This is a genomic window from Phytoactinopolyspora halophila (genome assembly GCF_003287285.1).
Taxonomy (GTDB): Bacteria; Actinomycetota; Actinomycetes; order Jiangellales; family Jiangellaceae; genus Phytoactinopolyspora_A; species Phytoactinopolyspora_A halophila.
The window spans coordinates 1-55,586 of the sequence record NZ_QMIG01000027.1; the positions used below are offsets into that span (position 1 = coordinate 1).

The 55,586-nt window shown below is 66.9% G+C and carries 44 protein-coding genes; 25 read left to right on the plus strand and 19 right to left on the minus strand.

Annotated features, from left to right (window positions below; translation table 11 throughout):
• Positions 1-281 precede the first annotated feature (281 nt).
• The 6 genes from DPM12_RS19015 (at position 282) to DPM12_RS19040 (ending at position 6,441) form a co-directional block, all read left to right on the plus strand.
• Positions 282-1,295, plus strand: coding sequence for an aldo/keto reductase (locus tag DPM12_RS19015; protein ID WP_112259940.1), 1,014 nt, complete (start codon positions 282-284; stop codon positions 1,293-1,295).
• Positions 1,296-1,415: 120 nt separating this feature from the next.
• Positions 1,416-2,249 (plus strand): aldo/keto reductase, encoded by an 834-nt coding sequence (locus tag DPM12_RS19020; protein ID WP_112259941.1) that lies wholly within the window; start codon positions 1,416-1,418, stop codon positions 2,247-2,249.
• Between the two features lie 226 nt (positions 2,250-2,475).
• On the plus strand, positions 2,476-2,679 hold the full coding sequence (locus DPM12_RS19025; RefSeq protein ID WP_170313724.1) for a DUF6290 family protein: 204 nt from the start codon (positions 2,476-2,478) through the stop codon (positions 2,677-2,679).
• Positions 2,676-3,053 (plus strand): type II toxin-antitoxin system death-on-curing family toxin, encoded by a 378-nt coding sequence (locus tag DPM12_RS19030; protein ID WP_112259942.1) that lies wholly within the window; start codon positions 2,676-2,678, stop codon positions 3,051-3,053. Before DPM12_RS19025 ends, DPM12_RS19030 begins: the two co-directional genes overlap by 4 nt.
• Positions 3,054-3,176: 123 nt before the next feature.
• Positions 3,177-4,892, plus strand: a complete 1,716-nt coding sequence (locus tag DPM12_RS19035; RefSeq protein WP_112259943.1) for an alpha/beta hydrolase — start codon at positions 3,177-3,179, stop codon at positions 4,890-4,892.
• A gap of 244 nt (positions 4,893-5,136) precedes the next feature.
• Positions 5,137-6,441: an MFS transporter gene (locus DPM12_RS19040; protein WP_112259944.1), complete on the plus strand. Its 1,305-nt coding sequence runs from the start codon at positions 5,137-5,139 to the stop codon at positions 6,439-6,441.
• Between the two features lie 72 nt (positions 6,442-6,513).
• Here DPM12_RS19040 and DPM12_RS19045 read toward each other — a convergent pair whose 3' ends face one another.
• From DPM12_RS19045 to DPM12_RS23680, 3 genes are all read right to left on the minus strand, one after another.
• The gene (locus DPM12_RS19045; RefSeq protein WP_112259945.1) at positions 6,514-9,888 is read right to left on the minus strand and encodes a pyruvate carboxylase; all 3,375 of its coding nucleotides are present in this window, start codon (positions 9,886-9,888) and stop codon (positions 6,514-6,516) included.
• Positions 9,889-10,118: 230 nt separating this feature from the next.
• A complete protein-coding gene (locus DPM12_RS19050) occupies positions 10,119-11,003 on the minus strand; it encodes an RpnC/YadD family protein (RefSeq protein ID WP_112259946.1) in 885 nt (294 codons plus the stop codon).
• 164 nt (positions 11,004-11,167) lie between these two features.
• On the minus strand, positions 11,168-11,530 hold the full coding sequence (locus DPM12_RS23680) for a KTSC domain-containing protein (RefSeq protein ID WP_211659149.1): 363 nt from the start codon (positions 11,528-11,530) through the stop codon (positions 11,168-11,170).
• Between the two features lie 203 nt (positions 11,531-11,733).
• On the opposite strand from DPM12_RS23680, the gene thiC reads away from it, so the two are divergent.
• On the plus strand, positions 11,734-13,386 hold the full coding sequence (gene thiC, locus DPM12_RS19060) for a phosphomethylpyrimidine synthase ThiC (RefSeq protein ID WP_170313725.1): 1,653 nt from the start codon (positions 11,734-11,736) through the stop codon (positions 13,384-13,386).
• 96 nt (positions 13,387-13,482) lie between these two features.
• Here the strand turns inward: thiC and idi are convergent, their stop codons facing one another.
• Complete coding sequence (gene idi, locus DPM12_RS19065) at positions 13,483-14,082, minus strand: isopentenyl-diphosphate Delta-isomerase (RefSeq protein ID WP_112259947.1); 600 nt, start codon at positions 14,080-14,082, stop codon at positions 13,483-13,485.
• Positions 14,083-14,310: 228 nt separating this feature from the next.
• On the opposite strand from idi, the gene DPM12_RS19070 reads away from it, so the two are divergent.
• Positions 14,311-16,653, plus strand: coding sequence for a HelD family protein (locus DPM12_RS19070; RefSeq protein WP_211659150.1), 2,343 nt, complete (start codon positions 14,311-14,313; stop codon positions 16,651-16,653).
• A 43-nt stretch (positions 16,654-16,696) separates the two neighbouring features.
• On the opposite strand, the gene DPM12_RS19075 is transcribed toward DPM12_RS19070, so the two are convergent.
• Together DPM12_RS19075 and DPM12_RS19080 are read right to left on the minus strand one after the other, a co-directional pair.
• On the minus strand, positions 16,697-17,464 hold the full coding sequence (locus DPM12_RS19075; RefSeq protein ID WP_112259948.1) for an arginase family protein: 768 nt from the start codon (positions 17,462-17,464) through the stop codon (positions 16,697-16,699).
• A 131-nt stretch (positions 17,465-17,595) separates the two neighbouring features.
• Complete coding sequence (locus tag DPM12_RS19080; RefSeq protein ID WP_146751935.1) at positions 17,596-19,503, minus strand: hypothetical protein; 1,908 nt, start codon at positions 19,501-19,503, stop codon at positions 17,596-17,598.
• Positions 19,504-19,666: 163 nt separating this feature from the next.
• Here DPM12_RS19080 and DPM12_RS19085 point away from each other — a divergent pair, with 163 nt between their 5' ends.
• The gene (locus DPM12_RS19085; RefSeq protein ID WP_112259950.1) at positions 19,667-20,089 is read left to right on the plus strand and encodes a MerR family transcriptional regulator; all 423 of its coding nucleotides are present in this window, start codon (positions 19,667-19,669) and stop codon (positions 20,087-20,089) included.
• 101 nt (positions 20,090-20,190) lie between these two features.
• Here the strand turns inward: DPM12_RS19085 and DPM12_RS19090 are convergent, their stop codons facing one another.
• On the minus strand, positions 20,191-21,426 hold the full coding sequence (locus tag DPM12_RS19090; protein WP_112259951.1) for a GNAT family N-acetyltransferase: 1,236 nt from the start codon (positions 21,424-21,426) through the stop codon (positions 20,191-20,193).
• 117 nt (positions 21,427-21,543) lie between these two features.
• Between DPM12_RS19090 and DPM12_RS19095 the strand changes: the two genes are divergently transcribed.
• Positions 21,544-23,034: a glycosyltransferase gene (locus DPM12_RS19095; protein WP_112259952.1), complete on the plus strand. Its 1,491-nt coding sequence runs from the start codon at positions 21,544-21,546 to the stop codon at positions 23,032-23,034.
• A 175-nt stretch (positions 23,035-23,209) separates the two neighbouring features.
• Complete coding sequence (locus tag DPM12_RS19100) at positions 23,210-25,594, plus strand: ATP-binding cassette domain-containing protein (RefSeq protein ID WP_112259953.1); 2,385 nt, start codon at positions 23,210-23,212, stop codon at positions 25,592-25,594.
• Positions 25,595-25,689: 95 nt separating this feature from the next.
• On the opposite strand, the gene DPM12_RS19105 is transcribed toward DPM12_RS19100, so the two are convergent.
• The 4 genes from DPM12_RS19105 to DPM12_RS19120 form a co-directional block, all read right to left on the minus strand.
• Positions 25,690-26,163, minus strand: coding sequence for a hypothetical protein (locus tag DPM12_RS19105; protein WP_123788538.1), 474 nt, complete (start codon positions 26,161-26,163; stop codon positions 25,690-25,692).
• A 26-nt stretch (positions 26,164-26,189) separates the two neighbouring features.
• Positions 26,190-27,257, minus strand: a complete 1,068-nt coding sequence (locus DPM12_RS19110; protein ID WP_245951321.1) for a sigma-70 family RNA polymerase sigma factor — start codon at positions 27,255-27,257, stop codon at positions 26,190-26,192.
• A gap of 107 nt (positions 27,258-27,364) precedes the next feature.
• The gene (locus tag DPM12_RS19115) at positions 27,365-28,054 is read right to left on the minus strand and encodes a nucleoside/nucleotide kinase family protein (protein ID WP_211659151.1); all 690 of its coding nucleotides are present in this window, start codon (positions 28,052-28,054) and stop codon (positions 27,365-27,367) included.
• A gap of 53 nt (positions 28,055-28,107) precedes the next feature.
• Complete coding sequence (locus DPM12_RS19120) at positions 28,108-28,650, minus strand: TetR/AcrR family transcriptional regulator (RefSeq protein WP_112259979.1); 543 nt, start codon at positions 28,648-28,650, stop codon at positions 28,108-28,110.
• Positions 28,651-28,703: 53 nt separating this feature from the next.
• On the opposite strand from DPM12_RS19120, the gene DPM12_RS19125 reads away from it, so the two are divergent.
• The gene (locus DPM12_RS19125) at positions 28,704-29,054 is read left to right on the plus strand and encodes a VOC family protein (protein ID WP_112259955.1); all 351 of its coding nucleotides are present in this window, start codon (positions 28,704-28,706) and stop codon (positions 29,052-29,054) included.
• Between the two features lie 45 nt (positions 29,055-29,099).
• On the opposite strand, the gene DPM12_RS19130 is transcribed toward DPM12_RS19125, so the two are convergent.
• On the minus strand, positions 29,100-30,050 hold the full coding sequence (locus DPM12_RS19130; RefSeq protein ID WP_112259956.1) for a LysR family transcriptional regulator ArgP: 951 nt from the start codon (positions 30,048-30,050) through the stop codon (positions 29,100-29,102).
• Positions 30,051-30,202: 152 nt separating this feature from the next.
• Here DPM12_RS19130 and DPM12_RS19135 point away from each other — a divergent pair, with 152 nt between their 5' ends.
• Both DPM12_RS19135 and dnaG read left to right on the plus strand, forming a co-directional pair.
• The gene (locus DPM12_RS19135; RefSeq protein WP_112259957.1) at positions 30,203-30,829 is read left to right on the plus strand and encodes a LysE/ArgO family amino acid transporter; all 627 of its coding nucleotides are present in this window, start codon (positions 30,203-30,205) and stop codon (positions 30,827-30,829) included.
• A gap of 66 nt (positions 30,830-30,895) precedes the next feature.
• Positions 30,896-32,785 (plus strand): DNA primase, encoded by a 1,890-nt coding sequence (gene dnaG, locus DPM12_RS19140; RefSeq protein WP_112259958.1) that lies wholly within the window; start codon positions 30,896-30,898, stop codon positions 32,783-32,785.
• A gap of 164 nt (positions 32,786-32,949) precedes the next feature.
• Here the strand turns inward: dnaG and DPM12_RS19145 are convergent, their stop codons facing one another.
• Positions 32,950-33,393, minus strand: a complete 444-nt coding sequence (locus DPM12_RS19145; protein ID WP_112259959.1) for a hypothetical protein — start codon at positions 33,391-33,393, stop codon at positions 32,950-32,952.
• 97 nt (positions 33,394-33,490) lie between these two features.
• The gene (locus DPM12_RS19150; RefSeq protein WP_112259960.1) at positions 33,491-33,910 is read right to left on the minus strand and encodes a CBS domain-containing protein; all 420 of its coding nucleotides are present in this window, start codon (positions 33,908-33,910) and stop codon (positions 33,491-33,493) included.
• A gap of 306 nt (positions 33,911-34,216) precedes the next feature.
• Between DPM12_RS19150 and ku the strand changes: the two genes are divergently transcribed.
• Positions 34,217-35,125 (plus strand): non-homologous end joining protein Ku, encoded by a 909-nt coding sequence (gene ku, locus DPM12_RS19155; protein ID WP_158542954.1) that lies wholly within the window; start codon positions 34,217-34,219, stop codon positions 35,123-35,125.
• A 64-nt stretch (positions 35,126-35,189) separates the two neighbouring features.
• Here the strand turns inward: ku and DPM12_RS19160 are convergent, their stop codons facing one another.
• From DPM12_RS19160 to DPM12_RS19175, 4 genes are read right to left on the minus strand one after another with little or no spacing between them, the layout of a single operon-like run.
• Positions 35,190-35,999 carry a cupin domain-containing protein gene (locus DPM12_RS19160; protein WP_211659152.1) on the minus strand — a complete coding sequence of 270 codons (810 nt, stop codon included), beginning with the start codon at positions 35,997-35,999 and terminating at the stop codon, positions 35,190-35,192.
• A 59-nt stretch (positions 36,000-36,058) separates the two neighbouring features.
• Positions 36,059-37,105 carry a DUF6807 domain-containing protein gene (locus DPM12_RS19165; protein WP_112259981.1) on the minus strand — a complete coding sequence of 349 codons (1,047 nt, stop codon included), beginning with the start codon at positions 37,103-37,105 and terminating at the stop codon, positions 36,059-36,061.
• Positions 37,102-38,241: a Gfo/Idh/MocA family protein gene (locus DPM12_RS19170; RefSeq protein WP_112259962.1), complete on the minus strand. Its 1,140-nt coding sequence runs from the start codon at positions 38,239-38,241 to the stop codon at positions 37,102-37,104. Before DPM12_RS19170 ends, DPM12_RS19165 begins: the two co-directional genes overlap by 4 nt.
• Positions 38,238-40,676, minus strand: a complete 2,439-nt coding sequence (locus DPM12_RS19175; protein WP_112259982.1) for a beta-xylosidase/alpha-l-arabinosidase — start codon at positions 40,674-40,676, stop codon at positions 38,238-38,240. The genes DPM12_RS19170 and DPM12_RS19175 overlap by 4 nt, the downstream gene beginning before the upstream one ends.
• 286 nt (positions 40,677-40,962) lie before the next feature.
• Here DPM12_RS19175 and DPM12_RS19180 point away from each other — a divergent pair, with 286 nt between their 5' ends.
• The 6 genes from DPM12_RS19180 to DPM12_RS19205 all read left to right on the plus strand — a co-directional run bounded on the left by DPM12_RS19180 (position 40,963) and on the right by DPM12_RS19205 (position 48,822).
• Positions 40,963-41,982 carry a LacI family DNA-binding transcriptional regulator gene (locus DPM12_RS19180; protein ID WP_112259963.1) on the plus strand — a complete coding sequence of 340 codons (1,020 nt, stop codon included), beginning with the start codon at positions 40,963-40,965 and terminating at the stop codon, positions 41,980-41,982.
• 384 nt (positions 41,983-42,366) lie between these two features.
• Positions 42,367-44,379 (plus strand): ABC transporter substrate-binding protein, encoded by a 2,013-nt coding sequence (locus tag DPM12_RS19185; RefSeq protein WP_112259964.1) that lies wholly within the window; start codon positions 42,367-42,369, stop codon positions 44,377-44,379.
• A gap of 78 nt (positions 44,380-44,457) precedes the next feature.
• A complete protein-coding gene (locus DPM12_RS19190) occupies positions 44,458-45,447 on the plus strand; it encodes an ABC transporter permease (protein WP_112259965.1) in 990 nt (329 codons plus the stop codon).
• A gap of 10 nt (positions 45,448-45,457) precedes the next feature.
• Positions 45,458-46,570 (plus strand): ABC transporter permease, encoded by a 1,113-nt coding sequence (locus DPM12_RS19195; RefSeq protein ID WP_112259966.1) that lies wholly within the window; start codon positions 45,458-45,460, stop codon positions 46,568-46,570.
• A 78-nt stretch (positions 46,571-46,648) separates the two neighbouring features.
• Positions 46,649-47,752: an ABC transporter ATP-binding protein gene (locus DPM12_RS19200; protein ID WP_112259967.1), complete on the plus strand. Its 1,104-nt coding sequence runs from the start codon at positions 46,649-46,651 to the stop codon at positions 47,750-47,752.
• Positions 47,749-48,822 carry an ABC transporter ATP-binding protein gene (locus DPM12_RS19205; RefSeq protein ID WP_112259968.1) on the plus strand — a complete coding sequence of 358 codons (1,074 nt, stop codon included), beginning with the start codon at positions 47,749-47,751 and terminating at the stop codon, positions 48,820-48,822. Before DPM12_RS19200 ends, DPM12_RS19205 begins: the two co-directional genes overlap by 4 nt.
• A 140-nt stretch (positions 48,823-48,962) precedes the next feature.
• Here the strand turns inward: DPM12_RS19205 and DPM12_RS19210 are convergent, their stop codons facing one another.
• Positions 48,963-51,002 (minus strand): glycoside hydrolase, encoded by a 2,040-nt coding sequence (locus DPM12_RS19210; RefSeq protein ID WP_158542955.1) that lies wholly within the window; start codon positions 51,000-51,002, stop codon positions 48,963-48,965.
• A gap of 274 nt (positions 51,003-51,276) precedes the next feature.
• Here DPM12_RS19210 and DPM12_RS19215 point away from each other — a divergent pair, with 274 nt between their 5' ends.
• The 4 genes from DPM12_RS19215 (at position 51,277) to DPM12_RS19230 (ending at position 55,547) form a co-directional block, all read left to right on the plus strand.
• The gene (locus DPM12_RS19215; protein ID WP_112259970.1) at positions 51,277-52,614 is read left to right on the plus strand and encodes an ABC transporter substrate-binding protein; all 1,338 of its coding nucleotides are present in this window, start codon (positions 51,277-51,279) and stop codon (positions 52,612-52,614) included.
• The gene (locus DPM12_RS19220; protein WP_112259971.1) at positions 52,595-53,563 is read left to right on the plus strand and encodes a carbohydrate ABC transporter permease; all 969 of its coding nucleotides are present in this window, start codon (positions 52,595-52,597) and stop codon (positions 53,561-53,563) included. The genes DPM12_RS19215 and DPM12_RS19220 overlap by 20 nt, the downstream gene beginning before the upstream one ends.
• A gap of 3 nt (positions 53,564-53,566) precedes the next feature.
• Positions 53,567-54,397, plus strand: coding sequence for a carbohydrate ABC transporter permease (locus DPM12_RS19225; RefSeq protein ID WP_112259972.1), 831 nt, complete (start codon positions 53,567-53,569; stop codon positions 54,395-54,397).
• 91 nt (positions 54,398-54,488) lie between these two features.
• Entirely contained in the window at positions 54,489-55,547 is a 1,059-nt protein-coding gene (locus tag DPM12_RS19230) for a LacI family DNA-binding transcriptional regulator (protein WP_211659153.1), read from the plus strand.
• The last annotated feature ends 39 nt before the right edge of the window (positions 55,548-55,586 follow it).

Below are 55,586 nucleotides of genomic sequence, written 5' to 3' on the forward strand. Positions count from 1 at the left end.
TGGACGCCGGGGCGGCAACGGCGGCGAGAGATGCGGCCGCGAGCATCGCAGCCGCCACGATACGGAGGAAACGTGTGAGACGCATGACGGCGATCCTCGTGGTCTCGGATGAACACCCGAGTACCACCCGATGAACTCGGCTCGGACGGCATCTGTGCTCCCGGCAGAACCATCGAGGTCCCCGAGCATCCACAACGACGTCCCCGAGCATCCAGCAGGGCCCGGATCTTCCTGTCCGAGCACCTTGACCTGGACTGCACTCCAGATCGCAGCATGCCGACATGACGACAACACAACGCACACTGGGACGCAGCGGAATCGAGGTCAGCGCACTCGGCATGGGTTGCTGGGCGATCGGCGGTCCCTTCTGGGCTGGCACCCAGCCATGTGGATGGGGCGAGGTCGATGACGCCGAGTCGGTGCGCACCATACGCCGCGCTCTCGACCTGGGTGTCACGCTGTTCGACACGGCAGACGTGTACGGAACCGGGCACAGCGAGCACATCCTCGGTCAGGCCCTGGCCGGGCACCGCGACGACGTGGTGATCGCCACCAAGTGGGGAAACACGTTCGACCCGGACACCCGCCAGATCACCGGCACCGACCCGACGCCCGGGTACGTACGCTCCGCCGTCGACGGATCGCTGCGCAGGCTGGGAACGGACTACATCGATCTGTATCAGCTTCACCTCAACGGGCTGCCCCTCGACCAGGCAGAACCGCTGCTGGACACGCTTGAGGAGCTCGTCCAGGAGGGCAAGATCCGCTGGTACGGCTGGAGCACCGACTACGCCGATGGTGCTGCGGCCTGGGCCGATCGCGGAACGCACTGCACCGCGATCCAGCACGCTTTCTCGGTGTTGCAGGATGCGCGCGAGGTCGTGCACGTATGCGAGACCCGTGGGTTGGCCAGCCTCAACCGGAGCCCTCTCGGGATGGGGCTGCTCACCGGAAAGTTCACATCCGATTCCACGCTCGGCCCCGACGATGTGCGGGGGATCGCGCCAGATTGGCTGCCCTACTTCCGCGACGGCAAGCCGGCGCAAGAGTGGCTCGATCGGGTGAGCGCCGTACGCGAGATCCTGACCAGCGGTGACCGCACGCTGGGGCAGGGCGCCCTGGCCTGGATCTGGGCGCGCAGCGACGCCACCATACCCATCCCGGGTTGCCGGACCGTGGAGCAAGTCGAGGAGAACGCCGCGGCCATGGAGCACGGTCCGCTGAGCGCGGACGAGCTGGACGAGGTCGAAAGGCTGCTGGCGGACCTGCGCGCGCAACCAGCAGCCGCGATGTGACAGCCGCGCGTGACAGGCGCCCGTCGAGGGTACGGTTCGCCACGAGAGGATGCGGCATGTGCGATCGTAGTTCTTGCCGACGTGAAAGTAACGACAACCCGTAAAGGACACCTCAACGACATGAGTGCAGTTCCCAACCTCACACTCAACAATGGCGTCCAGATCCCCCAGTTCGGCTTCGGCACGTTCCAGATCGAGCCGGAGAAGACGAAGGAGACGACCCTCAAAGCGATCGAACTGGGCTACCGGCACATCGACACCGCCGAGATGTACCGGAACGAGAAGCAGGTCGGCGAGGCGGTGCGCGCTTCCGGCATCGACCGCAGCGAGTTCTTCGTCACCAGCAAGCTCAACAACGGCGCCCACGCCTACGACGACGCGCTCGCGGCGTTCGACCAGACGATGGCGGACCTCGACATCGAGTACCTCGACCTGTTCCTGGTCCACTGGCCGCTGCCGCAGGTGGGCGACTTCGTCGAGACGTGGCGGGCCATGGAGGAGATCTACCGATCCGGTCGTTGCCGGGCCATCGGCGTGTCGAACTTCCAGCCGCATCACTTGCAGCGGCTGTTCGACGAGACCGAGATCGTTCCGGTGGTCAACCAAATCGAGGTTCACCCGTACCTGACGCAAGACGATGTCCGGGAGTTCGGCACCAAGAACGGCGTCCTCACCGAGTCCTGGGCACCGATCGCCAAGGGCAAGGTCGTCGACGATCCGACGATCACCCGGATCGCCGAGCAGCACGGCAAGACCGCGTCGCAGGTCACGTTGCGCTGGCACATCCAGCGCGGCGACATCGTGTTCCCGAAGTCGGTCAATCCCGATCGGATGCGGGAGAACATCGACATCTTCGACTTCGAGCTCAGCGACGACGAGGTGGCCACGATCAGCCAGCTGAACCGCGACGATCGCATGGGTCCGCACCCCGACGAGTTCAACTGGACGCCCTGAGCCTTTTCAACGAGACACCCTGCCCCGATCAGCACGAGTCCCGGACCTCACGCTGGCCGAGGCGTTCTATCGGCGGATGTACCGGGTGTCGTGCGGCCGAGAACGCGCGACCTCGAAATGGTCGGGCTTCGACACGCACGACACCCGGCCCGCCAGACCCAGGCCGCAGGACAGCCGCTCCAGCTCGCGGTACCTGATTGGTATCAGGATTGATACCATGACGTCTATGGCGATGACGTTGAGGTTGAACGACGAAGACGCGCAGGCACTGCGCCGCCGCGCCGAGCTCGAGGGCCGTTCGATGCAGGATGTCGCCCGGGAGGCCGTGCGGGAGTACGTCGAGAACCACAGCCGAGCCGATCTCCTCGACCGCGTCCTCGACGAAGATCTTCCTCGCTACGCCGAGGCACTCGAACGCCTCGGACAATGATCTACCTGACCCTGTCCGAGCTGCTGCACATTGCAGATCGCGCCCTCGACGGCCAGGTACCCGCCCGCGATCTGGGACTTCTCGAAGCCGCACTGGCCCGGCCACAGGCCAGCTTCTCGGGTCAGGACGCCTACCCTATGCTCGACCAGAAGGCCGCCGCGTTGCTCCACTCCCTCGCCCGGAATCGCGCCCTCGTCGACGGCAACAAACGTCTCGCTCTCGCGGCGCTCATCGCGTTCTACGGTTTGAACGGCCGGCAGCTAACTCTCACCAACGACGACGCATACGAGCTCGTCATGGCCGTCGCCTCCGGAGAACTCGACGACGTTTCCGACATCGCCGGCCAGCTCGCATCCGCGACCAAGCCACGCTGATCTACCGGACGTGGAGTCGTCGTCACGGAGGACCCGGCACATCGTCATCGCGGACGACCACACGAGCGCGGCGTCACCGATAGCGTGACATGGCAATCAACCAGACTGTGATGAGGAGAGTCGATGCCCGCGCGATCGTCCGCCCTGCAATGGATCGCCATCCCTCTGCTCGCCGCCTCGACAGCCGCTGCCACCGCTCTATCGGCCCAGGCCCAACCCGGCGAGCCTCCGCAACCGGCCGAGACAACGGAATCGGACGGTCAGATCGAGGCACCCGTGCCCGAGCTGGACTGGCAATCATGCGGCGAGGGCCTCGAGCATTTCCTGTGCGCCACCGCGGAGGTGCCCACTGACTACGACGATCCGGCTGGTCCCACGACGAGCATCGCGCTGACGAAGCTTCCGGCGACCGAGCCGGACTCCCGCATCGGCACCCTGTTCACCAATCCCGGTGGCCCGGGCGGCTCCGGCGTCGAGTTCGTCCACACGATGGGAACCATGGCGTTCACCGACGACGTCCGGCAACACTTCGACATCCTGGGCTTTGACCCGCGGGGCGTGGCAGGCTCCGACCCCGCCACGTGCTACCGGACTCTCAACGATGAACTGGAAGCCACCGCGTCGCTGCCGGCCTTCCCGGTCACGGACACCGAGGAACGGCGGTACCAGAGCACCAGCATCCGGCTTTCGGTGAACTGCCGGATGACGTCACGCGAGCGGTTCGAGCACGCCTCCACCGCCAACGTCGCCCGCGACATGGATCTCCTCCGCCAGGCCGTCGGCGATGATCAGCTGACCTACATGGGCTACTCCTACGGCACGTTCCTCGGAGCCACCTACGCCAAGCTCTTCCCGGATCAGGTGCGCGCGCTCGCGCTGGACGGCGCCATCGTTCCCGAGGACTACGCGGGCGAGCCGGGTGAGGAGTCGGCAACCGTCGGCGAGCGCTTGAAGCAGGGGCCCGGCGCCAGCGCGACGTTCGCCGAATTCCTCCGCCTGTGCGCGGACGCCGGCCCACAGCGATGCGCGCTCGCCGCACTCGGCGACCCGGAGACCGTAGTGAACGACACCTTCGAGTGGCTCCGCACGGAGCCGGCCGAAATCCAGATGCCTGACGGCAGCACGATCACGGTGACGTACGCGACGGCGGTGACTCTCACGTTCCAGAACCTCTACGAGCCAGCCGGGTGGGCGGCGCACGCGGAACTGCTGGCCCAGCTGGCAACCGAGGACGCCGAGCTGAGCGATGAGGCGGGAGCGCTGGTCGAGCGCTCGCTGCCCGATCCGTCGGATCGCCGGCGGCGCGGGGAGGACTACGACTCGGTCGGTTCGGCCCTGGCGTCCGTCTGCACCGACACCGGCACCACCGGCGATCCATTCAGCTACGCCGAGCGAGCCGACGCTGCCGACGAGAAGGCACCCCACTTCGGCCGGTTCCGGGCGTGGACCGGGCTGAACTGCGAGTACATGCGCATCACCGACGACGACGCCTACACCGGCCCGTGGGAGCAGGACGTGGACAGCCCGGTGCTGGTGATCGGCACTCGGTTCGATCCGGCGACGCCGTACGAGAGCACCCAGCCGTATGCCGATCATTTCCCCGACGCGCACATCCTGACCGTGGACGGCTGGGGGCACACCATTCTGAACAAGAGCAGCTGCGCCGATGAAGCGGTCGGCGCATACCTCGTCGAGCTCGAGACACCGGAAGAGGGCAGTACGTGCCCGCAGGACATCACTCCCTTCGCCGGCGGACCTAGCACGCTCGACGAGCAGGCACCGCAGGTGCCACGCATCCCGCTCCCCCAGCTCACCACCCCAGCCACCACTTCCGAATGATCATGTTTGGTACGTTTCCTCGGGCCGTAACACGGCTGCAGACGTGTTACGGCCCGAGAAAGCCTCATGAGGCATAGCCGATTGACCTGGTAACGGCACCCTCGCTGGGCTGGCCGATCCCGTCCTGTGCCCGGTCGCTGCCAGATCTGTGACGACGACGTATCATGGTGACCAGTTACAGGGCTGACTGACGTGTCTGAGTGGCGGGGAGGCACGTCACCGTGTCGCACCCGAGGAAAGCCCTGTGTCGCCCATCACCTCCTACCGTCGGCTTCTCCGTCTAGCCGGTCCCGCCTACGTCCTCATCGCCTTTCTCGGCCGCCTGCCACTGGCCATGAGCCAGATGGGAACGCTCCTCCTGGTCGCCGACACCAGCGGCAGCTACGCCGCCGGTGGGCTCGCGGCCGGGACCGTCGCCGTCGCCAACGCCGTCGGCGCTCCCGTCGCCGGTGCGATCGCCGACCGGACGGGACAACGGCCCGTCGTCCTGGTGCAGTCACTGGCCGCCTCGGCGGGGCTGACGGCGCTCGTTGCGGCGAGCGCGGCGTCCGCCCCGGTCCCGCTGGTGGTCGTCATCGCCGCGTTGGCCGGAGTGTCGATACCGCAGGTGGGGCCGCTCGCCAGGGTGCGGTGGCGGCCCATCACCGAGCCGGCGGGTGAAGCTCAACCGCGACTCGTCGATGCCGCGTTCTCCTACGAGGGCGCCGCCGACGAGGCGTCGTTCGTCCTCGGACCCGCGCTGGTGGGCGTCCTCGCAGCCAGCGTCAACCCGGGCATAGCACTGATCACGGCAGCCGCGCTGCTCGCGGTGTTCGGCAGCTGGTTCGCCGCTCACCCATCGGCCGAGCTCACCCATACCCGACGCCGCGCCGCGGAGCATCGGCCCAGCCGCCTGATCACACCGGAGCTGGTCGTTCTCGCGACCGCGCAGCTGCTCATCGGCATGATCTTCGGTGCCACGCAGACCGGCACCACCGTGCTGGCCACCGTGGAGGGCAACGCCGGGCACGCGGGCCTGGTGCATTCGTTGCTGGGGGTGGGAAGCGTCATCGCCGGGCTCTCCCTCGCCGCCGTTCCGGCCCGGATTGGCTACGAGCGGCGGATGGTGATCGCGGCTTCCGCCCTGCTCGTCCTGTCCGCGCCGCTGCTGGCGGTCGGCTCGCTCGCCGCGCTCATTCCGGTGATCGTCGCTCTGGGGTTCGCCGTCGCCCCGTACATGATCAGCGTCTTCAGCCTGACCGAACGCGTCGTCGCGCCCAACCGCGTGGCTGCCTCGTTGACCCTGCTCGCCGGTGCCACCGGAATCGGATACGCGCTCGGTGCCGCCATCGCAGGACGTCTCGCTGACGCCGGTGGACATCGCCCGGCATTCGCCGTCACGGTCACCGCTGCCGCGATCGCCCTCACCTTGGCTCTCACCGCACGTCGCCACCTCCGCACGGCCCTGGCACGCAAGCACACGGAGTATGCGGAGTACGCGGAGCACGCACACCGCAGGGCACGCCAGCACCCGGAGCACACCGAGCACGACCACCGCCGTGCACGCTGAATACCCCAGATTCGACCGCAGAGGGCGTTTTCTGGTGTGCGGCCAACGTGCACGGCCGCGTGCCGAGCATGCTCAGCCGAGCTCCACGAGGAGGTCCCCGCCTTCGACCTGTTGTACCGCGGTGATCGCGAGACGGCGTACTGTCCCACCTTTCGGCGCGGTAATCGCCGCCTCCATCTTCATGGCCTCGACCGTCGCTACCGTGTCTCCGGCTGCGACGGTGTCGCCTTCGGCGACCGTCAGCGTGACCACTCCGGAGAACGGCGCGGCGATGTGGTCGGGGTTGGTCTTGTCTGCCTTCTCGACCGCTGGCAGGTCGGACGCCACGGAACGGTCCCGGATCTGCAACGGACGGAGCTGGCCGTTCAGCGTCGCCATCACGGTGCGCATGCCGCGCTCGTCGGCCTCCCCGATCGCCTCAAGCTCGATGAGCAGCCGCACACCCGGCTCGAGGTCGACGGCGTGTTCCTCGCCCGGCCGCAGGCCGTAGAAGAAGTCCTTGCTGGGCAGCACGCTGGTGTCCCCGTAGGCCTCGCGGTGTGCCCGGAAGTCTTTCGTCGGTCCGGGAAACAGCAGGTGATTCAGGGTGGCCCGGCGATCGTTCCGCAGCCCATCGCGATCCTCATCGGAAAGCTCGATCACCCCGCGCGCCTCGGCCCGGCCTTCCAGTGCCTTGGTGCGGAACGGTTCGGGCCAGCCTCCCGGCGGGTCGCCCAGCTCGCCGCGCAGGAAACCGATCACCGAATCGGGAATGTCGTAGCGTCCAGGGTCGGCCTCGAAGTCTTCCGGCTTCACCCCCGCGCCAACCAGGTGCAGCGCGAGATCACCAACCACCTTCGACGACGGCGTGACCTTGACCAGGCGGCCCAACATTCGATCGGCCGCGGCATACATCTCTTCGATCTCTTCGAACTTGTCTCCCAGTCCCAGGGCAACCGCCTGAGTACGCAAGTTGGACAGCTGCCCGCCGGGGATCTCGTGGTGATACACCCGCCCGGTGGGCGAGGCAAGCCCGGCCTCGAACGGGGCGTAGATCTTGCGCACGATCTCCCAGTATGGCTCCAGCTCCCCCACCGCCCGCAGGTCCAGGCCCGTAGGCCGTTCGGAGTGGTCGGTGGCCGCCACGATTGCTGACAGCGGCGGTTGCGACGTCGTGCCCGCCATCGACGCCATCGCACCGTCGACGGCGTCGGCTCCGGCCTGTATCGCCGCGAGGTACGTGGCGAGCTGGCCACCCCCGGTGTCGTGCGTGTGGATGTGCACCGGAAGGTCGAACTCGGAGCGCAGCGCCTTCACCAGGCGGGCGGCCGCCGGTGCACGCAGGAGTCCAGCCATGTCCTTGATCGCCAACACGTGCGCCCCGGCGTCCACGATCTGCTCGGCAAGCCCGAGGTAGTAGTCCAGCGTGTACAGATTCTCGGCGGGATCGGACAGGTCAGCGGTGTAGCACAGTGCCACCTCCGCCACCGCCGTTCCCGTCTCCCGCACGGCTTCGATGGCCGGGCGCATCTGGCCGACGTCGTTGAGCGCATCGAAGATCCGGAAGATGTCGATCCCGGTCGACGCCGCCTCGTCGACGAACGCGCTGGTCACTTCCTCCGGGTAGGGCGTGTATCCGACCGTGTTGCGTCCGCGCAACAGCATCTGCAGGCAGATGTTCGGCACCGCTTCCCGCAACGCCGCGAGCCGCTCCCACGGATCTTCGGCGAGAAAGCGCAGCGCGACGTCGTACGTGGCCCCACCCCAGCACTCCAGCGACAGCATCTGCGGCAGGGTCCGAGCCACGACCGGCGCCACGGCCAGCATGTCCTTGGTGCGTACCCGGGTGGCCAGCAGGGACTGGTGCGCGTCCCGAAACGTCGTGTCGGTGAGTCCCAATGTCGGCGACGAGCGCAGCCACTGCGCGAACCCGTCAGGTCCCAGTTCGGCCAGCTTTTGCCGGGAACCGGAAGGTGCCGGGCCGTCAGGCGTCGGCGGCAGCTTGCTCACCGGGTCGACGACGCGGGGACGTGGCCCGTTCGGCTTGTTGACCGTCGTGTCCACCAGGTACGTCAGCAGCCGCGTGCCCCGGTCCGCCGATTGGCGCGCCGTGAGCAGGTGAGGACGTTCGGCGATGAACGACGTCGTGACCCGCCCGGCCCGGAAGTCGGGATCATCCAGAACGGCTTGCAGGAACGGGATGTTCGTCGCGACACCGCGCAGCCGGAACTCGGTGACCGCACGCCGGGCCCGGCTCACGGCCGTCGCCAGATCCATTCCCCTGCACGTGAGCTTGACCAGCATCGAGTCGAAATAGGCACTGATCTCGGCCCCCGCAAACGCCGTACCACCGTCCAGGCGGATCCCGGAGCCGCCAGGCGAACGATAGGCACTGATCATTCCGGTGTCTGGACGGAAGCCGTTGGCGGGGTCCTCGGTGGTGATCCGGCACTGCAGCGCCGCGCCGCGCACTCTGATCGACTCCTGCGCCAGCCCGAGTTCGCCCAGGCTCTGCCCCGCAGCGATCCGCAGCTGGGACTGCACCAGATCGACGTCGGTGACCTCTTCGGTGACCGTGTGCTCCACCTGGATCCGGGGGTTCATCTCGATGAACACGTGGTTGCCCTGCTCGTCGAGCAGGAATTCCACGGTCCCCGCGTTGACATACCCGATTTGCTCGGCCAGCCGAACCGCGTCAGCGCAGATCCGCTCCCGGATGTCCGGATCGAGATTCGGCGCCGGCGCCAGCTCGATCACCTTCTGATGCCGCCGCTGTACCGAGCAGTCCCGCTCGTAGAGATGCATGACGTTGCCGTGGCCGTCGGCAAGGATCTGCACTTCGATGTGGCGGGGGTTCACCACGGCCTTCTCCAGGAAGACGGTGGGGTCGCCGAACGCGGATTCCGCCTCCCGCGAGGCCGCCTCGATCGCCTCACGCAACTGGGAACGCTCGGTGACCTGGCGCATGCCCCTACCACCGCCACCAGCGACGGCCTTCACGAACACCGGAAACCCGATGTCGTCGGCGGCGTCTACCAACTCGTCGACATCCGTCGAGGGTGGCGAGCAGCCGAGCACGGGAATTCCGGCCTCCATAGCTGCGGCGACGGCACGCGACTTGTTGCCCGTGAGCTCCAGGATCTCCGCGGTAGGGCCGACGAATGTCAGGCCTGCCCGCTCACATGCCCGTGCCAGCTGCGGGTTCTCGGACAGGAACCCGTATCCGGGATACACCGCGTCAGCTCCGGCCCGGACGGCGACATCGACGATCTCCTCCACCGACAGGTATGCCCGGACCGGATGGCCACGCTCACCGATCTCGTACGCTTCGTCGGCCTTGAGCCGGTGCAGCGAATTGCGATCCTCATGCGGGAACACCGCGACGGTGCCCAGTCCCAGCTCGTATCCGGCGCGCAAGGCGCGGATCGCGATCTCACCTCGGTTGGCGACGAGCACCTTGCCAAACATGCGCAGCACCTCCCTGCTCCCGGCAGCGGATCAGCGCCCGAGCGACACCGGACGCGGCGAGGCGATGATAACGGTCCGGCGCCGCCCACACCGGAGACGTCCTCGTCGTGGACACCAGACGGCATTCGACCAGCCGAGCCGAGGTCGGCACGGCCAAGATCGGCACGGCCGAGATCGGAACGATCGAAATCGGCCTCGTCGGGATCGGCGCGGGCGAGAGCTGCCGCTGGTCAGCAGAAGATGTCGTCGATCGAGGTGGCCGTCGCCGCCCGCGAGAGCCACGCCTTCAGCTGGTCCAGATCCGTGCATTCGCTGATCCGCCGCCGGGCATCGTCGGGCACGCCAACACCGCGCGCCGCCAACACCGACAACACCGCGTCCGCCTCGGCCTCAAGCTGGCCCTGTGCCTTTCCCTCGGCACGGCCCTGGTTGACGTAGCGGCGGACAAAATCACTCTGGTATTCGCGAAGCTTGGTCGTCATCAATGCCTCCAGGTAGTGCCGGGCCGCCTCGGGCAAGGCGCCGAACACAACATCAGAATACAGGGCCGCGTGCTCGTCATCGACAATCGTGAAGGCACTCGCCACGGCGTCGAGCACCTTGTCACCGTCCGTTTCGGCACCATGTGCCATCGCCGACATGACCGCCAGCTCAGGGGAGCTTCGGGCCTGCTCGACGTCTGTGACCACCGGCACCCGGTGGGGCCCGAGTACCAAGGGACGAAGGATCCACCCCGGATGGCCGAGATCGATGGGCGCACCACACCAATCGGCCGTCGCCGACTCGACGCAGACCACGAGCAGCGTGACAGCACAGCGGAGTCGAGCACGCAGCGTCGTGAGGTACACGGGCCAGCTCCACCGTTTGCCCCCGTCCCGGCCGAGCTGAACCTCCACGACGATCGCTTGAACTGGCTCGTCGCTGGCCTCACAGAGGACGACGACCGCATCGGCCCGGTACTCCGTGGGTGCGAGGTCGGGCAGGTCACCCGGTTCGAGACGGATCTGCCGATGGATCGGCACGGAAACGCCAAGGGACTCGCGGAGCAGCTCCACAGTGAGCGACGGCCGACTGCGGAACATCTCGATCAGTGCTTCGTGCATGGCGGATGGCATGTGGTGAGAGTACGGCGCGGCACCGACAAAGTTGGATCGAACAAAAGATCGAATAAGAATATGTGAGCAGGAACGATATTTCTATCCCAGACTAGACGCCACGCACCACGGGTCCGGTAGCCGGGTAGCTCATCCCGGCGGCCGGGAAAGCTCGCGCCACGCGCTCAGCCCTGGATCCGCACGTACCCGTACCGGGGCTTGAGCCGCGTGTTCAGGTACGCACCTCGGCTCTCGGCAGCCATGAAGCGCCGATACTCGGACGGGGGCACGCCGATGTACTGGTACACCGCGCCCGAGCGGAACTCGACCTCCAGCGTCCGGCTCGCCGCGTCGTAGCCGACCGAGGCGATCGCCGACGACGAAATCCGCTCCCGCCACACCGTCTCACGCTCCCCTGTGTGTCTGAGCCGGACGCCATGTCCACCATGCTCGCGGACATGTCCAGCATGCTCGCGGATCGGCGGGCGATACCACCGCCGCCGGTCGCGCTTGCCCGCGGGCGCGGTCACGCCCGGACCCACGGGCACACGAGCCACGTTGCGGCGGGCCCCACTTGTGGCCGCGTGGCGGGCATGGCAAGGTGTCAACCACAAAGGTGTCAAACACAAGTGCACACGCGGGAGCTCGCGCCTTGGCGGGCTGAGAGGGCGGCTGACGTCCCAGTGAGGGACACGGCGCCGCCGACCGCACGAACCTGACCGGGTAATGCCGGCGTAGGGAGGGAATCTCCGTGACGACATTGCACGACTCTACCCAGCTCAGCGACGCCACCCCGACCATTACCACCGGGCCGATCACCGGCTCTCGCAAGGTCTACACCACCACCGACGACGGCTTGCAGATACCGGCTCGGCGGATCGAGCTGTCCAACGGCGAGCATTTCGACGTCTACGACACCTCCGGCCCGTACACCGATCCCGACGCCGACATCGACGTGCATCGCGGACTCCGTCCGGCGCGGGGCGAGTGGATCGACGCCCGCAAGCACGACACCCAGCTCGGCTGGGCCAAGAAGGGCGTGATCACCAGGGAGATGGAGTTCGTCGCCGCCCGCGAGCGCATGGACCCCGAGTACGTCCGGTCCGAGGTCGCCCGCGGGCGAGCGGTGATCCCGGCCAACCGCAAGCATCCTGAGTCCGAGCCAATGATCATCGGCAAGAACTTCCTGGTGAAGGTCAACGCCAACATGGGCAACTCGGCCGTGTCGTCCTCAGTGGAAGAAGAGGTCGAGAAGATGGTGTGGGCCACCCGCTGGGGCGCGGACACCATCATGGATCTGTCCACCGGGAAGCGGATCCACGAGACCCGCGAGCAGATCCTGCGCAACTCCCCCGTTCCCGTCGGCACGGTGCCCATTTACCAGGCACTGGAGAAGGTCGGGGGTGACCCGGCGAAGCTCTCGTGGGAGGTGTATCGAGACACCGTCGTCGAGCAGTGCGAGCAGGGCGTCGACTACATGACCGTGCATGCCGGTGTCCTGTTGCGCTACGTGCCGCTGACCGCTCGCCGCGTCACCGGGATCGTCTCCCGGGGTGGTTCGATCATGGCGGCCTGGTGCCTGGCACATCACAAGGAATCGTTCCTGTACACGCACTTCTCCGAGCTGTGCGAGATCCTGCGGGAGTACGACGTCACGTTCTCGCTGGGCGACGGGCTACGTCCGGGCTCGATTGCCGACGCCAACGACGAGGCGCAGTTCGCAGAGCTGCGTACCCTGGGCGAGTTGACCCACATCGCCCGGGACCACGACGTGCAGGTGATGATCGAGGGGCCCGGTCACGTACCCATGCACAAGATCAAGGAGAACGTCGAGCTGGAAGAAGAGCTGTGCGGTGAGGCACCGTTCTACACGCTCGGCCCGCTCGCCACCGACGTCGCGCCCGCCTACGACCACATCACGTCGGCCATCGGAGCAGCGCAGATCGGCTGGTACGGCACGGCCATGCTCTGTTACGTCACCCCGAAGGAACATCTGGGGCTACCCAACCGCGACGACGTCAAGGCGGGCGTGATCGCTTACAAGATCGCCGCGCATGCCGCCGATATCGCCAAGGGCCACCCCTATGCGCAGGAATGGGACGACGAGCTGTCCAAGGCACGGTTCGAGTTCCGCTGGCTCGACCAGTTCAACCTGTCGCTGGACCCGGACACCGCACGGGCATACCACGATGAGACGCTGCCCGCCGAGCCGGCCAAGACCGCTCATTTCTGCTCCATGTGCGGGCCCAAGTTCTGCTCGATGCGGATCACCCAGGACATCCGCGACTACGCCGAGCAGAACGGCCTGTCCACGGTCGAGGCGATCGACGCCGGGCTGGCGGAGAAGGCCGACGAGTTTACCGCGCGGGGAGGTCAGGTCTACCTGCCGGTCGTCGACGGGTGAACTGGCTGCTCAACCACGCCACTTCGATGCCGAGACGTGCGTTTACGGCGGCCTGTCGCGCCATTTCCGCACGTCTGGGCATCGATGTCGCAACGCTCACGCCACAGCGGCCGGCGGCAGCTCCGCATCGTCGGCCACTGGCCATCCGAGTGGATCGTCACCGAGGCGCCACAATGCCATGACCTGCAACGCGCACCAGGGAGAGACCGACGACGGGTCGTCGCCCACCGTTTCACAGAAGTCGAGCCACGGCACCCACGTGTACCGATCTACCTCGTCGGCCGCCGGCACTACCGATGCACCGCCGGACACGACGACCCGCCATACCGGGCACATCTCGTGTTCGACGATCCCCGTCTCGGCCATGACTGCCCGGTACCGGAATCGTGGCAGCAAAAGATGTACCTGAGCACGCTCGACCACGAGTCCCAGCTCGTGCCACATCCGGCGCGCCACTGCGGCACGCATTTCCTCACCGGGCAGCGGGTGCCCGCAGCAGGTGTTGGTCCGTACGCCCGGCCAGGTGAGCTTGCTCTTCGCCCGCCACGTGACCAGAACCCGCCCCTGCTCATCGAAGGCGTAGCAGGAGAAGGCCAGATGGAGCGGCGTGTCCGTGTGGTGCACCGACCTCTTGGACATGGTACCCGCTGCATCACCATCTGGACCACACAGCACGACCCGCTCATCACCTGTCATAATGTCCACTGCTACCCGATGGCGAGAATTCTGGAAAGTCCCCCAGTTACGACACCATTTTTCGGCGTGGTGGTCACGTCATAATGATCTCGTCATAGCCGAAATTGCGCACCGGACGCGACGACTCTTGCGGGTACGATAAAGTAGGAAATCGCGCCGACTGCACGTAGTGAAAGGTAAAACCCGGTGAGTTCTGTCGAATATACCAGTCCTGTGGATTTCATGTCAATGACGAGCACAGATGATGAAATCGCGACAGAACAAGACACCATCACGGCGATCTACAAACGATTCGACGCATTACGCGAGAAAGCCGATCATCGCTTCTCTAGTGCGATTCAGCCGACGCAGGTTTCCACTCCCGGAGGAAAACTCGAGCGTAATATCCGGGCCCAGCATTTCTCCGAACGCGCCGCACAGTTGTCCGCCGCCGAACACGGCTTGGTGATCGGGCGCCTCGACCTCGACCACGATGAACACTTCTACATCGGCCGAACCGGGCTGTACAGCGAAGATTACGATCCCCTCCTGATCGACTGGCGTGCCCCGGCCGCCACCCCCTTCTACCGTGCCACGCCGATGGAACGCCTCGGCGTACGCCGGCGCCGGCACATCCATCTCAAGGGACGCCGTGTTGTCCGGCTGGACGACGACATCCTGGCCATCGACGAGCTCGACGACGACGAGCGGCAGCACCTCACCGGGGAAGCCGCACTGCTGAGTTCGCTGCAGTCCGCCCGTACCGGGCGCATGGCAGACATCGTGGCGACCATCCAGGCCGAGCAGGACCGGATCATTCGCTCGGAGCTCGACGGCATCCTCGTCGTCGAGGGCGGCCCGGGCACCGGCAAGACCGTCGTCGCCCTGCATCGCGCGGCCTACCTGCTGTACACCCACCGCGACCAGCTCGCCAAGAGCGGTGTGCTCGTCGTCGGCCCGAACGCGACCTTCCTGCGCTACATCGACCAGGTGCTGCCCGGGCTCGGTGAGACCGACGTGGTGCTGGCCTCCATGGGTGACCTGTACCCCGGTGTCGAGACCAGCCGCACGGACGCCCCCTTCGCGGCAGCCGTGAAGGGGAGCTTGCGCATGGCCGACGTCCTGGAACAAGCGGTGACGCGTCACGAGCGGATACCGCCGGGCAGCCTGAAGGTCACCACCGATCGCGACACGTACCTGCTCGACGAAGAAACGTGCCAGCGCATCCTCGACGAGACCCGCGAGCGCGCCGAACGCACGCGGCAGCCGCACAACCGGATGCGGCAGTTTGTCGCCAAGAAGGTGCTCAACGAGCTCGTGCGCCAGGAGTACGAACGGCTCGACTCGGTGCTCGACGGGATCGACATCCCGCTCGAAGCCGACGACGAGGAGGATCGCGACCTCGGCGAGCTCATCGACCAGAACGCCCTGTACCGGGAATTTCGCACGTCGCCGTCAGTGCGCGAGGCCCTGGACATCCTGTGGCCCGAGCTCACACCCCAGCGGGTCCTCACCGACCTGTACACGGATCCCGACTTCCGCGCCGCGGTCACGCCCCAGCTCAGCCAGGCCGAGCGCGACGCATTGCACCGTGCCGACGCCACCGCATGGACGATCTCGGACGTGCCGCTCCTGGATGAGCTGGCCACCCTCGTCGGCGAGCTCGACGCGACGATCAACCGGGCGGAACGGCGGCGAAGGCAGGCCGAGGCCGCGCGCTCGCAGCACATCGAGGAGCAGCGCCAGCTGGTGCACGACGCCTACGACGTGGCCATGGACATGGCCATCGACGAAGAGGTCACGATGCCCGTCGACGCGTCCCTCGTGCTGGAGCGCTACCACGACGTCGACGATCGCGGTTTCCTCGCCGAACGTGCCCGTCAGGACCGCGAATGGGAGTACGGTCACGTGATCGTCGACGAAGCGCAAGAGCTGTCTCCCATGGCGTGGCGGCTGCTGGTGCGCCGCTGTCCGAGCCGATCGATGACGGCCGTCGGCGACATCGCGCAGACGGGCGCACCCGACAGTCCCGGATCCTGGTCCGAGGTGCTCGACCCGGTCGCCCCGGGTCAGTGGCGCCGGGGCCAGCTCACCGTCAATTACCGCACCACCGAACAGATCATGAATGTGGCCGCCGACGTCCTCGCCGCCAGCGGCGCCGATGCCGTCGCACCAAGGTCGGTCCGTCCCGACGGCGAGAAGCCGTGGGCCTGGCAGGTGACTGACGACGAGCTGGCGGATGCGCTGCCCGGCCTCGTGCGCGAGGAGCGCGTTCACCTCGAGACGGGAACCATGGCTGTCCTGGCGCCACGGTCGCGCATCGACAGCGTGCTCGCCAGCGTGCGCCACGCCTGTCCCGAGGCGACAACCGGTGACGACGAGAACGTGTTGGACGCGCCGGTCGCCGTCCTGACTCCGGCTCAGGCCAAGGGTCTGGAGTTCGACGGCACGATCGTCGTGGCTCCGGACGAGATCGTGGCCGGTTCGTCGCGCGGCTACTCCGATCTCTACGTCGCGCTGACCCGGCCGACCCGCCGCCTCGGCGTCGTCGCCACCGGCCCCCTGCCCGACGGCCTCGCCCACCTCCGCTGATCATGAACACTAGGCGACCACATAGTCCGCCTAGTGTTCATGATCAGCGGAGGTTGCGGGCGGCGGCGAGCGCGTTCTCCAGATAAGGACGGACGCGCTCCGCCGCCTCCTTGCCCTGATTCACGTTCCACGTGCAGGCCAGACCGACGGCGGCAACCCGGCCCGTCTCGAGCACCCGGTTGATGGCCGCGAACGTCGCGTCGAGCCCTGGACCACCCGCGACCGGGATAGTCTGGCCGGGAAGCTCGCTGGGATCAACGACGTCGAGGTCGACGTGCAGATACAGCGGCCCGTCCGGCAATTCTTGCGCGCTCAGCTCGTACACGCCGGATCGTCCGATGGCCGCCGTGGCCAGGTACTCGACTTCCGGTGGGTCCAGATCACGGGCATCGACCAAGACGGCCCGCTCCTCGGGGACCGCTCGCAGCCCAAGCGGCTCGGCCATCAGCTCGGGCCGGTACCCGACGAGCATCCGCAGCGGCATCCCGCCGAGGTATCCCGACGACGACGTCTCCAGCGTCTGCACATCGCCGTGCGCGTCGAACCAGACGATGCCGGGATCCACTCCCTCACGCTGCAATGCCGCCATGACGCCGAATGACGTGGTGCAATCTCCGGACAGGACTATCGGCGTGCCGCCGTCGCGGGCGTCGGCGGCCACGACGTCGGCGACCCGCCGATACAGGAATGCCATACGCTGCCAGGTGTCGCCCTCGGGCAGATCCACGACGACGGTGGAGTCGATGTCGAGCGGAACGTCCAGACCAGATAGGTACTCGTCGAGATGATACGGGACAAGAATGCGTGCCATGAACTCACGCTAGACCATACTCGCCCGCCTGCGCCTTCTCGCCCGCCCCGCTTTTCCGCTGATCATGAACACTAAGCGACCTATGTAGCCGCTTAGTGTTCATGATCAGCGGAAAAGCGGGGCGGGTGGGTTCACTGGTAGGACACGAACCAGGGCGCCGGGTCGATGTCCATCGTCTCGGCGGGTGTGAACGTCGGCGTGTCCTCGTCGTAGAAGTTCTTCCAGCCCCACCACACATCATCGGGAGCATCGGCGCGCAGGCGATTCCACGTCTCGAACTTCAGGTCCGGCGTGCCGAATCCATCGGCGTGAATCAGCACCGCCAGCTCGTCGTGGCTGGTGTCGACCTCGTCCCGGTTATCGATCATCGACAGTTTGAACTGGTGCAACACCAGAAGCTTCTGCGGCAGCTGATGCTCCGCGGTGAGCTCCGCGAGCCACTCGGCCACCTCGTTGATCTCCTCGGCATCGACCGAGCCGATCTGCTCCAGGTGCCGCTGCCCTTCCCCGATCCGCCACTCCGGATCCAGGGCGAGGCCGACGTGTGGTTCCGCCAGCAGCTCCTCGTACTCTCGGGCCTGCGTCAGGAAGTCGGTGCGGCCAGGCTGCAAGTCCAGCACGACGTAGACACCCGCCTCGGCAGCCGCATCGACCCACGGCCGCACTTCCGACACCGGAGTCGTCAACGAGTAGGCACCTTCAGGGCCCGGCTCCGTGTGCGCGATGGTCGTGATGAGCTCCAACGTGGGAACGACCGGCTCGTCCACAACCGGCTCGTACTCGGCCGCGACCTCCTCGGCACGTTCAAAGGTCTCATCCATGGATTGCTCCCCCAACGCACCCATGGCGGCGGAGCGTGGCGTTCCGTACAGGGCGATGAATCGGCGATGCGGCAGCAGCACCTGACCCCCACCGGGAAGCTCGGCCCCCGTGGCCGCCACATCCAACCGTGCCCGTAGCCGCTCCGCCGATTCGAACTCGCTTCCGATGGCCATGGTCGGGCCGGCCGGGCTTTCGGCCAGCTCGTCGATCAGTTCGCCGTCGGCCCGCGGATCGGATTCCTCGGTGACGAGCACCCGGGCGCCGCTCGCCCGCGCCGTCGCAACCGTGGCGGTGCCTTCAGCCTCGGGAGCAGCAAGAACCGTCAGGTCGTCCAACGGCTCCGGCGGTGTCATCGCCGGTAAGGTAGTGCCGTCACCGCCGCTCGCTGCATCGTCCTCGGATCCTTGCGTGGTAGGCGAACTCTCCGGCGGCTCGGCACCGTCGACAACGAGCCGCTGCACGCCGTCGGCCTCACTAGCAGCCACAGCGGCTACCAGGTCATCCTGCGTCACATCCCGCTCGCCGTGCAGCTGCACACCGCTCACCTCGGCGAGCTCGTCGCGGTCCGATGGAGCTTCCACGACGATGTCCGCCTGCTCCATCTCCTCGGCCCGACGCGTCGCCTCCGCGCCAAACGTCAGGATCGCCTCGGCGTCGAGGCGGCCGATCTCGTTCTCCACCGCGGACGTCTCAACCGCATCGTCGCCCGAGGCCCCAGCGTCGTTACTCGAGGCTCCCGAGGTCCCAGCGTCGTCGCCCGAGGTCCCAGCGTCGTCGCCCGAGGTCCCAGCGTCGTCGGCGGTCTCGCCCCCGTTCGAGGAGTCCGCGTTCTCCTGAGAGGAGCCGGTCCCGTCTCCGGTATCCGGCACCAGCAGGAGCGGCACACCAAGTGCGACGGCCACCGGCGCGGCCGCGGCCTGACTTGCGAGCTCATCCTCCTCGGCCAGCAGCACCACCGGTGCATGATCGTAGATCGCCTCGCTCATGGCGATCGCTTGTTCCGCGCCGTCGTCGGTGGAGAGAACGGTGACGTCGTCTCCACCGGCGGCCGGCATGCTCGTTGCGGATCGGGCAGGCTCCTCGGTTTCCGCGGTTCCCTCCTCACCCGGAGGCGCGCCGTCCGGGGCTTCTTCACCTTCGGGCGAACCGCTACATCCCGCCGCCAGACCCGCCCACACCCAGGCCATGACGACGACGGTACGTGTCCACTGTGTCACCGTCACCAACGTAGCAACAGCAGATCGAATTATCGCCGGTGCGAGCACCACAAATCGTCGACTCTTCCGTTCGGCATGCGCGGGAACATTGCCGTCCCTGGATGGTCCACATACCCGGCGTGAAGCTTGACCTGGAGTACACTCCAGGTGCGATTCTCGGATCGTGACGCAATACTCGCCGGCGCAGGTCGCCGAGAAGACCGGATTCAGCATCGACACGTTGCGCTACTACGAGCGCATCGGCCTCCTGCACCACGTCACTCGCACGACCGGTGGCAGGCGAATCTTCACCGACGACGATCTCGGCTGGCTCGGCCTGGTGCGCTGTCTACGGGACACCGGTATGCCCATCGCGGACATGCTGCGCTTCGCAGAGCTGTGCCGGGCGGGTGACGACACGGTCCCGGCCCGGCTCGAGCTGCTCGAACAACACGACGCGGCGGTGCAGGAGAAGATCGCGCACCTGCGTGCTCAGCAGCGCCGCATTCGCGACAAGATCCAGTGGTATCGAAACACCGAGGGGTGCCAGGTCGACCGCTCGGCACCGGCGGACCGCTCCGATTCCGCGGAGGCTGTGAGCCGCTGACGGGTGTCCGGGGCCGCAGACCGTGAGCCGGGCGGAACGGCTCGAACGGACGATCCCGGCCCCGGCTACGCCTCGTGTCGTGGCTACGCCTGGTGTCGTGATCAGAACGCCTCGTGTGACCAGGGTGCCCGGCGCCAACCGAACGCCGTCGTTGCCGCCGCCAGGCGACCGGGCCGGTGTTCCGTCACGAGTCCTGCCGCTGCCAGCGACTGCAACGACGTGCCCCCGAGGTAGGCGGCACCGAGCCCGCGGACGTCGAGCGAGAGGTCGGGCTCGGCCGTGGTCGCCTCGCAGGTGGCGGAGTCGGCATCACCCCTGAGGTGCCAGCGCCCGGCGTTGTCCGGGAACATCGCGTCGGTGATTTCCAGAACGACGTCTATCGGTGCGGCATACCTCCGCCGGGCCAGCGCCGCGGGGACGTCCACCACGCGCACCCACAACCCGGGGCCCATCGGTGCCGTCAGGGCGTGAACGTTGGTGGCCATGTGCCGCAGCGGTTCGTCGACGGCCCCGAACGGGCACCGGACGGTACGCACGAGGTCGATCGACAGCAGGTAGCGCCACAGCGCCGCGTAAGCCTCGGTGTTCGTCGCCAGCATCTCGGTCACCAGCGCTTCGCCACCGGGACTGTTCATATTCCACTGCAGCTTGGTGCGCAGCAGCGCGTAGCCGTGCGCTCCGTCCTCGTCCTCGTATACGACGGCACGCTCGGCCGACATTCCTCGCCGGCGCGACTCCGGATCGAGTGTACGCATCTCCCACCAGCGACCAGGACGAGCTGACACACCCGGGCGCTCGTGGCGTGCCCGATCGTGGATGTCGGCAAGCGTCTTGCTGATCTCAGCAGGCTGCTCGTGACGCAGCCGGCCAGGCGGCGTGGTTCCTGGCACCTCGGTCTCGAGGACAGGGATCTCGTACTCGACGTTCCACGACGCGACGCCGTAGCCGTAGCGCCCGTAGATGCCGCCCTCGCTGGCCCACAACGCCGCGATCGGCTCGGTGCCGCGCTCGCGGATCGCGTGCAGCTGTTCGTTCATGATCCGCCTGAGCAGCCCGCGACGGCGATGCGTGGTGGCGACGGCGACGGCAGTCACATGAGCGGTGGGCATCGGTCCACCGGGAACGGTCATGTCCCTGGTCAGCACACCAGCACTGCCGACGAGACGGTCCCCGTCAACGGCGACGTGCCGGCGGTCCGGTTCGAACACTTTCGGAAGCGCCTCCAGCAACTCCTCCCGCGGATCGTTGAGGAAGGCGCGGGAGATGAGGGCCACCAGCTCGGGAAGATCGTCGTCAGTACAGGTGCGCACGGTCAGTTCGTCAATGGGGTCAGTCACGCTGCTTGTCTAACCGATTCCAGGTCGGCATGCCACGTGTTTTCCGGGCGCTCCGGTGGAGGCCACCCCCGGGGCCACTGCCGCGTATTCACGCGGAGATCGGGGTATCAAGGACATATGGTCCGCCTGATCGAACCCGAGCACCACCTTTCGCTCGGCGACTACGAAGCGGTTGCTCATCTTGGCGCCGCCGTGAGCGATCTGCGGCACGAGGCCGAATCATTGCGGTCAGCAGTCGGGACACGCCGGGTGTGGATGGTCAACAGCACGCCACGCGGTGGCGGCGTGGCCGAAATGCTTCCACCTCTGATCAACTTGATGTCCGAGCTGGGCGTAGACGCGCGCTGGCTCGTCATGCAAACCGACGAGCCCGACTTCTTCCGGCTCACCAAGCGGGTGCACAACCTCGTGCAGGGCCATGGCGAGCCCGAGATCACCGAGGACGAGCGCGGCCTGTACGAGAAGATCAGCTACGAGACCGCCGAGGCCATCAGCGAGTACCTCGAAGCTGGCGACGTGCTCGTCGTCCATGACCCCCAGCCGCTGGCGGCCGGTGCCCTCATACGCCAGGAGCTGGGGCCGGACGGGCTCGTGGCGATCTGGCGCTGTCACATCGGCCTCGACGAGCACAGCCCGCAGACCCGGACCGCGTGGGACTTCCTGTGCCCGTATACCGAACCGTATGACCACGCCGTGTTCAGCGCACCCGAATACATACCGGGGTGCCTGTCGGGAAAGTCGACGATCATCCATCCGGGCATCGACCCGCTGAGCCACAAGAACCGCGAGCTTCCCGTACACAAGATCGTCGGCATTCTCTCCAACGGCGGGCTCACCGGCTCCGCGGAGCTGGTGCCCAGTCCGTCCTTCGACCACCGGGCCAAACGCCTGCAACCCGACGGGAGCTGGGCGGCGGCCACCGAGCCCGAGGATTTCGGCCTCCTGTACCGGCCCATCGTCAGCCAGGTGTCCCGCTGGGACCGCCTGAAAGGTTACGTCCCGCTCCTTCGAGGATTCTCCCGTTTCAAGGAAACCCTCGGCGACCTCGACGAGCTCGACGAACTACCTCGCCGAACACTCGAGCGGGTCGGCCTGGTGCTGGCCGGCCCCGATCCCACCGGCGTCAGCGACGACCCCGAAGCACACGACGTTCTCGACGAGATACGCCAGGCCTACATGAGTCTCTCCCCGGAGATCCGGGAAAGCATCGCCGTGATCACGCTTCCGATGGCGTCGGCGAAGGAGAACGCTCTGATTGTCAATGCCCTGCACCGCTGCTCGGACATCGTCGTCCAGAACTCGCTGCAGGAAGGCTTCGGATTGACGGCGACCGAGGCGATGTGGAAACAGACGGCCGTGATCACGTCCGAGGCGGCTGGCCTGCGGCAGCAAGTCCGGCCAGGGCTCGACGGTCACACTGTGCGAGACGCCGAGGACCCGGACGCGATCGCAGGAGCGCTCCACGCGATGCTGCGCGATCAGAAGCGGCGGGAGTTGCTCGGACACAACGCCCAGCAGCGGGTGTACAGCGACTTCCTGATCTTCACCCAGATTCGTTCGTGGCTCGAGTTGATCGTCGGCACCCTGGCGAGCGAGCCCGACGGCTGAGAAATCCATCCGCTCTGCCATCACGCGGGTTTGCGTTCCGCCACTGTCCCGACCGCTGCCAGCGGTCTGTGCCTGGACCCGATGTCCGAGGGCTCTGGTTAGATTGGAGCCAAGCACCGTCGGCAGGCCGCCGTCGGCAGGCCGCGGGGCGGGCCACGTCACGGATGGAGACACGATGAACATGGTTACGGATACGGACACGCAGCCGCCCGTGCTGCACGCTGCCGACAGCCACGACATGATCCGCGTACACGGCGCGCGCGAGAACAACCTCAAGAACATCAGCGTGGATATCCCGAAGCGCCGGCTGACGGTGTTTACCGGCGTTTCCGGCTCGGGCAAGAGCTCTCTGGTGTTCGACACCATCGCCGCGGAATCGCAGCGGATGATCAACGAGACCTACAGCGCCTTCCTGCAAGGCTTCATGCCGAGTCTGGCCCGGCCCGAGGTCGACGTCCTCGACGGGCTAACGACCGCGATCATCGTCGACCAGGAACGGATGGGTGCCAATGCCCGCTCCACGGTCGGCACCGTGACCGATGCCAACGCGAGGCTGCGGCTGCTGTTCAGCCGGCTGGGATCTCCGCACATCGGCCCTCCCACCGCCTTCTCGTTCAACGTCCCGGCGCGGAAGGCGAGCGGCGTGATGACCTCGTCCACGGGAGAGAAGACGGTGGTGCGCGAGGCCATCTACCACGGCGGCATGTGCCCGCGTTGTGAAGGCATGGGATCCGTGAGCGACATCGACCTCACCCAGCTGTACGACGAGACCAAGTCGCTCAACGAAGGAGCCATCCTCATCCCGGGCTACAAGGCCGGCGGCTGGTCGGTCCGCATGATCACCGAGTCCGGCTTCGTGGACCCGGACAAGCCGATCAGCAAGTACACCGAAACCGAGCTGCATGACTTCCTCTACCGCGAGCCCACCAAGGTCAAGATCAACAACATCAACATCACCTACGAGGGTCTGGTCCCGCGGGTCCAGAAGTCGTTCCTTTCCAAGGACGTCGACGCGTTGCAGCCGCACATCCGCGCATTCGTGGAGCGGGCGGTGAAGTTCACCGCCTGTCCCGAGTGTGACGGCACCCGGCTCAGCGAGTCGGCGCGGTCGTCGAAGATCAACGGCATCACTATCGCCGACGCCTGCGCGATGCAGGTCAACGACCTAGCCGAATGGGTCCGCAGTATCGACGAGCCGTCGGTGGCGCCACTGCTCACAGCCCTGGGGGAGAACCTCGACTCGTTCGTCGAGCTCGGGCTCGGCTATCTCAGCCTCGACCGCCCGTCCGGCACCCTCTCGGGCGGCGAGGCGCAACGCATCAAGATGCTCCGCCACTTGGGCTCCGCGCTCACCGACGTCACCTACGTCTTCGACGAGCCCACCATCGGCCTGCACCCGCACGACGTCGAGCGAATGAACAACCTGCTGCTGCGGCTGCGGGACAAGGGCAACACGGTGCTCGTCGTGGAGCACGAACCGGAAACGATCGCGATCGCCGACCACATCGTCGACCTCGGCCCCGGCGCCGGCACCGCTGGCGGCACCATGTGCTTCGAGGGCACCGTGGAAGGGCTGCGCGGCAGCGGGACCCTGACGGGCCGCCATCTGGACGACCAGGCCGCGCTCAAGGACACGGTGCGGACCCCCACCGGCGCCCTGGAGATCCGTGGCGCGACGGCACACAATCTGCAGTCGGTGGATGTCGACATCCCGCTCGGGGTGCTGGTCGTCGTCACCGGCGTTGCCGGCTCCGGCAAGAGCTCGCTGGTCGACGAGTCGATTCCCGCCGACGCTGGCGTGATGTTCATCGACCAGACCGCGATCAAGGGGTCGCGGCGCAGCAACCCGGCGACCTACACCGGTCTTCTCGATCCGATCCGCAAGGCGTTCGCGAAGGCCAACGGCGTGAAACCGGCACTGTTCAGCGCCAACTCGGAGGGTGCCTGCCCCACATGCAATGGTGGCGGTGTCATCATCACCGAGCTCGGCTTCATGGAGACCGTGGAAACGCCGTGCGAGGACTGCGGCGGGCAGCGATTCCAGGCATCCGTGCTCGAATTCACCCTGGGCGGCCGCAACATCGCCGAGGTCCTCGCGATGTCGGTGGCCGAGGCTGAGGAGTTCTTCAGCACGGGTGAAGCACGTACGCCGGCGGCCCACAAAATTCTTCACCGGCTGGCCGACGTCGGCCTCGGGTACCTCAGCCTGGGCCAGCCGCTCACCGCGTTGTCCGGCGGTGAACGGCAGCGCCTCAAGCTGGCCACCAACATGGGCGGCAACGGCGCTGTCTATGTCCTCGACGAGCCGACCACCGGCCTGCACCTCGCCGACGTCGAGCAGCTGCTCGCCTTGCTTGACCGGCTCGTCGACTCCGGCACCTCGGTCATCGTCATCGAGCACCACCAGGCGGTCATGGCACACGCCGACTGGATCATCGATATGGGGCCGGGCGCTGGTCATGATGGTGGCCGGGTCGTCTTCGAAGGCACGCCAGCCGACCTCGTCGCCACCCCCACCACCCTCACCAGCGAGCACCTCGCTGCCTACGTCGGCGCCTGACCGAGGGCTGGCACGGGGTTCGGGCCGCCACGGGGCATCGCTCCGGCCCGCACGTCGGGCTTGGCCACGCAGGTCAGGCTGGCCGCACAGTGAGACTACTCGATCTCGCTGCGCACGGTCGTGATGGCAGCATCCAGCCGGGTCCGCAGCTGCGGATCGTCGAGGTCCAGAGCCGCGTCGACGACGGCATTCCACACGAGGCTGCCGTCGGCCCGTCGCCGCCCGGTCACCTGGACCCCGTGCTCGCCGCTGAGCGGCACGTGCCGGGTGATGACGACGCTGGCCGTCACCTGCTCGCGGACCACGTCCACCAGCCGGGTCGGCTCGTTCAGGACAAGCCGGTACGGCCCGGCATGTTCCGATGTCGCCACCGGTGTCACCAGCAGGTGCGCAGCGTCGCCGTCCCACGAAGCCCGCTCGATCTCGTACCAGTGGATCGAGCCGTCCGGCCAGATCAGGCGCCGGTTGGTGGCGCTCACCTCGCCATCCGGGCCACTGGCCCGGGCCAGCACCCGTTCTCCTGGCTCCAAGTTCGGCATGGACACGGTTCGCCGTCGACGTTGCAACACCCGTCAACTCTACGGTCTACCCACAGTCAGCGCAGATACTCCCGCAGTGCCGTCGCCGCCTTCTCCTGCCGCAGCTTGTTCAGCGTCCGCCGCTCGATCTGCCGGATCCGTTCCCGCGTCACACCGAGAATGCGCCCGACCTCTTCCAGCGTGCGCACCCGCCCGTCGTCGAGCCCGAACCGGAGCCGCACCACCCGGCGTTCGCGCTCGTTCAGGCACGACAGCGCGGCGAGCACCTGGTCACGCAACATCGACTGCGTCACGATCTCGGCAGGTGACAGCTCATCGGTGTCCTCAACCAGTTCACCGAAGGATTGCTCGGCGCGCTCGCCCACCGGTGCCTGCAAGCTCACCGGCTCATCGACGAACGTCAGCAGCTCGGTGACCCGCTCCGGCTCGATGCCGGACAACCGCGCGAGCTCCTCGGGCGAGGGATCACGGGTCTGCGTCTGCCACATGGCGCGACGTGCTCGCAGCACCCGGTTGAGCTCGTCCACCACGTGCACGGGCAGCCGTATCGTCCGGCTCTGCTCGGCCAGGGCACGGCTAATCGCCTGGCGAATCCACCAGGTCGCATACGTGGAGAACTTGAACCCGCGGGTGTAGTCGAACCGCTCGACCGCACGCATCAAGCCGACGTTTCCCTCTTGCACGAGGTCGAGCAAGGTCAATCCCCGTCGCATGTAGCGGCGGGCCACGGATACCACCAGCCGCAGGTTGGCCTCGGTCAGCCGGCGCTTGGCCGCCCGGCCGATCAGGACCAGCTGGTTGAGGTCGTCGTAGTCCGGATCCGCACGGCCGTTCTTCGCGATCCGTTCCTCCGCCAGCACACCCGCTTCGATCTCCCGGGCGAGCGTGACCTCTTCGGCCGCTGAAAGCAGCGGCACCCGGCCGATCTCGTCGAGATACCGGCGAACCAGATCCGGATTGACGCCCGGCGCCGCGTAATCCGCCGCACCGGGCACCTCGCTGGCTACCTCGGCGTCTTCGAACCCTGGATCGGGGCGCGCGTACGCGCCTGTACTCCCCCGTGCGTCATCTGTCGTCCGGTCTTGTACCGGCACGGTCGCCCTTGCCGTGGTTGTCAATGCCACCGGCACCACCTCCGGGGGTCGGGACGAGACCCTCGACGGTGTCTAAGTCTGCCGTGTATTGCCCAACCTTTCTACCCGTTGACAAACGAGTGATGGCTTGTATGGATTCAGGAATGGATTTCCGATTTGCCTTCGCCGCCTTGCCATGATGTGAGATCGACCAGCACATCGGCCTTGTCCCGTGTCTCCTGGATCATCCGGGCATTCGGCGCGTCGACTCGTTCCACCCACCTCGTTGCGAATTCCGGCGACTTGCCGAATCGGACGTGCCGATCGACGAGCCGGCGCATCCGCGTCTCGTCGTCGGTGTGGACGAACCACACCTCATCCAGGCAGGAACGGACGTCCCGCCACTCGGGGCGATCGAGCAGAAGGTAGTTTCCCTCGGTGATCACCACGTCGGGCTCCGGCCCGATCGGAATGGCGCCAGCGATCGGCTGTTCCAGCTCTCGCTCGAAGCCCGGCGCGTAGACGACGTGTGCGGGCCGCGCGCGGATCCGGGCCAGCAACGCCACGTAGCCGTAGGCGTCGAAAGTCTCCGGGGCCCCTTTCCGGTCACGCAGACCGAGCCGTTCCAGTTCGACGTCCGCGAGATGATAGCCGTCCATCGGCACCGATGCCGCGACCGAGCCGAGCGTCCTGTCCAGCGCCTCGGTAAACGTCGACTTGCCGGCACCGGGAACGCCGACGACGCCGACGACGACGCGAGCGGTGTCGCCGGAACGGCGGCGAAGCAGGCGATCCGCCAGATCCTCGAACTCGGCTCCTGACGGTGACATGACGACGCGGTGCTGCATGTCACGGCTCCCTCTCTGCACGCCGGCCCGCTGCGGGGACGGGGCCGCGGCCTTCAGTCGTGAATGACGAACTCCAGGGCGGAGCGTACCGGGGCCACCGTAGCGCCCCCGGCCACGTTCAGCAGCGCCGAGCGCCACGCCGCGACCAGCATGCCTGCCGCGTACTCGAGGTCTCTGGATAGCATCGCCCGCACCGTCACCTCGATCGGATCTGCGTCGTCGTGCGGCGGTGGCTCCCCCAGCACCCGGCAGGCATCAAACCGGACAGCGGCATCGAACGCGACGAGAACCGCCGAACGCACCGCCGCCCGGCAGGTGGCATCACCCGGAGTATCCGGAATGGCATCCGACATTCCGGCCGACTCCGCCGCGCCCTCCATCCGGTCGGTCACCCGTCTCTCCAGGTCGGTCCGCACGACGGTGTAGAGGCCGAGCTTGGAACCGAAATGGTGGTACAGCGAGCCGGTGGTCACGCTCGCCTTCGCCGCGATGTCGGTGACGTTGCTCCCTTCGAACCCAGCGCGTTCGAAGTGATGCAGCGCTGCCTCGATGAGCCGCGCCTTCGCCGAGCCCGGGACAGGGATCCATTCCGGCATACCCATAGGATAACGCATTGACGGTATATCATAATCCGATTACGGTTCTCGTCATGAAGCTCACATTCATGTACCAGTCGGTCACCGATCTTCCCGCTGCGCTGGGGTTCTACCGGGATGAGCTCGGCCTCGTCGAAGCGTGGCGCGAAGGCGAGTCCACTGTCGCGTTCGAATTGCCCGGTTCACCCGTCCAGCTCATGGTCGACGTCGTCGCCGACGACCACCCGCGCTGGGCGTCCGGCATGTTCTTCGAGGTCGACGACGTCGACGCCTTCGTCAAGCAGCATTCCGCACTGCCCTTGGTCGGGGAGATCCTCGACATTCCCGACGGCAGGCTGGCCACATTCAACGACCCGTCGGGCAACACCATCCACGTCTTCGACGAGAGCACCGCCGCGGACTAGTACCACAGCCTCGGTCGATTACACCCGAGCCAGCTACGGGCGACCTCAGCCCGACCGGAGAGCGACGGCCGCGGCATCCTGCACGGCGGCGGTCAGGGCCGCGAGGGCAGGTGAGTCCAGTCGCCAGCGTTGCCAGAACAGCGGCACGTCGAGATGGCGTCCAGGCACGAGCTCGACGAGGGAGCCGTCGTCGAGCGCGGGCCGCGCCATCTGTTCGGGCACCATTCCCCAGCCGAGTCCTAGCTGGGCAGCTTCCACGAATCCTCGTGACGACGGCAGGTAGGTCACCGGCAGCTCCTGCCGTGAGCCCGTCACCATCTCAGCGAAGCGATCTTGCAACGCGTCCTTGCGGTTGAACACGAGCATCGGTATCGACCCCAGCGCATCCGCCCCCTTCCGATGATCATGAACACTTGTCGACCTATGAGGTTGATAAGTGTTCGTGATCATCGGAAGGGGGTCCACGCCGAGTGCGGGCGAGGCGACCGCCAGATAGCGCATCGCACCCAACCGCTCCGTACGGCACCCCTGGACGACCTGCGGCTCAGCCGTCACGGCGGCCATCACCGAGCCGTCTCGCAAGAGCGCTGCCGAATGATCCTGATCCTCCTGGCGGATGTCGAACGTGAGCCTGCTGTAGTGCTCCCCAAGGGCGGCAAGGGCCGGGAGAAACCACGTGGCCAGCGAGTCCGCGTTCACGGCGATCGGTATCTGCCGCGCGAGCCCCGCGCTCTCGCGGCCACCCGTCAACTCGGTCAACGCCTCGCTCTCCAGCAGCGAGATCTGCCCGGCTAGGCGTGCCAGCACGTGGCCGGCCTCGGTGGCCTGCGCCGGCTTCGTACGCCGCACGAGTATCTGGCCCATGCGGGATTCGAGCGCCTTGATTCGCTGGCTCACCGCCGACGGGGTGAGGTGCAGGCGCCGGGCAGCCGCGTCGAAGCTCCCCTCTTCGACGACCGCGGCGAAGGCGGTGAGGTGCGCGATGTCCAGCTCCATTAAGCAATGCTAACTCAGCCTTAGAAAGATTAGCTGGATTCACTATCCGGGACCACATAGCGTCAGGTGTCGTGCTCCCCGCGCTCTTGCCGACGTCTCCACCCATGTCTCTCGCGACGCCTCCACCCATGTCTCCAACTACGTCTCCAGCTATGTCCTTGCCGCTTCCCGCACCCACCGCCACCGTGGCCGTCGGATTCGTCACCGGCCTCTCGCTGATCATCGCGATCGGTGCCCAGAACGCCTTCGTCCTTCGCCAGGGAATCCGACGCGAACACGTACTCGTCGTCATACTGCTGTGTTCCGCCGCCGACGCCCTGCTCATCACCGCCGGCGTCGCCGGCCTCGGAGCCGTCGTCACGGCACACCCCGCCGCCGTCGAGATCACCCGCTACGCGGGTGCGGCGTTCGTCCTGGGCTACGCGGTCCTCGCCACGCGCCGGGCACTTCGCCCGAACGTGTTGACCGTCGACGACGCGCCACCAGTGGCGGCCCGGCGCCGGGCCGCCATCATGGCCTGCCTCGGCTTCACCGTTCTCAACCCCCACGTCTACCTCGACACCATGATCTTGCTGGGTTCGCTCGCCAACCAGCACGGCAGCGGGCGCTGGCTGTACGGCATCGGCGCGACGCTGGCGAGCTTCGTGTGGTTCTTCGCGCTCGGCTACGGCGCCCGCACACTACGGCGATTCTTCGCACGCCCCAGGTCATGGCAGATTCTCGACGCTCTCATCGCCGCAGTGATGTTCGTCATCGGCGTCACCCTGCTGACCCGCTGAGTTGCCAGCCTTCCACGTGCCGAGCCGCTCGCGTCGCCGGCGGAACGCGACACTACACTCGGCCGCGTGGCACGCATCCGTGACGAAGACATCGCCGCGGTACGCGAGCGCGCCCAGATCGAGGAGATCGTCTCGCAGTACGTGACCCTGCGTCCGGCCGGCGGCGGCTCCCTGAAGGGATTGTGCCCCTTCCACGACGAGAAGACGCCGTCGTTCAACGTCCGCTCACAGGTCAACCTGTTCCACTGCTTCGGGTGCGGCGAAGGCGGCGACGTCATCTCGTTCCTGCAGAAATACGAACACCTGACCTTCACCGAAGCGGTCGAGCGGCTCGCCGACAAGGTCGGTATCCAGCTGCGCTACGAGGAGAGCAGAAGCGGCACCGCACCACGGCAGAGCCGGGAACAACGCACCCGGCTGATCGAGGCGCACCGGATAGCGGCCGAGTTCTACGCCGACATGCTGACGTCGTCGACGGAGGCCGTACCGGGGCGGCAGTTCCTCGACCAGCGCGGCTTCGACCGTTCGGCAGCCGAGCACTTCGGCATCGGCTACGCGCCCAGGGGCGGCGAGGTACTGCGGCGGCACCTGCTGCAGAAAGGGTTCAGCGATTCCGAGCTGATCACGGCCGGCCTCCTCGCGCAGGGACGCGGCGCCCCCTACGATCGCTTTCGCGGCCGGCTGATCTGGCCGATCCACGATCTGCTCGGCGACGTCGTCGGATTCGGCGCCCGCAGGCTGTACGACGACGATCGCATCGAGGCCAAGTACCTCAACACGCCGGAAACACCCATCTACAAGAAAAGCCAGGTGCTCTACGGCGTCCACTACGCCAAGCGGGAGATAGCCCGCAGCTCGCAAGCCGTCGTCGTCGAGGGCTACACCGACGTCATGGCATGTCACCTCGCCGGCGTCACCACGGCCGTCGCCACGTGCGGCACGTCGTTCGGGGACGACCACGCCCGCCTGCTCCGGCGGCTGCTGCGTGACCAGGACGAATACCGGGGCCAGGTCATCTTCACCTTCGACGGCGACGAGGCCGGGCGCCAGGCCGCCATCCGCGCCTTCGAGGGTGACCAGCGCTTCGTCGGGCAGACGTACGTGGCTGTCGAACCCAACGGCCTCGACCCCTGCGAGCTACGGCAGCGTTCCGGAGACGCCTCGGTCCGCGAGCTGATCGCGCGGCATCGCCCGTTGTTCGAGTTCGCCATCCGCGCGCTCGTGGACGACTTCGATCTCGACCATCCCGAGGGGCGTACCCAGGCATTGGACAAGGCACTGCCGCTCGTGGCCCGGATTCGCGATCGCGCGCTGCGAGACGAATACGCGCGCCGGCTGGCCGGCTGGGTCGGCGCGCCCGACGAGCTGTCCGTCATACGCCGGGCCCGCGCCGCGGCCGGTACCTCCGAGCGTGGCGGCCGCCGGACGGAGACGCCGCCGGCGGGCCAGCAAGCGCTGGGCGTGCCCGATCACGGGTCCGCCGATCCGCAGACGCTGGCGCTCGAACGTGAGGTGCTGCGTGTTGCCGTGCAACGGCCTGCGCTCGCCGGACCCGGCTTCGACGCGATCGAACCGGACGCCTTCCAGTCGCCCGTGTTCCGGGCAGTGCGCGAAACCATCGCCAAGGCGGGCGGTTGCGCCACGCAGCCGGGCGGCGCGAGCTGGATGGACACCCTCACGCGGGCCGCGGATCACGACGTGACCCGGCACATGCTCTCCGAGCTCGCAGTCGAGCCCATCCCTGCCGACGAAACGGACATACCGCGATACGTGGAGTCCGTGGTCTTGCGGCTCACCGAGGTGTGGGTGTCCCGCAAGCTTGTCGGGCTCAAGGCGCGCCTTCAGCGGACCGACCCGGCCGAGGACGTCGAGACCTACAACAAGCTGTTCGGTGAGCTCATGGCACTCGAAGTACACCGGCGCGACCTGCGTGAACGCGGCCTCGGCACCACCTGACGTCTCCCCGCTGCAACCACCTATCCCAGGGTTCCGAATGATCATGTTTGGTACGTTTCCTCGGGCCGTGACACGTCTGCAGACGTGTTATGGCCCGAGGAAACGTACCAAACATGATCATTCGGAAAGGGTGGTCGGCCCGTACACGAACTGTTCATGCAGCTCTATGTCTCGCGACGCTCGAGATAGGCCCGCGGATCGAGCTGGTCGGGACGGCCGGCCAGCCAGCGGTCGAACGCTTCCGGATCGCGACGCTGCATCTCGTCGAGCAACGCTTGGCGCACGCAGGCCAGCGACGCGATGCTCGCCGGAAGGTACGATCGCCGAAGCTGCTCACCGGTTTGTTGCCACAGCTCGCCCAGCTGCTCGTTCGAAGTGCGGCTGACGGCCTCTTCCACGACCTCTCGTGGCTGGCCGGCGATCTCGTTGACTGACTCCAGGTTCGTCCCCTCCGGCATGATGCGCATCAGCCTCGCGACCAACCAGCCGATGCAGACGGCGAAGATCGGAAACCAGCCGAATCCGATGGTCGTCACGATGACGCCCACGGCCAGCAGCGGTGTCCACGCCCACCACGGAACACGTTTCAGATATTCGACGACCGACATTGCAGAGGCACTACCTTCCGCTGTCGAATCGAGATAGGGGCACCGGCGGCGTGCCGCACACGAGCACGCCCCAAGCCGGCTGGTAGAAGTGCGACGATCAACCGTTCGCCGGCGCCGCGCTGATGTCCGCCAACGCGGAGCGACGATCCTCTTCGACAGCGAGATCACCGATCGATACGACGCCGACCAGTTGCCCATCTCGTGCCACGGGAAGCCGGCGCAGCGTGTTCTCGCGCATGAGCCGCACAGCGTCGTCGACGTTCGAGTCCGCGTCGACGCTCACCAGATCACGACTGCAGATCTCGCCAATCCGCATGCTCCTGGTATCACCATCTCGGGTCAGACCACGTACGACGATATCCCGGTCGGTGACCACGCCGCACAGGTTCCCGTCCTCGGTGACCAGCACGTCGCCGATACCACGGTCACGCATCATCTCCGCGATCTCGGCAAGCGTGCGGTTCGCGTCCACCATCGTCGGGCCAGTGGTCATGACATCGCTGACCTTCTGTGCCATGGTTCTATCCTCCCTACAACGTTCCGCCTGCGTTGTGATCTGCGATACCCGATGGGCCGGAGGTCATGCCGGCGCCCGCTGACTCATTCGAGAAACCGAGCGGCGCCAGACGTGTCGATGGCTCGCCCGGACCCAAACCCCCACCCGGGCTCGAACGCTCTGCCAGGAATGACAGTCGCATACACCGGGTAATTGACGACGTGTCCGACGACGGATCCCAGGTACCGCTCCGCAAGGGCCGGCCTATCGTCGCAGCAATTTCCCAATCATCGCGGCGATTTCCGAGCTGGCCGGGAGGTGATTCTCGTGGCACGGCCGGTGTGGACGGGCACCATCAGTTTCGGTCTGGTGAACATCGGTGTCGGGCTCTTCGCGGCGACCGAGGCCCGTGGGGTTTCGTTCCGCCAGTTCGAGAAGGGCACCGACCAGCGGGTGCGGTACAAGCGCGTCGCGGAGGGAACCGATCGGGAGGTCGACTACGACGACATCGCCAAGGGCTACGAGACCGAGAGCGGGGATCACGTCGTCGTCACCCAGGAGGAACTGGCCAGCGTGCAGCCCGAGACGTCGCACACGCTCGCGATCGAGGACTTCGTCGCACTTGCCGAGATCGATCCGATCCACTACCAGAAGGCCTACTACCTGGCGCCGCGCGGCGACGGCCAGGAATATCCCTACGCCTTGCTACGCGAGGCGATGAAGCAGACCGGGCTGGCCGGAATCGCGACGCTGGTCATGCGGAACAAGGAGCATCTGGCGGCCATCCGTGCCGACGGCGACGTCCTGGTACTCAACACGATGTATTTCGCCGACGAGATCCGTGACCCGCACGAGATCGCGGACATTCCGGGGGACGTGGAACTCTCCACGAAGGAGCTCGACACGGCGACCGACCTGATCGAACAGCTGAGCACCGCATGGAGACCGGAAGATTACCACGACACGCATCGTGAGCAGGTTCTCCGCCTGGTCGAACAGAAGGCCAGGGGCGAAGAGGTCGACGTCGAGGAGCCGGAGGAGGAACCCTCGGCCGACGTCATCGACCTCGTGTCCGCGCTGGAGCAAAGCATCGAACAGGCCCGCACCAGCGGCACACGCAAGAGTGGCAGGAGCAGCCAGAAGAGCAGAAGCAGCAAGAAGAACGGCAGCGCCCAGAAGAGCAGAAGCAGCAAGAAGAACGGCAGCGCCCAGATGAGCAGGAGTGGCCAGAGCTGACGCAGCTCGCCTGAAGGCTGCTCGACGATGCCCGGTGCGTGGCTCCGGCGGGCGGTGCGTGGCTCTAACCGGAGGTATGCACCGGGGCGTGCAGATCCCACGCGGACAGATGCCCGCACATACCGAAGGTTGCTGGCCGGGCGTCCGCGCTCGTGACACTGGAGGATGCCAGGTGGGGAGCGGCCCCGGACTCCAGGAGATCCAGGTGCGCGCCAGTCTTCACTGCCTGGCCCAGGGGCCGCAGCTGCCAGATCGACCTCCAGCCGGCGACGCGCCGGCGCACCAGGGCGGCCGCGGCCTCGTAGAGCGGGGTAAGCGCGGCCGGTCCATCGGCCGCGACCCGTTCGCGCAGCGCGAGGTATCCCTCGATCGCGAGGTCACGCCGGCGACGTGCCGCCTCGCTCCGCTCCTCCGCGTCGCCGGGCGGCAGTGCCGCCTCCCTGGTGTAACGTTCGGGGTCTTCGAGCACCTCGGGCGGGAAGGTGAACACCGCGTCGCCCGCCTCGGGAAGTCCGGCGTTTTGCATGACGACCAGGATGTCCAGGTCACCGCTGACATTGACCAGCCGGTGAATCGTCCCGGGCGTGAACCACAGCACGGTGTCCGGCGCGAGCCGGTACTCGGCATAGCCGTCACCCGACAGGGTTTCGAGGACTCCTTCGCCGCCCAGGACGACGTAGCCCTCGGTCGAGGCCGTGTGCAGGTGCGGCGATCCACCTCGCTGCCCGTCCGGGGTGGGCCAGTCGTACACGCGGACCCGGGAGACGCCGGTGCCGCCGGGAAAGCCGGCCGCGCTCGGCGTACCCTCCCCATCCGGAACAGCTCCAGGGATGACCCCACCCGGAACGCGCATCCCATCGGGAGAATCCGCCATCGCTGCCTCCTTTCGCTGAACGATCTCTTCGAGATGGACCGGGCACGCCGGGATCGGATCTAGAAGGCGCCCAGATCCGAACTGGCCAGCGCGTCGAACCCGAGCTTGGCGAGCCCTTCGGCGCCATCCGCGCCCGGGTCGCCGTCGGCCACCACCACGGCGTAGCGACGCTCGATCGATTCGTCCGGCGCCACCTCGATCTCGGTGTTGAAGAACGGCGCCGGGCATACGCATGCGAACATCTGCGAGCGGACGAACCACTGCGTCGGATGCTGCGCGTTGGCCGGATCGTCGATGAACACCAACGTCGACGCCCGGCCGTGCTCGTCGTGCACGCCGCTGAGGCCCAGCCATGGGGACCGGGTGCCCATCAGCTCGTCGCCCCCGGACGTGCCCGGCGCGTAGACGGTGCCACCGGTGAAGGAGCGGGGGCCACGCCAGAACAGGCCGCCGTATCCGGCGTTCTCCCGGCCCTGCGTGGTCGGGCTGCCGAAGGTGAGGTAGTGACCGCTGACGTTGGTCATCCGCGTACCGAACGTGAGCACCCACGCGGCCGGGCCCACGGTCGTGTCCGCCGCCGACTCCCCTGCCGGGATACCCACGGGGCCGACGGTGATCGCGAACTCGCGTACCTCGTCAACCCAGCGGCGCCCGTCCTGGGTGAGCCAATCCAGACCGTGGGCGACGTCGACGTGCTCCCGGCTGGCGTCGAGCCGCGTGAATTCGCGATGGCGCATGGCGCCGTCGTTCTCCAGTTGCTGGTAGCCCGTGCCGCGGACGAAGGTGGTGCCGCCCCAGAAGTTCTCCTGCGGGGGATCGTCGGCCACCCGGCCGGCGCCGACGTTCGCGACCGACCAGGCGATGCCCTTGTGCCACACGTGGTCGTGCGGCCGGTACAGGCTCACCACATCGCCACGGAGCGTGCGGACCGGATGGAAGTAGGGACGCGGGGATTCCAGTTGCGGGTCCCACGGCTCGTAGACGTAGCGTGTGAGCTCGCGCTCGCCGTACCGGATCCGAAGCGATCGGCCGTGTTCGTGATCGAGATGCAGGCCCTCGCGGGCGGGCTCGGTCACGCCACCGTCGATCACGCGAGGTTCGGTCATGCTGGCACCTCCGTTTCCTTCGCCGCCGCCCACGGCGCGCCGTCGCCGTTCATCCGGTCGTAGAAGGGTGAGCCCGGCCCGAGATCGCCACGGCGCACCGTCTGCCCGGTGAACGACGACGCGTAGATCGCTGCGACCAGCTCCATCGTGTCCCGCGCGTCCGCGGTGGTGACCGGGGGCGGCGCTCCGGCGTCCAGCGCGTCGAAGAGCGCCGTGTACTGGGCGGCGTGCCCGCTGCCGCGTCCCTTCGGCCCTTCGGCCCACGCCGCGGCCACGGTGTCCTCGTGCTCCGGCGCGGCGCTGACGCGCCAGCTCGCATCGTCGTAGCCGTAGAGATGCTCCAGCTCCACGGTCGCGTGGGCGAAGTCGAACCGCAGGTAGCTGGTCTCCCGTGGCGACAGCAGGCTGTTGACCACCGTCGCCACGACGCCGCTGTCGAACGTGACGAGTGCGGCCGAGAAGTCCTCGGTGTCGGTGGGCCGGGCTCGCCGGGCCGCCACGGCGCTGACGTCACGCCACGGTCCGAGCACGGAGAGCAGGAGGTCCATCTGGTGGATGCCGTGGCCCATGGTCGGGCCGCCACCTTCGACGCCCCAGACACCCCGCCACGGGGCGGCGAAGTAATCGTCGGGGCGATACCAGAGCGTGTGGCACACGGCCGTCATCGGCGGGCCGAGCCGCGGGTCTCCGACGAGCCGGCGCAACGACTCCGCGCCACTGCCGAACCGGTGCTGGAACACCGTCGCGAACCGGCCATCTCCGGCGTCCGCACGCTCTGCCCCGATGATGGTGTCCATCTCGGCCAGGCTCAGGGCGGGCGGTTTCTCGCACAGCACGGTGACGCCATGTTCGAGGCAGGTCAGCGCCTGCCCGGTGTGCAGGCCCGGTGGCGTGCACAGCACGACCACATCGGGACGCTCGAATTCCAGCATCGATTCCAGCGCCGCGTAGGTACGCGGCACGGACCAGCGCCGGGAGAAGTCGTCCAGCCGACCGGCGTCGGTGTCCACGGCGGTGACGATCCGTGCCCGCTCGCCCAGCTCGGCCAGATCACGCGCGTGAATGGCCGCGATCCCTCCGGTGCCCACGATGGCGACGTCATACGCGGCGCCGGCGGCGCCAGACGTCGTACTCATGACACGCTCACCTCCGCTGTCAACTCTCTCTCGTCTCCCACGACTCGTTCCGGGCCGGTCAGCGTGACATTGACGGTATGCCGCACGTCCTGGGCCGACCGGGCAAGCCGCAGCTCCAGGTCGCCCGGTTCGACGATGCGCCGTCCGCTGCGGCCCGTGAACGACACCAGGTCCGTATGCACGCGGAATGCAACGCGGCGCGTTTCGCCGGGTTCCAGCGGCACCTTGGCGTACCCGATCAACTGGACGACGGGACGAGTCACCTGTGCCACCGGGTCGTGCAGGTACAGCTGGACCACCTCGGAGCCGGCGCGCTCGCCCGTGTTGGCGATCCGTACGGAGACGGTGATCTCACCATCGGTGCCGACCTCGGCCGGGTCACCTGCAGCGGACCGAGCCGGACGTCCGGGCCCGTCGACACGGGGATCGTCCCAGGCGAAAGTCGTGTACGACGCGCCGTGCCCGAACGGGAACAGCGGCGTCGGGTCGATGGCACTGACCTCGCTGTGATGGCCGAGGGGCGGCGCCAGGTACGTCGTCGGCTGCCCACCCGGACGGCGTGGCACGCTGACGGGCAAGCTTCCCGACGGATTCACCCGCCCCGACAGGACACCGGCGACGGCGGCGCCGCCCTCTTCACCCGGGAAGAACGCCTGCACGATCGCACCGGCACGATCCGCGATGGTGCCCAACGCATACGGGCGCCCGGACATCAAGAGCACGACGACAGGGGTGCCGGTGTCGAGCAGCGCCTCGATGAGATCCTCCTGAAGGCCCGGCAAGTGCAGATCTTCGGCGTCGCATCCTTCGCCGGAGGTGCCCCGGCCGAACAGCCCGGCGCGATCGCCCACGACGACGACGCAGACATCGGCGGCCGCGGCAGCATCCACGGCCTCGGGGATCCCGGAGCCGTCGAGTTCCGTGACGTCGCACCCCCGCGCCTCGTCGATCCTCCCGCTGGTGAACTCGGCGCGCATTGCCTCGACCACGGTCGGGATCGTGACGCCAGCCGAGGCGGCCGGCATGCTCGTACCATCGGCCTTCGCACCATCGGCCGCTGCCGACTCGGCGCGAGCGACGTGGCTGGGAAACGCATAGCATCCCAGCATTGCGGTCGTCTCGTTCGCCAGCGGACCAACCACGGCGATCCTGCTCTCCGGAGCGAGCGGCAGCACGGACTCGTTGCTCAGCAGGACGATCGATTCCTCGGCGATCTGCCGGGCGAGGTCACGCGCCTCGGGCGGGTCAAGGTCGACCGGCGCCCCGTTCTCGTGGACACCGCTGGTGGCCGGCGTCCATGCCGGGTCCAGGAGGCCGAGCTCGCATTTCTGCCTGAGCACGCGGGCCGCCGCCTGGTCGACAAGCGCTTCCGGAATCACGCCCGAGCGAACCGCTTCCAGCACTGGCTCGCCGTAACACCGTACCGACGGCAATTCCACGTCGATGCCGGCTGTGAGCGCGCTCACGGCGGCCTCACCCGGAGATCCCGCCACGCCGTGTGACAGTTCGAGAAAGGACACCGCGAAGTAGTCCGAGACGACCGTGCCGTCGAACGACCAGGTCTCGCGGAGAAGATCGGTCAGCAACGCCGGGTCGGCGGTAGCCGGCATCCCGTCGATCTCGGCGTACGACGGCATCACGGAGCCAGCCCCGCCGTAGCGGATGGCCATCTCGAACGGGGGAAGGATCACATCGGCGAGCTCGCGCGGTCCGCTACGCACGGGGGCGTGATTGCGTGCCGCGGTCGAGGCCGAGTATCCCGCGAAATGCTTGAGAGTCGCGATCACGCCGGCCGACCGCAGTCCCCGCGAATAGGCGGCACCCAGCGTGCCCACCAGATAGGGATCCTCGCCGATCGTCTCCTCGGTGCGCCCCCAGCGCGGATCCCGGGTAACGTCGACGACCGGTGCGAGCCCCTGGTGCACGCCGACGTCCCTCATCGCCCCGCCGATCTGAACTCCCATCTGTTCGATCAGCTGGGGGTTGAACGTGGCCCCCCATGCCAGAGGTGTCGGGTAGATGGTGGCTCCGAGCGTCATGAACCCGGTGAGGCACTCCTCGTGCACCACGGCCGGAATCCCGAAGCGGCTGGTCGCGACCACGTCTTCCTGAACCCGGGCCAGCGCCTTGGCTCCCTCGACGGGATCCACCGCAGCGGTGCCGAACGGGCGCGTCAGCTGGCCGAGCCCGTGCCGGATGAGGGTGTTGAAGTCCAGGTCAGCATCGGCCAGCGTGTGCTGGTGCGGAGCCACCTCGTCCCCGCTCGGATCCACGCCTACCCAGACGCCGTACAGTTGACCGACCTTCTCCTCGAGACTCATCGCTGCCAGCAATGCATCGATCCGCTCGGACACCGGCAGCGACGCATCGCGCCATGGACTGTGCTCGTCGGTCAGCGCATCAGCGACAGGATCACTTCCGTCGTGGGTCCGCATGTGCTCCGCTCCGTCGTTCCATTCCGACAATTTCCGGTCATTATGCCGGATGTTTCGATGAATTCGGCAACGCTATCATCCACGCAACAGCAGTAGATAGTGGATCATCGCTCCTCACCACGCCAGTTCCGCCTAGCCGGGTCGTCGCAATTTTCGCACATGAACCGGAAAACTGGCCCAACACATCCGTAGCACACCGGCCACAGCCCGGCCGGTGGCCCGGTGAACGCGACTCACCGCGGCCCTGCCACCGCTCACCAGGCAAATGGGGGCGATAATGGGCGGCATGGACGCCAGCGCCGAACGTCGGGTCACCATCAGCGCCATCGCGCACGAGGCGGGGGTCTCGGTGCCCACCGTCTCGCGCGTGGTCAACGGCCGATCCGACGTCGCGCCCGAGACGCGCCAGCGAGTCGAGGAGCTGCTCCGCCGCCACGGCTATCAGCGGCGCACGTCTCGCACGCGCAGCACCGCACGGCTGATCGACCTGGTCTTCAACGACCTCGACAGCCCGTGGGCGGTGGAGATCATTCGAGGCGTGGAGGACGCCGCCCATGCTGCCGGTGTCGGCACGGTGGTGTCCGCCATCCATCGCAGCACCGAACCCGCCCGCCAGTGGCTGCAGAATTTGCGCGCCCGCGCATCCGACGGCGTCATACTGGTCAACTCGACCCTCGATCCCCGGATTCAGGACGAGTTGCGGCGCCTCAACGTGCCCATGGTCGTCGTCGACCCCGCCGGCGGGCCCACGCTCGACGCACCCACCATCGGAGCCACCAACTGGGCCGGCGGCCTCTCCGCCGTCGAGCACCTGCTCGAACTCGGACACCAGCGCATCGGGTTCATCACCGGCCCGCGCAACCGGCTGTGCAGCAGGGCACGGCTCGACGGGTACCGGGCCGCGCTGGAGTCCGCCCACCTCGAGCTTGCCGGCGACCTCACCTGGGAAGGCGACTTCTACCACGAGTCGGGCTATGACGGTGCGGCCGCACTGCTGGCCCGCCCCGAGCGGCCGACGGCCATCGCCGCCTCTAGTGACCAGATGGCCGTCGGCGCGTATGAAGCGGTACGCGTGCAGGGCCTCCGGGTGCCCGACGACGTCAGCATCGTCGGTTTCGACGATCTCCCCGAGGTGCGCTGGGCGTCTCCGCCCCTCACCACCGTGCGCCAGCCCCTCACCGAGATGGGCGCCGTCGCCGCCCGCACCGTTCTCCGGCTCGCCGCGGGCGAACACGTCGAGACCCCGCGGCTCGAACTCGCCACCACGCTCATCACGCGCGAAAGCACCGCGCCACCCAAGAGCTGAATCTGCCCTGCTGGTCTCGGCACGGGCCGCGTCGACGTCGATACCGAATACCCGCACGTTCTCGCTGTTCTCGCCGGGTTTCCGCTCGTCGCAGCGGTGCCGTCGACGCCCCGAGCGCGACCCGGTACGTGGCGCTGCCCCGGGCTCGTGCCGACACATCCGGGGGTTGACCCGCGACGTAACACCGCCTAATGTGCAGCGACAAGCTCGGTAGTTGCTGAAACTTTCGGCCGGTTCCACGGCGAATTCCGGCCGCGAGCCACGATCTCATCGCAACGGATCCCGGTCCATGACAGCCCGCTACGCACCCGACCAGGAGGGAAAGCGCTTTCCATCCCGCGCACACGCAGGAGCTCGGAACACACGGAGGAGGGAGTCTCACCCATGAACCACCAACGCCCCACATCTCCCCTGCTTTCCCGGCGGCGGCTGCTGTACGGGGGCGGCCTCGTCGTGGTCTCGGCCGCAGCCAGTGGATGCGGCTTCTTCGAAACCGATCCCGGCGGCGAGGGCGATGGCGCTGACCCCAGCGTCGACAAGGGGCCCGAAGCCCCCATGCTCGCCGAACAGGTGGACGCCGGTGATCTCCCGCCCGTCGACGAGCGCCTCCCGGTCAATCCCCTGGTCGTGGAACCCACCGAGCGCATCGGTACGTACGGAGGGACCTGGCGCACCGCCGTCACCGGGGAGGGCGACGGGCCGTGGATGCACCGCACCATCGGCTACGAGAGCCTGCTGCGCTGGACACGGGACTGGGACGAGCCCATCCTCAACGTGGCGGAGTCGTTCGAGGTCTCCGACGACGGGCGAGAGTTCACCATCCGGCTGCGCGAGGGGCACCGGTGGTCCGATGGTGAACCGTTGACCACCGAAGACGTTCAGTTCGCCTTCGACATCCTCACCAACCGCGACATCAATCAGTCCGTCCACTCGATGCTGCAACACGAAGGCGAGATCGCCGAGCTCGACATCCTCGACGATTACACATTCGTCGTCCGGTTCGCCTCGCCGCACGGCCTGTGGCGGATCAACAACGCCAACGTCGTCGACGGCGATCGGCTGATCTCCTTCCCCAAGCACTACCTGGAGAACTTCCTCCCCGAGAACAATCCCGATATCGAGGACGAAGCGCGAGAAGCCGGCTTCGAGAGCTGGCAGGAGTATTTCAACTCCATCGGCAACGGTTTCTCCGTGACGTGGAACAACCTCGACCTGCCGACCCTCAACCCGTTCATCGTCGTCGAACCGCTGCAAGGAGCCACCGACCGGGCGCTGTTCCGGCGCAACCCGTACTACTTCAAGGTCGATCCCGACGGCAGCCAGCTACCGTACCTAGACGAGGTCCGCTACGACATCATCGCGGACGAAGAAGCCATGCTCCTGCGCGCCACCAACGGCGAGTTCGACCTGCACACCCGCCACTTCAACACGCTCGAGAACCGGCCCGTCGTCGCCGAGAACCAGGAGGACGGCAACTACCGCATCCTGGAGCTCGACAGCACGTGGCACAACCAGATGACCATCATGCTCAACCTGCACCACCGCGACGAGGCCGTGCGGGAGCTGTATCAGGACCGGAACTTCCGCATCGCGCTCTCCCACGCGATCGACCGCCAGCGCCTCGTCGACGCGGTGTGGAATCGCCAGGGCGAGCCCTACCAGGCGGCGCCCGTTCCCGGGTCAGAATTCTACGACGAGGAGTTCGCTACCCAGTACCTCGAACACGATCCGGACCTGGCCAACGAGATCCTCGACGACGCCGGTTACGACGAACGCGACGGCGATGGCTACCGGCTGCGGGCGGACGGCGGACGCCTCAGCGTCCGGGTGTCGATCGCCGATCCCGGTCCCGTCGACGGATGGGTACAGGCCATGGAACTCGTCGCCGACGACTGGGAACAGATCGGCGTCGAATGCACCCTCGATCCCAAGCCTCGCGAAGCGTTCGAGACGGAGAAGAGCGAACGGGACCACGACGCCACCGTGTGGGTGGGCGAAGGCGGGCACAACGACGCGCTCATCCTCCCCCGGCAATATTTCGCGTTCGACTTCGAGTCGCACTTCGGTAACAGCTGGGCCACCGTGTGGGAAGGCGGGGAATTCGACGATCCGGACGACGTGCCCCCGCCGATGCCCGAGCCGATGGCCGAGCAGCAGCGCCTCTATGACGAGCTGACGGCCGAGCCGGACGAAGCGGCGCGCAATGAGATCTTCCAGGAGATTCTCGAGATCGCCAAGGAACAGTTCTGGTGCATCGGCACGGTCCGCTTGGAGGGTACATACGGGATCGTGCACGACCGCTTCCAGAACGTCGGCGGTCCCATGCCCGAGTCCAGCGTGCTCAACACCCCGGCACCGGCCAATGCCGAGCAGTTCTTCGTCGATGAGGACGCCTGACGCGCTGTCCGCGACGAGCTGTCAGTGCGACGAGCAGTCAGCGCCCCGACGCCGACGGATTGATCGGGTGATCAGCCGATGCTGAAGTTCGTAGGCCGCCGGACCCTGTACATGGTCCCCACGCTGCTGGCCATCTCGGTGGTGATCTTCGTGGTCATCAACTTGCCCCCGGGCGACTACGTCACGTCGCTGGTGGCCGAACTGCGGGGCCAGGGACAGGTGGTGTCGATGGAGCGCGAACGCGGGCTCCGCGAGCTGTACGGGCTGAACCGGCCGCTGTGGGAGCAATACGTCGCCTGGGTCTCCGACCTCCTCCGGGGTGATCTCGGCCGCTCGTTCGACCTGCAGCAACCCGTCGCGGAGGTGATCCGCGAGCGGTTGCCGATCACGGTGGCGCTCGCCGGCGTCACCTTGCTGTTCACCTGGATCGTCGCGTTCCCGATCGGGGTGTACGCCGCCGTCAAGCAATACTCGATCGGCGACTACCTGGCCACGACGTTCGGTTTCCTGGGCCTGGCCATCCCGAACTTCCTGCTGGCGTTGCTCCTCATGACCGTGAGCGTGCAGTACTTCGGCTACGTCCCCGAAGGGTTGTGCTCGCCGGAGTACTGCGACGCCAGCTGGAATCTCGGCAAGGTCCTCGATGCGCTGAAACACTGGTGGCTTCCGGTGATCGTGATCGGGACGGCAGGCACCGCCGGACTGATCCGTATCCTGCGCGCGAACCTGCTCGACGAGCTCCGCAAGCCGTATGTGGTCGCGGCTCGTGCCCGCGGGGTTCCGAAACGACGCCTGGTCGCGCGCTATCCGCTGCGGGTGGCGATGAACCCGTTCGTCTCCACCGTCGGATGGGTGCTGCCGCTACTGCTCGCCGGCGACGTCATCGTCGCGCAGATCCTCTCGTTGCCGACCCTCGGCCGGGTGTTCCTGACGTCGCTCCAGCAACAGGACATGTACCTGGCGGGCTCGATCCTCATGATCTACAGCCTGCTGACGGTGATCGGCACGATGATCTCGGACCTGCTACTGGCCTGGCTGGACCCCCGGGTCCGCCTCGGATACCAGTGAGGGAGGACCCATGAGCGAGGGCACGCCCACCACCACGGAGCACTCGGCGTCGCAAGCCAGGCTGGTCTGGTGGAATTTCCGCAAGCACAAGCTCGCCGTCACCGGGGCCGTCGTGACGGTCGCCTTCTTTCTCATCGCGATCTTCGCCGAATTTCTCGCCCCGTTCAGCCCCGGGCGGGTCAACGAGGAGTACACCTACGCGCCACCCCAGATACCTCGCATCGTGGACACGAGCGGGGAGAGCTGGGACTGGGGGCTGCACGTGTACGGGTACAGCGCCGAGCAGGATCCGGAGACGCTGCGTGTCACCTACACGACGGACGAGACGCAAAAGATCCCCTTGCAGTTCTTCGCCAAGGGCGAGGAGTACAAGCTGTTCGGCTTGATCCCGTGGGATCGTCATCTGATCGGCCCGGCGAACCCGGACGATCCGATGTACCTGCTCGGCTCCGACGGGACCGGGCGTGATCAGCTGAGCAGGCTGATGCATGCCACCCGGATCTCGATGACGGTCGGGCTCGTTGGCGTCGCACTGGCATTCCTGCTGGGTGTCACGCTCGGCGGCATCTCCGGATACTTCGGTGGCCGGGTCGACACGTTCATCCAGAGGTTCATCGAGTTCGTAATGTCGATCCCCACGCTGCCGCTATGGCTCGGGCTGACCGCAGCGATCCCGGTAACCGTGGGTCCGGTGAAACGCTACTTCCTCATCAGCGTGATCCTGGCGATCATCGCCTGGACCACGCTCGCCCGCGAGGTGCGGGGACGCTTCCTCGCACTGCGCAACGAGGACTACGTGACCTCGGCCTGGCTCGACGGGTCGAGCCGCCGCAGGGTCATGTTCCGGCACATGCTGCCATCGACGACGAGTCACCTGATCGCGGCGCTCACCCTCTCCATTCCCGGGGTGATCCTCGCCGAGACGGCCCTGAGCTGGCTCGGTCTCGGGCTTCAGGCACCCGTGGTGAGCTGGGGTGTCTTGCTGATCGACGCCCAGAGCGTGCGCGTGATCTCCCATGCGCCCTGGTTGCTGCTGCCCGGTCTGGCGGTGGTGATCGCAGTTCTCGCACTCAACTTCGTCGGTGACGGCCTGCGGGATGCGGCGGATCCATACCGATCGTGATCGATCACCACCCACCCGGAATCGCCCGGCTGACGAGCACCCACCGGCCCATCGAGGTAGCACGCACGAGGAGGAGCAGTGACCGAATCCGACGCGCTGCTTGAGGTCAACGGCCTGAAGACGCATTTCTTCACCCCCGATGGCGTGGTCCGCGCCGTCGACGGCGTGGACTTGACGGTGCCCCGAGCGCGGACCGTGTGCATCGTCGGCGAGTCCGGCTGCGGCAAGAGCATCACGTCCCGCTCCATCCTGCGGCTCATCGACCCGCCGGGGCGCATCGTCGATGGCGAGATCGTGTGGCGGGGCGGGCAGCAGAGCGGCCGCACACCCGGCGACGGTGCGGCCGTCGATCTCGTCTCGCTGGATCCGGACGGCGAGCGCATCCGCCGGATACGCGGCAACGAGATCTCGATGATCTTTCAAGAGCCGATGGCGTCACTGTCACCCATGTACACCGTCGGTGCACAAATGATCGAAACGATCCGCCTGCACCGTTCCATGAGCAAGGACGAGGCCCGCGAACACGCCACCGCCATGCTGGCCAGGGTCGGCATTCCCCAACCCGAGCGCCGCATCGATGCCTACTCGTTCCAGCTCTCGGGTGGCATGTCCCAGCGCGTCATGATCGCCATGGCGCTGGCCTGTCAGCCCGATCTGCTCATCGCCGACGAGCCCACCACGGCGCTCGACGTGACCACGCAGGCGAGGATCCTCGACCTCATCCGCGAGCTGCAAGCCGACACCCACATGTCAGTCCTGTTCATCACGCACGATCTCGGGGTGGTCGCCGAGCTCGCCGACGACGTCGTCGTCATGTATCTCGGCACCGTCGTCGAGACCGGCAGCGTCGACGACGTCTTCCACGATCCGAAGCACCCGTACACGAGGGCACTGCTGCGTTCCATTCCGACCATGGGCCGCGGAACCCGCGAACGCCTGCCGTCGATCCGGGGCATGGTTCCACATCCCTCCCAGCGCCCACCTGGATGTCCCTACCATCCGCGTTGCGACGAGGCCATCGCCGGCCGCTGCGACCAGGAGGATCCGCCGGTCGTCGCGCTCGGCCCGCGGCGCACGGCCCGGTGCGTGCTCTACGACCCGTCCGGCGGTCCGCCCGGGCCGTCCCCGGCCAGCGCTGGAGCGTCCGGCACAGCTGAAGCAGGCATGGAGGACACACCATGAACGACGACGTCCCGCTGCTCGACATCCGCGGCCTGACCATGCGGTTTCCGGTCAAGAAGAACATGTTCGGGAGGGTGACCCGGTACGCGCGGGCTGTCGAGAACGTCGACCTGGCCATCGCCCGGGGCGAGACCCTCGGGCTGGTCGGCGAGTCCGGGTGCGGCAAGACCACATTGGGACGTTGCATCGTGCGGACGCACCGGCCCGTCGGTGGCTCGATCTTCTACCGGAACGACGACGGCTCAGCGGCCGACCTCGCGGCGCTCACCACCAAGCAACTGCGCCCGTACCAGCGTGAGGTGCGGCTGATCTTCCAGGACCCGTTCTCTTCGCTCAATCCCCGCATGACGCTCCTGCAGATCGTCGGCGAGCCGCTGCACACCCAGGGCATCGCCCGGGGATCCGAACTGGAAGACCGCGTGGCGGAGATGCTGCGCCGGGTGGGCCTCCGGCCGGAGTACATGCGGCGCTATCCCCACGCGTTCTCCGGAGGGGAGCGCCAGCGGGTGAACATCGCCCGGGCGCTGATCCCGCAGCCACGGCTCGTGGTGGCCGACGAGCCGGTCTCGGCGCTCGACGTCTCGGTCCGTGCGCAGATCCTCAACCTGTTGCTGGAGCTCCAGGAGGAGCTGGACCTGACCTATCTGTTCATCTCGCACGACCTTTCCGTGGTGGAGAGTATCTGCCACCGGGTCGCCGTCATGTACTTCGGCTCGATCGTCGAGACTGCCGCCACGAGCGATCTCTACACGCAGCCCCAGCACCCGTACACCGAGGCGCTGTTGTCCGCGGTTCCCCAGCCCGATCCCCGGCTACGCGGGTCGGGCCGGATCCGGCTCCCCGACGATCTGCCGGACCCCACCGATCCGCCTGCAGGTTGCTCGTTCCACACCCGCTGTCCCTACGCCCGTCCCGACACCTGTGCGGTGGGAGACCCGCCGGGGCTGCACGCGGCCGCGCAGGATCACGAGGCGGCCTGCCACTTCTCCAGTCAGCTGCACCTGACCGGTGTCGCATCCGGCCCGGAGGGGCTCGCACCACAAAAGGACCTCGCACAACAATACGAGTGATCTCTCCCGGAGCATTCACCCGCGGGAGCCGGGCGAGAAACCGACATTGTCGAGGCCATGACCTCGACAATGTCGGTTCCTTCCCGCTTGTAGCCGCACGGCACGGAAGGCGTGTGCCTGGAGCTCACATCCTCGCCGGATCAGTCGCTGAACTCGACCGCGTCGAGGTTGAACATCTTCAGATTCGCCCGCGGGTGGTTCTCGAACACTAGATACATGTCGTGGAACCCGTACGCGCCGTCGTCGGGATCGGTGTCGATGTCCGTCGAGACGGTGATCCACTCACTGGGGCACCAGCCGGCCCACGGGCGTGCGCACGCGTGAGGATCGTCAGCGGCGGGCACATCCAGCTCCCCCACCACCGGGCCGTTCCGCGGATCGTCGAGGCGAACCTCGATGGTGCCGCCGCGCATGGGCGCGACCCGCGCGTGCATGCGCAGCTCCCCCTTCTGGTCGAGGAAGCCCGCAGCCGACCCGTCGGCGAAGTTCACGTTCGCGTATTCGACGTGGGTGCCGTGGCGGATGTTGGTGAGCATCGCCCCGCCGTCACCGTCGTCGCGGATCTTCAGCCCGCGGGACATGCCGTCGTTTTCCTCCGCGGGGTACGTCGAGAAGACATCTCGCACCCTCGGCAGGTCCGGCAGCTCGGCCTCCTGCGGGACGAACGTGGTCACGCTGGAGCCGCGAAGCTTCACATCAAGGGTGCCGTCGACGACGTCGACGTCCTCCTGCTTCCACAGGTTCTCGCTGGCCGACGTCCGGTACGGCACGACGGAGTCGAGGTCCGACGGGAAACCGTCGAGGTCGAACCGGATGGCCCGATCGTCGTCGGCGTTGTTGACGGCGACGATCGCGAACTCCCCGGTCCCGGGATCCTTATACGCGGTGACGAGGACATCGTCCGCCGGGCGCGCGTCGGTTCCGATGGCCACGTCTCCGGGTTCGATGAACCGGCTGTAGTTGCCGAAGGTGTAGTAGCGCTTGAACGTCCGGTACTCGCCGGTTTCGGTCGGGTTCCCCGACTGCGGTGAGCCATCGTTCATCAACCGGATGAGGTTGGAACCGTCCGCGCCGCTATTGGACGCCGGCCACCACCAGAAGTAGGCGTTGAGATCCACCATCTCGATCATGTTCCCGATGACGTTGGCATAGCGCAGGCCATCGGTGATCGTGTTGTTCTCGAAGATCCGGTCCTGCGGCGCGCCCTGGTTCATGTACTCGGTCTGCCAGATCGTCTTGCCGAGATCGTTCGACGTCGTCCACTCGTCCGGATCCGGCGCCGTGGCATCGTCCACCAGGCCCGCGTACGCGTGCGCGGCGACCACGTCGACGTCGTCGACGGTGTCCGGGTCGTTCAGGGCGGGCCGCACGTACTCGTCACTGAACTCGATCGCCTCACCGAGCAGGATCTGGGCCGGGACGTCGCGTTCGTCGAACGTCGGCGCCAGGTAGTCGCGCACGAACTCGTTGAGCTCCTCGGGAGTCCAGAGGCTGCTGGAGTAGCCGCCGCTGAAGTCCGGTTCGTTGGCCGGAGAGATGTAGTCGATCTCGATGTCGAAGTGCTCCTCGTATCCGAGGACGTATTCGGCCAGGTAGTCCGCGTACTCCTGGTACATGTCGTCGCGCAGCCGGTTGGGCCCGTCGCCGCCGCCGGTCACGCTCGCGTTCTCCTTCATCCAGGCGGGCGGGCTCCAGGCGCTGGCGACGAAGGTGTCGACGCCACGTTTCTTCGCCTCATTCATCAGCCAGATCTGGTAACGATCGAAGTCGTCCTTCTTCTCGTCCCAGTCCGGCTGGTCCCACACCAGCTCGCCGGGTTCGGGCATGATCGTGTCCGTGGGGCCGTCATAGACGTCATCGCCCCATTCGCCGAGACCGCCGTCACCCACCATGACCCGGACGATGTCCATGCCGATGCCGTTGTCCCGGTTGAAGATCATGTCCAGGATCCGCGTGCGGATCGGCTCATCCAGGCGCTGGATCGAGCCGGCCTTGTGGAACGCGAACGAGCCGCCGAACCCGTCCACGGTCTGCCGCTCGTCGTTCCAGTTCACCACGCTGATCGGCCGGTCATCTGGCTCGTGGCCGGGTTCCGTGCCGGCCGAGCTTGCCGCACCACCTCCGACCACCAGTGCCAGTCCGGAGCCAATGGCAAGGGCGCGAGAATGTTTCCGTCTCACGTCGATCGACCTCCTCGGCGTCATCGGTTACGCCCTCGGTCCGATATCGATAACTTCCGGAACAGTGTGCCGGAGACAGGGCATTTCTACTACCCCTAATAACGACCTGATCTCACTTCCAATACGCCTCTGAGGAGGGTTGACCGGCGTGGAAGAGCGACTGTAACGTACCCGAAACTATCGAAAGTTCGTTGCCGCACGGCCGTTCGGCATAAGCCCCATCGACGTCGGCCGCGGGTGACGCGGCCCGAGGAGCCTCATCAGGAGGACGGAGATGACAGCATCCAGCCCCATCCGCCGCCGGACGTTTCTGGCGGCTATCGGCGCCAGCGCGACGGCGCTGGCCACTGGCGCTTGCGGGAGCGACGACTCGGACAACTCCGGTGCCGAGACCGTCGATCCCGCTGATGCCAGCGGCGAGATCGACGTGTGGGCCCTCACCGAGGACGCACTCAACCCGGTCAGTCAGGACTCGCTCGATCGGTTCTTCCACACCGAAGAGTCGAACGTGACGGCCAACCTGATCACCGAGTCCAACGACAGCTATCGAGACGTTCTGCAAACGATCATCGACACCGACCAACGCCCCGACATCTTCTTCAACTGGGGCGGTGGCAGCATCCGTTCCTACGTCCAGGCGGGGCTGGTCGAGGATCTCACGCCGTACCTCGAAAACGATCCGGAATTCCGGGACACCTTCCTGCCGTCCGTACTCGAAGCGGGCCAGATCGACGGCGCCTACTACGGCATTCCGATGCGGACGATGCAGCCCAAACTCATGTTCTACAACACGGCTGTTTTCGACGACGTCGGCGTCAGCGTTCCCACCACGTGGCAGGAGTTCCTCGATGCCGCGGATGCGTTCAACGACGCCGGCATCACTCCGGTCGCCGTCGCCGGCGCCGACTCGTGGACCCTGCTCATGTGGGTCGAGTACCTGACCGATCGGCTCGGCGGCGCGCAGGTCTTCCGCGACATCACCGAGGGCACCGGAGAAGGCTGGCGGCATCCGGCCATCACCGAGATGGTCAACACCATCCGGGATCTGGTCGACCGGGGCGTGTTCGGCAACGCGTTCGCCTCCGTGCAGTACGACGATTCGGGACCGCTGCTCGAAGACGGCATGGCGGCCATGATGCTCTCGGGGAGCTGGGAGTACACGAACTTCCTCAACAGCAATCCCGACTTCGTCCAGAACAGTCTCGAATGGGGCCCGTTCCCGGCCATCGAGGGTGGTGAGGGCGACCCCGACAACGTCGCCGGCAACCCGACCAACTACTTCTCCGTGCACGCCAATTCGCCACTCAAGGAAGTGGCCATCGAGTACCTCAAACAGGAGATGGGCTCCGACGAGTACGTCCAGGATCTCCTCGACATCGGAGACATCCCGGCGGTGGCCGACATCGAGCCGCTCATCGAAGGACACGAACACGAGGAATACTTCAGCTTCGTCTACAACATGGCCGCGAACGCGCCGAACTTCCAGCTGTCCTGGGACCAGGCGATCGATCGCCCGCAGGCCGAACCCATGCTCGAAGCCATAGAGAACGTGTTCCTCGGCAACCTCGACGCGGAAGGCTTCATCCAAGCCAATGAAGACGCCGCAAGCTGAACGTGAGCGCTCGCTTCCGGACTCGCGGCTGCCTCACCGGAAGCGAGCGCTCCGCACCAAGTCCGATTCGGACACCCTGCCCCGTCCGGGCGCGGCCTACCTCCTGCCCGCTGTCATCTTCTTCGGCGTGTTCGCCGTGGTGCCGCTCGCCCTCGTGGTGGTGCTGTCGTTCTCGTCGTGGCCAGGCTTCGGCGAGATCCAGTGGACCGGCCTCGACAACTGGGAACGGCTGCTCGGCGACAGCCGGGTGTGGGAATCCACCCGGATCACGCTGATGCTGACGGCGCTGGGTTGGCTCACCCAGACGCCCATGGCTCTTCTCATCGGAGTCTGGGCGGCCGGCCCACAGCGCAACCGGGCGGTGCTGTCGTCGATCTTCTTCCTTCCCCTGTTGCTCTCGTCCGCGGCGATAGCCGTCCTCTTCCACCGGTTCCTCGATCCGAACTACGGCATGGCACGAGAGCTGGGCCCACTCTTCGGTTTGCCCGACGGCAACATCATCGGCTCGTCGCAGGGCGCGTTCATCACGATCGTGTTCGTCAGTGGGTGGCAGTGGATACCCTTCCACACTCTCCTCTACCAGGCCGGAGCACGGAACATCCCCACCGTGCTCTACGACGCCGCGACGATCGACGGGGCCAGCCGCTCCGCGATGTTCTGGCGGATCACCGTGCCACAGCTGCGGCACACGATCGTGACGTCGTCGGTCATCATGGTCGTCGGCTCGCTGATCACTTTCGAAACGGTGCTGCTACTCACCGGCGGCGGGCCTGGTGGCGCTACCCGGATCCTGCCGTATCTCATGTACACCGCCGGGTTCGAGTCGTTCGAGATGGGCTACGCCGCCGCGATCGCGACCGTGCTCGTGGTCGTGGCCACCACGATGTCGCTCATCATCGTCAAGTTCTCCGGATTCGCCAAGATGCGCTCCACTCTGGAAGGTATGTAGCCGATGGCTCGCGGATCGACGAATCGACCCAATTGGCTGGCCGGAGCATTCTCGCTCGTCTGGCTCATCATCATCAGCGTTCCGATCCTGAGCATGATCATATGGAGCCTGACCACCGAGCGCGCGTTCCGCGAGGCCGGTCCGCTGGCGTTGCCGACCGAGTGGACACTCGGCAACGTCGTCAACGTCATCGAACGCGGGTTCTTGCAGTATTACTGGAACACGGGAATCGTCACGGTCGGCAGCATCGTGCTGTCGCTCTCCCTGGCCCTGCCCGCGGCATACGCCATCGTCCGCTCGAAGAACTGGCTGGCCACCACATCGTTCCGGATGTTCCTGCTCGGGCTGGCCATCCCGGCGCAGGCCGTGATCATCCCCCTGTATCTGATCGTCACCGAGATGGGCCTGTACGACACGCTGATCGCGGTCATCCTGCCGACGGTGGCGTTCACGCTGCCGCTGGCCATCCTGATCCTGTCCGGTGCGCTACGAGACGTGCCGCGGGACGTGTACGAGGCCATGACTCTCGACGGCGCGGGAACGTTCCGTATCTTGATCAGCGGAGTCATCCCGGTTGCCCGTGGCAGCATCGCCGCCGTGGGTATCTTCATCGGCCTGCAAGCCTGGAACAACTTCATCTTCCCGCTGATCTTCATCCGCAGCGAGGACAAGAAGGTCGTCACGCTCGGGTTGCGGGAGTTCCAGCAGGAGTTCGCGGTCGACATTCCCGGCCTGATGATGGGCGTGTTGCTCTCGGCCGTTCCGGTGTTCCTGCTCTACCTGTTCGCCCGCCGGTGGCTCATCGCCGGGCTGGCGGGGCTCGGCGGCAAATGAGCATGGTCGGTGATGCGATGTTCGAAACACCGTTGCGAACACCATTGCGGACACCGTTCCGGGCGCCATCCGAAACACCGTCCGGAACCGGATGGCCATGCCCGTAGACGACACGAGCCGCGACGAGCGCCGGGTGACCATCAGCGCGATCGCCCGGGAAGCCGGGGTCTCCGTACCCACGGTTTCCCGGGTGGTCAACGGCCGCTCCGACGTCGCACCACAGACGCGGCAGCGGATCGAGGATCTCCTGCGTCGCTACGGCTACAGCAGGCGGACGAACCACAGCACCCCTACCGCCCGGCTCATCGACCTGGTATTCAACGATCTCGACAGCCCGTGGGCGGTCGAGATCATCCGCGGCGTGGAAGACGTCGCGCACGGTGCCGGCGTCGGGACCGTGGTCTCGGCCACCCACCGCGAACCCGCAGCGGCGCGGCAATGGCTGCAGAACCTGCGTGCCCGCGAATCCGACGGCGTGATCCTCGTGATCTCGCCGCTGGATTCGCCCATGCAAGAGGAATTGCACCGGCTCAACGTCCCGATGGTCGTGGTCGACCCGGCGGGAGGATCCCCGCTCGAAACCCCGACCATCGGCGCCAGCAACTGGGCCGGCGGCCTGTCCGCCGTCGACCACCTGATCGAGCTCGGACACCGGCGGATCGGATTCGTCGCGGGACCCCGTACGCTGCTGTGCAGCCGTGCCCGGCTCGACGGCTACCGGGCCGGGCTGGAAGCCGCGGGCATCGGGATCGACGATGCGCTGATCCGGGAAGGCGACTTCTACCACGAGTCCGGCTTTCACGGCGGCCGTGAGCTGCTGGAGCTCGACGATCCACCCACGGCGATCTTCGCGTCGAGCGACCAGATGGCGTTCGGCGTCTACGAAGCGGTCCGCCAGCACGGGCTGCGCATTCCCGACGACGTCAGCGTCATCGGCTTCGACGACCTCCCGGAGGCGCGGTGGTCGTCGCCACCGCTCACCACCGTGCGCCAGCCACTCGCGCAGATGGGTGTGCTGGCAGCGCGCAACGTGCTGCGCCTGGCCAGCGGCGACGGTCTGGAGAGCCCTCGGGTGGAGCTCGCGACCAGCCTCACGGTCCGGGAGAGCACCACCTCCCCTCCCGCTCCTCCCGCTGATCATGAACACTAGTCGACCTATGGGCAGGTTCAATCGGTGCTTGCAATGAGC

What these genes read in the sequence shown, in the direction of transcription:
- DPM12_RS19015 (WP_112259940.1), top strand. Translation starts at nt 282, where the DNA reads ATGACGACAACACAACGCACACTGGGACGCAGCGGAATCGAGGTCAGC.
- DPM12_RS19020 (WP_112259941.1), top strand. Translation starts at nt 1,416, where the DNA reads ATGAGTGCAGTTCCCAACCTCACACTCAACAATGGCGTCCAGATCCCC.
- DPM12_RS19025 (WP_170313724.1), top strand. Translation starts at nt 2,476, where the DNA reads ATGGCGATGACGTTGAGGTTGAACGACGAAGACGCGCAGGCACTGCGC.
- DPM12_RS19030 (WP_112259942.1), top strand. Translation starts at nt 2,676, where the DNA reads ATGATCTACCTGACCCTGTCCGAGCTGCTGCACATTGCAGATCGCGCC.
- DPM12_RS19035 (WP_112259943.1), top strand. Translation starts at nt 3,177, where the DNA reads ATGCCCGCGCGATCGTCCGCCCTGCAATGGATCGCCATCCCTCTGCTC.
- DPM12_RS19045 (WP_112259945.1), bottom strand. Translation starts at nt 9,888, where the DNA reads ATGTTTGGCAAGGTGCTCGTCGCCAACCGAGGTGAGATCGCGATCCGC.
- DPM12_RS19050 (WP_112259946.1), bottom strand. Translation starts at nt 11,003, where the DNA reads ATGCCATCCGCCATGCACGAAGCACTGATCGAGATGTTCCGCAGTCGG.
- idi (WP_112259947.1), bottom strand. Translation starts at nt 14,082, where the DNA reads ATGACAGGTGATGAGCGGGTCGTGCTGTGTGGTCCAGATGGTGATGCA.
- DPM12_RS19070 (WP_211659150.1), top strand. Translation starts at nt 14,311, where the DNA reads ATGACGAGCACAGATGATGAAATCGCGACAGAACAAGACACCATCACG.
- DPM12_RS19075 (WP_112259948.1), bottom strand. Translation starts at nt 17,464, where the DNA reads ATGGCACGCATTCTTGTCCCGTATCATCTCGACGAGTACCTATCTGGT.
- DPM12_RS19095 (WP_112259952.1), top strand. Translation starts at nt 21,544, where the DNA reads ATGGTCCGCCTGATCGAACCCGAGCACCACCTTTCGCTCGGCGACTAC.
- DPM12_RS19100 (WP_112259953.1), top strand. Translation starts at nt 23,210, where the DNA reads ATGAACATGGTTACGGATACGGACACGCAGCCGCCCGTGCTGCACGCT.
- DPM12_RS19115 (WP_211659151.1), bottom strand. Translation starts at nt 28,054, where the DNA reads ATGCAGCACCGCGTCGTCATGTCACCGTCAGGAGCCGAGTTCGAGGAT.
- DPM12_RS19120 (WP_112259979.1), bottom strand. Translation starts at nt 28,650, where the DNA reads ATGCCGGAATGGATCCCTGTCCCGGGCTCGGCGAAGGCGCGGCTCATC.
- DPM12_RS19125 (WP_112259955.1), top strand. Translation starts at nt 28,704, where the DNA reads ATGAAGCTCACATTCATGTACCAGTCGGTCACCGATCTTCCCGCTGCG.
- DPM12_RS19130 (WP_112259956.1), bottom strand. Translation starts at nt 30,050, where the DNA reads ATGGAGCTGGACATCGCGCACCTCACCGCCTTCGCCGCGGTCGTCGAA.
- DPM12_RS19135 (WP_112259957.1), top strand. Translation starts at nt 30,203, where the DNA reads ATGTCCTTGCCGCTTCCCGCACCCACCGCCACCGTGGCCGTCGGATTC.
- DPM12_RS19145 (WP_112259959.1), bottom strand. Translation starts at nt 33,393, where the DNA reads ATGTCGGTCGTCGAATATCTGAAACGTGTTCCGTGGTGGGCGTGGACA.
- DPM12_RS19150 (WP_112259960.1), bottom strand. Translation starts at nt 33,910, where the DNA reads ATGGCACAGAAGGTCAGCGATGTCATGACCACTGGCCCGACGATGGTG.
- DPM12_RS19160 (WP_211659152.1), bottom strand. Translation starts at nt 35,999, where the DNA reads ATGGCGGATTCTCCCGATGGGATGCGCGTTCCGGGTGGGGTCATCCCT.
- DPM12_RS19165 (WP_112259981.1), bottom strand. Translation starts at nt 37,105, where the DNA reads ATGACCGAACCTCGCGTGATCGACGGTGGCGTGACCGAGCCCGCCCGC.
- DPM12_RS19170 (WP_112259962.1), bottom strand. Translation starts at nt 38,241, where the DNA reads ATGAGTACGACGTCTGGCGCCGCCGGCGCCGCGTATGACGTCGCCATC.
- DPM12_RS19175 (WP_112259982.1), bottom strand. Translation starts at nt 40,676, where the DNA reads ATGCGGACCCACGACGGAAGTGATCCTGTCGCTGATGCGCTGACCGAC.
- DPM12_RS19180 (WP_112259963.1), top strand. Translation starts at nt 40,963, where the DNA reads ATGGACGCCAGCGCCGAACGTCGGGTCACCATCAGCGCCATCGCGCAC.
- DPM12_RS19185 (WP_112259964.1), top strand. Translation starts at nt 42,367, where the DNA reads ATGAACCACCAACGCCCCACATCTCCCCTGCTTTCCCGGCGGCGGCTG.
- DPM12_RS19190 (WP_112259965.1), top strand. Translation starts at nt 44,458, where the DNA reads ATGCTGAAGTTCGTAGGCCGCCGGACCCTGTACATGGTCCCCACGCTG.
- DPM12_RS19195 (WP_112259966.1), top strand. Translation starts at nt 45,458, where the DNA reads ATGAGCGAGGGCACGCCCACCACCACGGAGCACTCGGCGTCGCAAGCC.
- DPM12_RS19205 (WP_112259968.1), top strand. Translation starts at nt 47,749, where the DNA reads ATGAACGACGACGTCCCGCTGCTCGACATCCGCGGCCTGACCATGCGG.
- DPM12_RS19215 (WP_112259970.1), top strand. Translation starts at nt 51,277, where the DNA reads ATGACAGCATCCAGCCCCATCCGCCGCCGGACGTTTCTGGCGGCTATC.
- DPM12_RS19220 (WP_112259971.1), top strand. Translation starts at nt 52,595, where the DNA reads ATGAAGACGCCGCAAGCTGAACGTGAGCGCTCGCTTCCGGACTCGCGG.
- DPM12_RS19225 (WP_112259972.1), top strand. Translation starts at nt 53,567, where the DNA reads ATGGCTCGCGGATCGACGAATCGACCCAATTGGCTGGCCGGAGCATTC.
- DPM12_RS19230 (WP_211659153.1), top strand. Translation starts at nt 54,489, where the DNA reads ATGGCCATGCCCGTAGACGACACGAGCCGCGACGAGCGCCGGGTGACC.